This is a genomic window from Kitasatospora sp. NPDC058032 (assembly GCF_042885845.1).
Taxonomy (GTDB): Bacteria; Actinomycetota; Actinomycetes; order Streptomycetales; family Streptomycetaceae; genus Kitasatospora.
On record NZ_JBHVRK010000027.1, the window covers coordinates 56,827 to 99,426 of the forward strand.

40 protein-coding genes, 5 tRNA genes and 1 pseudogene (1 of these 46 only partly in view) are annotated in these 42,600 nt (G+C 73.5%); 10 read left to right on the top strand and 36 right to left on the bottom strand.

All coding sequences use genetic code 11. From position 1 onward, the window contains the following. Positions 1-50 carry the 5' end (the start) of a hypothetical protein gene (locus tag ACFVUH_RS31195; RefSeq protein WP_355369643.1) on the bottom strand. 1,405 nt of this gene lie to the left of the window's left edge, so 50 of the gene's 1,455 nt are visible here — the first part of the coding sequence; its start codon is at positions 48-50; the stop codon falls past the left edge of the window. A 577-nt stretch (positions 51-627) separates the two neighbouring features. Here ACFVUH_RS31195 and ACFVUH_RS31200 point away from each other — a divergent pair. Further along, on the top strand, positions 628-1,308 hold the full coding sequence (locus tag ACFVUH_RS31200) for a bifunctional DNA primase/polymerase (RefSeq protein WP_355369645.1): 681 nt from the start codon (positions 628-630) through the stop codon (positions 1,306-1,308). 94 nt (positions 1,309-1,402) lie between these two features. On the opposite strand, the gene ftsY is transcribed toward ACFVUH_RS31200, so the two are convergent. The 7 genes from ftsY to ACFVUH_RS31235 form a co-directional block, all read right to left on the bottom strand. Continuing rightward, entirely contained in the window at positions 1,403-2,632 is a 1,230-nt protein-coding gene (ftsY, locus tag ACFVUH_RS31205) for a signal recognition particle-docking protein FtsY (protein ID WP_387916717.1), read from the bottom strand. Positions 2,633-2,731: 99 nt separating this feature from the next. Next, complete coding sequence (gene smc, locus ACFVUH_RS31210) at positions 2,732-6,298, bottom strand: chromosome segregation protein SMC (protein ID WP_387916719.1); 3,567 nt, start codon at positions 6,296-6,298, stop codon at positions 2,732-2,734. Positions 6,299-6,489: 191 nt separating this feature from the next. Then, entirely contained in the window at positions 6,490-6,693 is a 204-nt protein-coding gene (locus ACFVUH_RS31215; RefSeq protein WP_270143783.1) for a hypothetical protein, read from the bottom strand. A 414-nt stretch (positions 6,694-7,107) separates the two neighbouring features. Continuing rightward, positions 7,108-7,407: an acylphosphatase gene (locus ACFVUH_RS31220; protein ID WP_387916720.1), complete on the bottom strand. Its 300-nt coding sequence runs from the start codon at positions 7,405-7,407 to the stop codon at positions 7,108-7,110. A 35-nt stretch (positions 7,408-7,442) separates the two neighbouring features. Further along, the gene (locus ACFVUH_RS31225; protein WP_387916721.1) at positions 7,443-7,937 is read right to left on the bottom strand and encodes a winged helix-turn-helix transcriptional regulator; all 495 of its coding nucleotides are present in this window, start codon (positions 7,935-7,937) and stop codon (positions 7,443-7,445) included. 31 nt (positions 7,938-7,968) lie between these two features. Continuing rightward, complete coding sequence (locus ACFVUH_RS31230; protein WP_387916723.1) at positions 7,969-8,547, bottom strand: hypothetical protein; 579 nt, start codon at positions 8,545-8,547, stop codon at positions 7,969-7,971. 122 nt (positions 8,548-8,669) lie between these two features. After that, the gene (locus tag ACFVUH_RS31235) at positions 8,670-10,031 is read right to left on the bottom strand and encodes a hypothetical protein (protein WP_387916725.1); all 1,362 of its coding nucleotides are present in this window, start codon (positions 10,029-10,031) and stop codon (positions 8,670-8,672) included. Positions 10,032-10,343: 312 nt separating this feature from the next. On the opposite strand from ACFVUH_RS31235, the gene ACFVUH_RS31240 reads away from it, so the two are divergent. Next, positions 10,344-11,267: a hypothetical protein gene (locus ACFVUH_RS31240; protein WP_387916726.1), complete on the top strand. Its 924-nt coding sequence runs from the start codon at positions 10,344-10,346 to the stop codon at positions 11,265-11,267. Positions 11,268-11,277: 10 nt separating this feature from the next. Here ACFVUH_RS31240 and mutM read toward each other — a convergent pair whose 3' ends face one another. The 10 genes from mutM to ACFVUH_RS31290 form a co-directional block, all read right to left on the bottom strand. Beyond that, entirely contained in the window at positions 11,278-12,147 is an 870-nt protein-coding gene (gene mutM / locus ACFVUH_RS31245) for a bifunctional DNA-formamidopyrimidine glycosylase/DNA-(apurinic or apyrimidinic site) lyase (RefSeq protein ID WP_387916728.1), read from the bottom strand. Positions 12,148-12,204: 57 nt separating this feature from the next. Then, positions 12,205-12,993 carry a ribonuclease III gene (gene rnc, locus ACFVUH_RS31250; RefSeq protein ID WP_355369663.1) on the bottom strand — a complete coding sequence of 263 codons (789 nt, stop codon included), beginning with the start codon at positions 12,991-12,993 and terminating at the stop codon, positions 12,205-12,207. A gap of 20 nt (positions 12,994-13,013) precedes the next feature. Continuing rightward, a complete protein-coding gene (rpmF, locus tag ACFVUH_RS31255) occupies positions 13,014-13,187 on the bottom strand; it encodes a 50S ribosomal protein L32 (protein WP_097236113.1) in 174 nt (57 codons plus the stop codon). 2 nt (positions 13,188-13,189) lie between these two features. Next, positions 13,190-13,834, bottom strand: a complete 645-nt coding sequence (locus ACFVUH_RS31260; RefSeq protein ID WP_355369665.1) for a DUF177 domain-containing protein — start codon at positions 13,832-13,834, stop codon at positions 13,190-13,192. 141 nt (positions 13,835-13,975) lie between these two features. Next, entirely contained in the window at positions 13,976-15,172 is a 1,197-nt protein-coding gene (locus ACFVUH_RS31265; RefSeq protein WP_387916730.1) for a cell division initiation protein, read from the bottom strand. Between the two features lie 193 nt (positions 15,173-15,365). After that, positions 15,366-15,857, bottom strand: a complete 492-nt coding sequence (gene coaD, locus ACFVUH_RS31270) for a pantetheine-phosphate adenylyltransferase (RefSeq protein WP_355369669.1) — start codon at positions 15,855-15,857, stop codon at positions 15,366-15,368. A 51-nt stretch (positions 15,858-15,908) separates the two neighbouring features. Continuing rightward, positions 15,909-16,496 (bottom strand): 16S rRNA (guanine(966)-N(2))-methyltransferase RsmD, encoded by a 588-nt coding sequence (rsmD, locus tag ACFVUH_RS31275; RefSeq protein WP_355369671.1) that lies wholly within the window; start codon positions 16,494-16,496, stop codon positions 15,909-15,911. A 97-nt stretch (positions 16,497-16,593) separates the two neighbouring features. Then, positions 16,594-17,127 (bottom strand): hypothetical protein, encoded by a 534-nt coding sequence (locus ACFVUH_RS31280; protein WP_355369673.1) that lies wholly within the window; start codon positions 17,125-17,127, stop codon positions 16,594-16,596. 105 nt (positions 17,128-17,232) lie between these two features. After that, the gene (recG, locus tag ACFVUH_RS31285) at positions 17,233-19,482 is read right to left on the bottom strand and encodes an ATP-dependent DNA helicase RecG (protein ID WP_387916731.1); all 2,250 of its coding nucleotides are present in this window, start codon (positions 19,480-19,482) and stop codon (positions 17,233-17,235) included. Between the two features lie 41 nt (positions 19,483-19,523). Continuing rightward, on the bottom strand, positions 19,524-21,155 hold the full coding sequence (locus ACFVUH_RS31290) for a DAK2 domain-containing protein (protein WP_355369677.1): 1,632 nt from the start codon (positions 21,153-21,155) through the stop codon (positions 19,524-19,526). A 285-nt stretch (positions 21,156-21,440) separates the two neighbouring features. Here ACFVUH_RS31290 and rpmB point away from each other — a divergent pair, with 285 nt between their 5' ends. Further along, complete coding sequence (rpmB, locus tag ACFVUH_RS31295; RefSeq protein ID WP_073813963.1) at positions 21,441-21,626, top strand: 50S ribosomal protein L28; 186 nt, start codon at positions 21,441-21,443, stop codon at positions 21,624-21,626. A 132-nt stretch (positions 21,627-21,758) separates the two neighbouring features. On the opposite strand, the gene thiD is transcribed toward rpmB, so the two are convergent. The 3 genes from thiD to ACFVUH_RS31310 form a co-directional block, all read right to left on the bottom strand. Beyond that, positions 21,759-22,556: a bifunctional hydroxymethylpyrimidine kinase/phosphomethylpyrimidine kinase gene (gene thiD / locus ACFVUH_RS31300; protein ID WP_387916733.1), complete on the bottom strand. Its 798-nt coding sequence runs from the start codon at positions 22,554-22,556 to the stop codon at positions 21,759-21,761. A gap of 17 nt (positions 22,557-22,573) precedes the next feature. Continuing rightward, entirely contained in the window at positions 22,574-23,599 is a 1,026-nt protein-coding gene (locus ACFVUH_RS31305; RefSeq protein WP_387916735.1) for a 6-phosphofructokinase, read from the bottom strand. Positions 23,600-23,742: 143 nt separating this feature from the next. Next, entirely contained in the window at positions 23,743-24,708 is a 966-nt protein-coding gene (locus tag ACFVUH_RS31310; RefSeq protein ID WP_355369683.1) for a thiamine-phosphate kinase, read from the bottom strand. Positions 24,709-24,925: 217 nt separating this feature from the next. Here ACFVUH_RS31310 and ACFVUH_RS31315 point away from each other — a divergent pair, with 217 nt between their 5' ends. Both ACFVUH_RS31315 and ACFVUH_RS31320 read left to right on the top strand, forming a co-directional pair. Beyond that, a complete protein-coding gene (locus ACFVUH_RS31315) occupies positions 24,926-25,159 on the top strand; it encodes an Lrp/AsnC ligand binding domain-containing protein (protein ID WP_355369723.1) in 234 nt (77 codons plus the stop codon). A gap of 20 nt (positions 25,160-25,179) precedes the next feature. Further along, positions 25,180-25,698 carry a DUF3515 family protein gene (locus ACFVUH_RS31320; RefSeq protein WP_355369685.1) on the top strand — a complete coding sequence of 173 codons (519 nt, stop codon included), beginning with the start codon at positions 25,180-25,182 and terminating at the stop codon, positions 25,696-25,698. Between the two features lie 68 nt (positions 25,699-25,766). On the opposite strand, the gene ACFVUH_RS31325 is transcribed toward ACFVUH_RS31320, so the two are convergent. From ACFVUH_RS31325 to ACFVUH_RS31335, 3 genes are all read right to left on the bottom strand, one after another. Further along, on the bottom strand, positions 25,767-26,909 hold the full coding sequence (locus ACFVUH_RS31325) for a D-alanine--D-alanine ligase family protein (protein WP_355369687.1): 1,143 nt from the start codon (positions 26,907-26,909) through the stop codon (positions 25,767-25,769). A gap of 92 nt (positions 26,910-27,001) precedes the next feature. Next, positions 27,002-28,003, bottom strand: a complete 1,002-nt coding sequence (locus tag ACFVUH_RS31330) for an NAD(P)H-dependent glycerol-3-phosphate dehydrogenase (RefSeq protein WP_387916737.1) — start codon at positions 28,001-28,003, stop codon at positions 27,002-27,004. Next, the gene (locus ACFVUH_RS31335) at positions 28,000-28,827 is read right to left on the bottom strand and encodes a lysophospholipid acyltransferase family protein (RefSeq protein WP_355369691.1); all 828 of its coding nucleotides are present in this window, start codon (positions 28,825-28,827) and stop codon (positions 28,000-28,002) included. The genes ACFVUH_RS31330 and ACFVUH_RS31335 overlap by 4 nt, the downstream gene beginning before the upstream one ends. A 213-nt stretch (positions 28,828-29,040) precedes the next feature. On the opposite strand from ACFVUH_RS31335, the gene cofC reads away from it, so the two are divergent. Both cofC and ACFVUH_RS31345 read left to right on the top strand, forming a co-directional pair. Continuing rightward, positions 29,041-29,742 (top strand): 2-phospho-L-lactate guanylyltransferase, encoded by a 702-nt coding sequence (cofC, locus tag ACFVUH_RS31340; protein ID WP_355369693.1) that lies wholly within the window; start codon positions 29,041-29,043, stop codon positions 29,740-29,742. A 43-nt stretch (positions 29,743-29,785) separates the two neighbouring features. Then, positions 29,786-30,007 (top strand): hypothetical protein, encoded by a 222-nt coding sequence (locus ACFVUH_RS31345; protein ID WP_093860412.1) that lies wholly within the window; start codon positions 29,786-29,788, stop codon positions 30,005-30,007. 147 nt (positions 30,008-30,154) lie between these two features. Here ACFVUH_RS31345 and ACFVUH_RS31350 read toward each other — a convergent pair whose 3' ends face one another. From ACFVUH_RS31350 to leuC, 4 genes are all read right to left on the bottom strand, one after another. Next, complete coding sequence (locus ACFVUH_RS31350; RefSeq protein WP_387916739.1) at positions 30,155-30,883, bottom strand: HU family DNA-binding protein; 729 nt, start codon at positions 30,881-30,883, stop codon at positions 30,155-30,157. Between the two features lie 133 nt (positions 30,884-31,016). After that, positions 31,017-31,364, bottom strand: a complete 348-nt coding sequence (locus tag ACFVUH_RS31355; protein ID WP_387916741.1) for a hypothetical protein — start codon at positions 31,362-31,364, stop codon at positions 31,017-31,019. A 183-nt stretch (positions 31,365-31,547) separates the two neighbouring features. After that, entirely contained in the window at positions 31,548-32,144 is a 597-nt protein-coding gene (leuD, locus tag ACFVUH_RS31360) for a 3-isopropylmalate dehydratase small subunit (RefSeq protein WP_355369697.1), read from the bottom strand. 5 nt (positions 32,145-32,149) lie between these two features. After that, a complete protein-coding gene (leuC, locus tag ACFVUH_RS31365) occupies positions 32,150-33,571 on the bottom strand; it encodes a 3-isopropylmalate dehydratase large subunit (RefSeq protein WP_387916743.1) in 1,422 nt (473 codons plus the stop codon). A 231-nt stretch (positions 33,572-33,802) separates the two neighbouring features. Between leuC and ACFVUH_RS31370 the strand changes: the two genes are divergently transcribed. Then, positions 33,803-34,516, top strand: a complete 714-nt coding sequence (locus tag ACFVUH_RS31370; protein WP_030306825.1) for an IclR family transcriptional regulator — start codon at positions 33,803-33,805, stop codon at positions 34,514-34,516. Between the two features lie 162 nt (positions 34,517-34,678). Here ACFVUH_RS31370 and ACFVUH_RS31375 read toward each other — a convergent pair. The 8 genes from ACFVUH_RS31375 to ACFVUH_RS31410 all read right to left on the bottom strand — a co-directional run bounded on the left by ACFVUH_RS31375 (position 34,679) and on the right by ACFVUH_RS31410 (position 38,112). Then, a tRNA-Gln gene (locus ACFVUH_RS31375) sits at positions 34,679-34,753 on the bottom strand. A 46-nt stretch (positions 34,754-34,799) separates the two neighbouring features. After that, positions 34,800-34,872, bottom strand: a tRNA-Glu gene (locus ACFVUH_RS31380). Between the two features lie 26 nt (positions 34,873-34,898). Next, positions 34,899-34,971: transfer RNA gene (locus tag ACFVUH_RS31385), tRNA-Glu, on the bottom strand. Positions 34,972-34,998: 27 nt separating this feature from the next. Beyond that, positions 34,999-35,071: transfer RNA gene (locus tag ACFVUH_RS31390), tRNA-Glu, on the bottom strand. Positions 35,072-35,113: 42 nt separating this feature from the next. Next, a tRNA-Gln gene (locus tag ACFVUH_RS31395) sits at positions 35,114-35,185 on the bottom strand. A 227-nt stretch (positions 35,186-35,412) separates the two neighbouring features. Then, positions 35,413-36,909, bottom strand: a complete 1,497-nt coding sequence (gene gltX / locus ACFVUH_RS31400) for a glutamate--tRNA ligase (protein WP_387916745.1) — start codon at positions 36,907-36,909, stop codon at positions 35,413-35,415. Continuing rightward, a complete protein-coding gene (locus ACFVUH_RS31405) occupies positions 36,902-37,702 on the bottom strand; it encodes a fumarylacetoacetate hydrolase family protein (protein ID WP_380285293.1) in 801 nt (266 codons plus the stop codon). The genes gltX and ACFVUH_RS31405 overlap by 8 nt, the downstream gene beginning before the upstream one ends. A 191-nt stretch (positions 37,703-37,893) precedes the next feature. Next, positions 37,894-38,112, bottom strand: coding sequence for a hypothetical protein (locus ACFVUH_RS31410; RefSeq protein ID WP_355369706.1), 219 nt, complete (start codon positions 38,110-38,112; stop codon positions 37,894-37,896). A 685-nt stretch (positions 38,113-38,797) separates the two neighbouring features. Here ACFVUH_RS31410 and ACFVUH_RS31415 point away from each other — a divergent pair. After that, the gene (locus tag ACFVUH_RS31415) at positions 38,798-42,499 is read left to right on the top strand and encodes a nitrate- and nitrite sensing domain-containing protein (RefSeq protein WP_387916747.1); all 3,702 of its coding nucleotides are present in this window, start codon (positions 38,798-38,800) and stop codon (positions 42,497-42,499) included. A 10-nt stretch (positions 42,500-42,509) separates the two neighbouring features. Next, positions 42,510-42,600: pseudogene (locus tag ACFVUH_RS31420) on the top strand (roadblock/LC7 domain-containing protein); the annotation flags it as partial.

Sequence of the window (42,600 nt, forward strand, 5' to 3'; positions counted from 1 at the left end):
CTGCGGGCGAACCACGTGGTCAGCTTCTCGTTGGGTTGCTTCTCTGCCATGGGTCCGTCCCCATCCCGCCCGGGCCCCCGGGGCCCCGATCGTGACCGCCCGACGGTTGCGGGCTCTTGCCAGACGTGTCGTACCGGACTGCGGCGCTTCCGCCGCAGACGGACCGTCAGCTCCCCAACTCCCGGCCCGCCATGGCCGGAAGCGGACACCCCGACGAGGTCCGTGTGCTGAACGTAACGCCCCGCGCACCGCCCCGGGGAGCGGCCCTGGCGAAACGCCACCTTTCGCCACCCCCAGGAGTGAACCGAACCGTGTCGGCAGACGGTTCACTAGGAAGTCCCGACGGCCCGGCATATGCAGGCCGCCAAGTCCCCGACGGCACCCGGCTTTTCAGGCGAACCGCCGCCGCCACAAGCGGATTTCGCACCCGCACCGACCGACGACCCTCCCGCGCACAGACGATCCGGCATCGGCACCGCCGACCACAAGGCGGCGCACGAGGCGCACCAGGGCAACTGGCGCACACCGCGCGCCGCACGCCGCCACCGCACCACGCACCACGCACAGGAAAAGCAACACACAGTCACCGTCCCGTAACCATAGGCAACAAGAACCGTTGGGGGAGGCATGGACAAGCTGTTCGGCGAACTTCGCCTGGGGCACCTGCGGCTGGCGCCGCTGGGCGCGCGCCGTCGCACCCGCGCCACCGCGCGGCAGGCGGCCGCGGAGTACACCGGCCGGTGGGGCTGGGCCGTCCTCGTCGGCGAGCCGGTCCGCACGGCGGGCCCGGCCGGCAGCCCGGAGCGCTGCCACTGCGGCAGGCAGCGCTGCGCCGCCCCCGGCCTGCACCCCGTCCCCGGCGCCGGACCGGCCGTCCGCCCCGGCACCGACGTCTCGGTGCTGTTCCCGACCGGCCGCGCCTTCGACGTCCTCGACGTCCCCGAGCCGGCCGGCCTGCAGGCACTGGTCCGGCTGGAACGGATGGGCACCCAGATCGGCCCGGTGCTCGCCTCGCCCACCGGACGGCTGCAGTTCCTGGTCGCGCCCGGCACCGCCCGCCGGCTGCCGGACCTGCTCTACCGGATGGGCTGGGACGACGCCGCGCTCGACCTCACCTGCCACGGCGAGGGCAGCTTCGTCGCCGCGCCGCCCACCGTGCTCGCCGGCCTCGGCCCGGTCCGGTGGCTGCGCCGCCCCACCCGCGACAACGCCGGCTGCCCGCCCGAGGCCCGTCTGCTGCTCGGCACCCTCGCCTACGCCTGCCACCGCGGCCGCGAGCGCACCCGCGAACCCGCCTGGATCGCCTGACCGTCCGACCCTCCGCTGCTCCGGTCGTCCGGAGAACGCCGAAGGGCCCGCCCCTCGCGGGAGCGGACCCTTCACCGGTGGCACCGGACGGTGCTCAGTCCCCGATCAGCGCGTCCACGAACGCGCCCGGCTCGAACGGCGCCAGGTCGTCGGCACCCTCGCCGAGCCCGATCAGCTTGACCGGCACGCCCAGCTCGCGCTGGACGGCGACCACGATGCCGCCCTTGGCGGTGCCGTCCAGCTTGGTCAGCACGATGCCGGTGATGTCGACCACCTCGGCGAAGACCCGGGCCTGGATCAGCCCGTTCTGACCGGTGGTGGCGTCCAGCACCAGCAGCACCTCGTCCACCGGGCCGTGCTTCTCCACGACCCGCTTGACCTTGCCCAGCTCGTCCATCAGGCCGGTCTTGGTGTGCAGACGCCCGGCGGTGTCCACCAGGACGGTGTCCGCGCCCTCGGCGATGCCCTCCTTGACGGCGTCGAAGGCGATCGACGCCGGGTCGCCGCCCTCCGGCCCGCGCACGGTGCGCGCACCGACCCGCTCGCCCCAGGTCTGCAGCTGGTCGGCGGCGGCGGCACGGAAGGTGTCGGCCGCGCCGAGCACCACCGTGCGGCCGTCGGCGACCAGCACCCGGGCCAGCTTGCCGGTGGTGGTGGTCTTGCCGACGCCGTTGACGCCGACGACCAGGACGACCGCGGGGCCCTCGTCGTGCCTGGTGGAGCGCACGGTGCGGTCGGCGTCCTTGCCGATCAGCTCGACGAGCTCCTCGCGCAGCAGGCCGCGCAGTTGCTCGGGGGTGCGGGTGCCGAGCACCTTGACCCGGGTGCGCAGCCGCTCGACCAGCTCCTGGGTGGGGGCCACGCCGACATCGGCGGTCAGCAGGGTCTCCTCGATCTCCTCCCAGGTGTCCTCGTCGAGGTGCTCGCGGGAGAGCAGCGAGAGCAGGCCCTTGCCGAGCGAGTTCTGCGAACGGGAGAGCCGCGAGCGCAGCCGGACCAGACGGCCGGCGGTGGGCTCGGGGACCTCGATGGCCGGGGCTTCCTCGGCCGCCTCGACGACGGCTTCGGCCTCGGCGACGGGTTCGGCCTCGGCGCGGGCCTCGGCCTCGGGGAGCTGGACCTCCTCGACGGTGCGGCGCGGTTCCTCGGTCGGCGGCGCGGCCTCCTCGCCGACGGCGGGCTCGCGCGGGGTCGGGGGCGCCGTGATGACCGGCGCCTGCGACTTCGGGGGCAGCTGCTGGCGTCGTCTGCCGGAAACGACGAGTCCGGCGATCGCGCCGATGGCGACCACCGCGATGACTACGGCAAGAATCACGTATTCCATAACTCCCCAAGTATCCGCGACGCCGGTCCCGGCGAACCGCAGGCGGCCGGGTGGATCACCCGCCGACCGGACGGGGCCGGAAAGTGGATCACCGGCGGGTCAGGGCCGCCGCTCCTTCTGGTCCTCCCTCAGCCGCTGACTGATCACCTGCGAGATGCCGTCGCCCTTCATGGTCACCCCGTACAGGGCGTCGGCGGACTCCATGGTCAGTTTCTGGTGGGTGATCACGATCAGCTGGGAGCTCTCCCGCAGCTCCTCCATGATCGCGATCAGCCGCCGCAGGTTGGTCTCGTCCAGCGCGGCCTCGACCTCGTCCATGACGTAGAACGGGCTGGGCCGGGCCTTGAAGATCGAGACCAGCAGCGCCACGGCGGTCAGCGAGCGCTCGCCGCCGGAGAGCAGCGACAGCCGCTTGACCTTCTTGCCGGGCGGGCGGGCCTCCACCTCGACGCCGGTGGTCAGCATGGACTCCGGATCGGTGAGCACCAGCCGCCCCTCACCGCCCGGGAACAGCCGGGAGAACACCCCCTCGAACTGCGCGGCGGTGTCGTGGTAGGCGGCGGTGAACAGCTGCTCGACCCGCTGGTCGACGTCCTTGACGATGTCGAGCAGGTCGCGCCGGCTGCGCTTGAGGTCGTCCAGCTGCTCGCCGAGGAAGGTGTGCCGCTCCTCCAGGGCGGCGAACTCCTCCAGCGCCAGCGGGTTGACCTTGCCCAGCTGCTGGTACGCCCGCTCGGCCGAGCGCAGCCGCTTCTCCTGCTCGGCGCGGACGTACGGGTACGGCTCGTCCGGCTCCTGCCCCTCCTCCGGCGTGGACGGCGGGACGAGCTGGTCCGGCCCGTAGGAGGCCAGCAGTTCGGAGCCCTCGATGCCGAACTCCTCCAGCGCCCGGCCCTCCAGCTGTTCGATCCGCAGCCGCTTCTCCGCCCGCAGCACCTCGTCGCGGTGGCCGGCGTCGACCAGCTTGTCCAGCTCCTCCTTGAGCTCGCGCCCGTGCCCGCGGTGCTCCTTCAGCTCCGCCTCGCGCACCGCCCGGGCCTGTTCGACGGCGGCCCGTTCGGCGTCCGCGCGGGCCAGCGACACCTCCAGGCAGGCGAGCAGCTGCCGGGCGCCCGCGGCGACGGCGCCGGCCACGGCGGCGTCCCGCTCGGCGCGCCGGCGGCGTTCGGCGGCCCGGGCGCGCGCCTCGCGCTCGGCGCGGGCGGCCCGGTCCAGCTGGTCGGCCCGGCCGGCCAGGGCGCGGACCCGCTCCTCGTGGGTGCGCACGGCGAGCCGGGCCTCGAGTTCGGCCTGCCGGGCGGCGGTGGCGGCCGCGGCCAGCCGCTGCTGTTCGGCGGCGTCCGGCTCGTCCTCGCCGTCGGCGGCGGTCTCCTCGGCGACCGTCAGCCGCTCGGCCAGTTCCTCGGCGGTGGCGAGCAGTTGGGCCAGGCCGTCCTCGGCGCGGCCGGCGGCGGCGGTCAGCCGTTCGGCCTCGCCGGCGGCGGCCCGGGACTGTCCGCCGAGCCGGCCCAGGGTGCCCGCCACCTCGGCCCGCTCGCGTTCCAGCTTCCTCCGCCGGACGGCGAGTTGATCCAGTTCGGCGGCCGACTCCCGGCGCTGTTCGGTGAGTTCGGCCAGTCGCCCGGCCGATTCGGCGCAGCGGACGTCGAGTTCGCAGATCGCCCGGGCGGCCTCGTCCACCGCGGCCTGGGTCTCCAGCAGGCTGGGGGCGGCGCCGGAGCCGCCGTGCGCGAAGCCGGCACCGAGCCGGTCGCCCTCGGCTGTGACGGCGCTCAGCGCGGGGTGTGCGGCGACCAGCCGCAGGGCCTGGTCGAGGGTGTCCACCACCGCGACGCCCGCCAGCAGCCGGCCGACGGCGGGGCGCAGTTCGGCCGGGCCGTCGACGAGGTCGGCGGCCCAGCGGGCGCCGGGCGGCAACTCCCCCACCGGGTCGGCCGGTTCGGGGGCGCCGGCGATCAGCAGGGCGGCCCGGCCGGCGTCCTCCTTGCGCAGCAGCCGCAGCGCCTCGGCGGCGGCGTGGGGCGAGTCGACGGCCACCGCGTCGGCGGCGGCGCCGAGGGCGGCGGCGACGGCGGTCTCGTGGCCGGGGGCGGTCCGCAGCAGCGCGGCGGCCGGTCCGAGCAGCCCGGCCGTCCGGTCCCCGGCGGCGAGCAGTGCGCCGCTGCCGTCCTTGCGGCGCAGGCCGAGCGCCAGCGCCTCGTGCCGGGCGGTCAGCGCGGCCCGTTCTCGCTCGGCGGTGGCGGCGGCCTCGCGCGCGGCGGCGAGCTCCTGCTCGACCCCGGCGAGCCGTTCCCGGGCGCCGTCGTGCGCGGTGTCGGCCCGTTCGCCGTCCTCGGTGTCGGCCTCGACCCGGGCCCGCAGCTCCTCGTACTCCTGCCGGGCGGCCTCGGCGCGTTGCAGCGCCTCGTCGCGGGCCTCGGCGAGCCGGCCGATCTCGGCCTCGGCGGCGGCGGCCTTGGAACGGGCGGCGGCGGCCTGCCCCTGGAGCCGGGCCAGTCCCTCCCGGCGGTCGGCGATGGCCCGGGCGGCGTCCTTGAGCCGGCGTTCCTCGACGGCGAGGGCGCGTTCCAGCCCGGCCCGGCCCTCGACGGCCTCGTCGAGCGCCTCCTCGGCCTGCTCCAGGGCCGCGGCCAGCGCCGACTCCTCCTCCCGGACCCGCCCGGCTTCGCGCTCCAGCTCCTCCGGGTCCCGGCCGCGCCGCTCCTCGGCCTGCCCGCCGGCGGCGGCGTGCCGGGCCGCGGCCTCGGCCAGCCCGATGGTGCCGCGGGTGCGCTCGGCCAGTGCGGAGAGCCGGTACCAGGTCTGCCGGGCGGCCTCCAGGCCGGGGCCGAGCTGCTGGACCTGCGCCTCCAGCACGGCCTCGCGCCGGATCGCGTGGCCGAGCTCCTGCTCGACGGTGGAGCGGCGCAGCCGCAGGGCCAGTTCGTCGGCGATCTCCGCCTCGACGGCGGTGCGCAGCGCGAGCAGGTCGTCGGCGAGCAGTCGCAGCCGGGCGTCGCGCAGGTCGGCCTGGATGCCGGCGGCGCGCCGGGCGATCCGGGCCTGTCGGCCGAGCGGGCCGAGCTGGCGGCGCAGTTCGGCCACCAGGTCCTGGACGCGGTTGAGGTTGACCTGCATCGCGTCCAGCTTGCGCAGCGCCTTCTCCTTGCGCTTGCGGTGCTTGAGGACGCCGGCCGCCTCCTCGATGAAGGCGCGCCGGCCCATCGGGTCGGCGTGCAGGACGGAGTCGAGCTGTCCCTGGCCGACGATGACGTGCATCTCGCGGCCGATGCCGGAGTCGGAGAGCAGTTCCTGGATGTCGAGCAGGCGGCAGGTGTCGCCGTTGAGCGCGTACTCGCTGCCGCCGTTGCGGAACATCGTCCGGGTGATGGTCACCTCGGAGTACTCGATCGGCAGGGCGCCGTCGGTGTTGTCGATGGTGAGGCTGACCTCGGCGCGGCCGAGCGGGGCGCGCCCGCTGGTCCCGGCGAAGATGACGTCCTCCATCTTGCCGCCGCGCAGCGACTTGGCGCCCTGCTCGCCCATCACCCAGGAGAGCGCGTCGACGACGTTGGACTTGCCGGAGCCGTTGGGCCCGACCACGCAGGTGATGCCGGGCTCGAAGCGGAGGGTGGTCGCGGAGGCGAAGGACTTGAACCCGCGCAGCGTCAGACTCTTCAGGTGCACGCGCCGGTCTCCTCACCTCGCTCGCCAGGGGCTCCAGCGGCGACTGTATCCCCCGGCGGTGCGGCGACAGGTTCCCGGACACGGCCCCGGACACGACGAAGGGACGCCACACGGGGCGTCCCTTGCAAGCTGCGTCCCTTTCGGGGCGGCTCAGTGCACAGCGGCGTCGATCGGGGGAGATCGGGCGGGACTCAGGTGAGAGCCGGCTCCCGCTGATCCAGATCGATGCTGTTGAGCAACGAGTGCTCGCCGGCGACAGCGGTGAGAGCGTCGTTCTCAGCCTGCATCCGAAGGAGCTCGGCTTCGAGATCCTGGACGCGCTGCTGCAGCCGTCGCATCTCGGAGAGCATTCGCGGGTCGGGGCCGCCGACGTACCCGAGAAGCGCCTTTGCCATGATGAATGGTCCTCCACGCTGAGTGACCGAACCGGAACGGTACAGGTCTAGGGGGAAGGGGGACGCACGCGCGGCGCGCACCGGCAGTGCTGGCTGGGCACTACGGCACAACCACCGTGAGCTGGGCTCACGGGGGCGTGCGCCTACCGGAATGACGCGGTCGTGTGCGCGGGGCTTCCAGCGTCTCACCAAAGACGGTACGGGTCAACACGATCACCGCACGCTACCGCGCCCCTGTCACCTGCCTGGCGGTGTCGTCACGCCAGCCGGCCACGAAGGGGGGTCCACCACGTGCTCGTGGATCATCGTTCGATGCGGAGTCAACCACGAGTCTGCCCGGATGGCAACCGTACGACACCGCCGGTTGCCGATCGTTTTCCGGCGGCTCGCTGGGGGCCGGGTGCGCGGGGGCGGTCAGCGGATCGCGAAGCTCTCGTAGCCGGGGCCGACGGCGGTCCAGATCTCGGTCACCCCGGCGACCCGGCCCGGGGTGTCGGGGCCCCTGAGCAGGGCGAGCAGCTGTTCGCAGTCCGGGGCGAAGCCCTCGGCCACCACCTGTACCCGGCCGTCGCCGAGGTTGCCGGCGTAACCGGTCAGGCCGATCTCCAGCGCCCGCGCCCTGGTCCACCAGCGGAAGCCGACCTCCTGGACCTTGCCGCGCACCCAGGCGGTGACCCGGACCGGCTCGTCACTGTGGGCGTCACGACCGTGCATGCCACCGACCCTATCCGCCCCGGCGGCGGCGCGCGTCACGGGCCGGACGGGCCCTCGGCCGTCCATCCCGGGCTGCGGATCTCGGCCCGCAGGTCGGCGGCGCGCCCGGGCTCGCCGCAGGTCCGGCAGACCCAGTGCGGGTCGTACGGGTGCGGCGGCTGCCCTTCGGGCGTGTGCGCGAAGACCACCGGCGGCTCGGGCAGCACCCAGCGGTCGCCCCAGGCGAGCAGGGCCTGGGTGAGCGGCGCGAGGTCGCGGCCGGCCTCGGTCAGGTGGTACTCGTAGCGCGGCGGCCGCTCGCTGTAGGCCCGGCGCTCGACCACACCCGCCTCCTCCAGCGCCCGCAGCCGCGCGGTGAGCCGGTCGCGGGGCGCCCCGGTGTTGCGGGCGATCCGGTCGAAGCGGTGGTTGCCGTAGAACAGCTCCCGCACCGCGAGCAGCGCCCACTTCTCCCCCACCACGTGGAGCGCGGCGGCGATCGAGCACGGCCGCCCGGGCAGGGACGGCGGGGCGGGGAGGTCGGAGGTCACGCCGGACAGCCTGCCACACAGGGTTGGGTTCTCAAACCCTTCCGCTCAGGAAGGCCAGCCCGGCCAGGGTCTTGAGCTGCCCGGGAGCCACCCGCACGGCGACGGTCGAGTCGTCGGCGAACCGCAGCTCGACCCGGCGGGCGCGCGATCCGGCGCGGACGTCCGGGGGCCTGCGCAGCCGGAACGGCCCGAGATCGGTCAGGTGCTCGGCCGCGAGCGCGCCGCGCCGCTTCAGCAGCAGGACCCGGCGGTCGGTGACGGCCGGCAGCACGAAGCCGAAGGTGTCCGACGAGCGCGACGGCTCGGCCTCCCGGGCGGCGGCGGCGAACCGGCCCGCGGTGCTCTCCCAGCCGCCCCGCACCGGCGGCGTGACCAGTCGCCCGCCGACCACCAGCACGGTCAGCCCGGCGAGGGCCACCAGCACCTCGGGTTCCAGGAGGTCGGGACCGTGGTCGATCGCGTTCTCCACGCCGGCCTCCACGTCCCGCCCGGACCGCCGGTAGCGCTTCGGCGGCCGGAGGACCAGCGCGCTCAGCCGGACCTCGACCAGCCCGAGAAGTTCCTCGTCCGCCCGCAGCCACCGCCGCGCCAGGGCATGATCCGGCGCCATTCCCCCGCCCCCTCCGTCGGCGTCCCCTCCGCGACACGCCACGGCCCCCGCCGGTCACCCGACGGGGGCCGTGGGCCGATCATCGCATCGGCCGGAGGCTCAGGGCAGAGCGCGCGACGGTGTCAGAACCCGCCTCCGAAGTCGCCGCCACCCCCGAAGTCCCCGCCGCCGCCGAAGTCCCCGCCGTCGAAGCCGCCGCCGAAGTCGGAGGCGTTGAAGTCCGCGCCGGAGAAGTCGCCGCCGTCGAAGCCGGCGCCCGCGTCGACGGGGCCGGCCGCGTACGCCGGGGTGGCCATCATCGAGCCGAGCATGGTGCCGACCAGCAGCCCGGGCAGCAGACCGCCGCCGCCGAAGCCGCCGAAGTAGCCGCCCGCCCAGGGACCGTAGGCCGGGCCCGCGTTCCAGTACGGCTGCGGGCCGTGCTCGGTCGGGACGGTCCGGACCTCCGGGTCCAGGCCGGCCGCCAGCCGGTCCGCGTCGGCCTTGCAGACCGGGACGGAGCGGGCGGCGCCGCCCGCCGGGGACCACTCGGCGTCCAGCACGGACGGGCCGTGCCGCGGGTCGAAGAAGCACGGCGGCCGGCGCTCCGGCAGCGGGCGCTTGTCCCGCCGGGCCGCCAGGGTGGCCAGCGCGAACCGGCCGTCCTCCAGCGCCTCGGTCACCGGCTTCACGTCCTCCGGCCCCTTGGCCTCGTCCATCAGCCGCTTGGCCTTCTCGTACGAGTCCAGGGCGTGGGTGTAGTCGCCGCGCTGCACGTCGTCGGCGTCCGCGGCGGACGGCACGAAGTCGAGCCGGTCCAGCTCCTCGCCGTAGGCGGTGATGTCCTCGTCGACCACCTGGCGCAGCTGCGCCAGCTCGGCCCGGCGCTGCTCCTCCTTCTTCCGCTTGGCCCGGCGGAACAGCAGGAAGACGCCGGTGCCGGCGAGCGCCAGCAGGGCCAGCGGGACGACCACCGCGGCGGCGGAGACGCCACCGCTGTCGCTGTTCACGCCGTGCCCCTTGATCTGCGGGGCGGCGGTGTCGACGAAGTCGTTCAGGGTGGCGTCGATGTTGCCGGGGTGGGAGCGGAAGGAGGCTCCGGCGATCCGCTCGGCGCTCGCGCTGGGCAGCGCGCCCTTGTCGGAGCGGGCCTGGAACTGGTCCCCGCGCCAGATCGCGTAGGTGCCGGTGATGCCGACCTTGGTGCGCAGGTCGTCGAAGACGGTCCTCGCGCCGTACGGGTCGGCGGCCGGGACGACCGCCACGAAGATCGGCTTGTCCGCCTTACGGATCTTCGCGGTCAGCGCGTCGGCCTGGCTCTGGCCGAACCGGTCCGCCATCGCCGGGTCGACGTAGACTCGGCCCTGCTTGAGCGTGGCGGCCGCGTCGTCGAGACCGCCGGCCGCCGAGGCCGCCGGCGCCAGCAGGAGCAGCAGCCCGAGCAGCGCCGACACCAGCGCCACCGGCCCGACGCCCCGGGAACGTCGTCGTGCAAGGGTTCTCATGCCTCGACGCTACCCCGAACGGCCCCGGTGCAAGGCATACCGGCCGGGTACCACCCGGCCGGGCACCCCCACCGTCCGCCGGGGTGCGTCCCCTTCTCCGGGATGATCTTTCGCCCCAGCGCCCCGGAAGCGGCCCCGGGACGGGAACCCGGCCGACGGCCCGCACGTACCTCCCGGCGGACACCGGACCGGACCGGACGCCGGGCCGGGCGTGCCGACCGTACCCCGCGACCGGGCACACTGGTGGCCGTACCGCCACCTCATGACCATCTTTTGACCATCCCGCACCACCCCTCCTGATCGGAGCTCCGCGTGTTGATCGGCCTCGTCACCGCCGTGGCGGCCTCCGCCTGCTACGGCACCGGTTCGGTCCTGCAGGCCGTCGGCTCCCGGCGCTCCGCACGCGAGGAGGCCGCCCGGGGCGGAGCCTCGGCCGGCACCACCGCGCACGGCGGGCCCAGCCTCGCCTCCACCGCCAAGGCCGCCGTGACCTGGGAGTTCATCCTCGGCACGGTGCTGGACTTCATCGGCTTCGGGCTCGGCGCGCTGGCCGCCCGGATGCTGCCGCTGTTCCTCTCCCAGACGATCATCAGCGCCAACCTGGTGATCACCGCGGTGCTCTCGATCAAGCTGCTCGGCATCCGACTCAAGCAGCTGGAGTGGGCCTCGATCGGCGTGCTCTGCTCGGCGCTGGTGCTGCTCGCGGTCTCCGCCGGGCCGGAGGGCGGCCACCACGCCGCGATGGCCTTCCACTGGTGGCTGCTGGCGATCACCACCGTGCTGCTGGCCGGCGGCGGCCTGCTGGTGCGCCGGATGGGCGCCAACGGCGCGATCGTCGCCGGTCTGCTCTCCGGCCTCGGGTTCGGCGCGCTCGGCGTCGGCGTGCGCATCCTCAACGGCGTGGAGCCGTTCGACCTCGGCCTGCTGCTCTCCGACCCGGCGCTGTACGCGATCCTGGTCGGCGGCATCGGCGGCATGTACGTGCACACCGTGGCGCTGCAGATCGGCTCGGTGAACGGCGCCACCGCCGCCCTGGTGGTCGGCGAGACGGTGCTGCCCGGCGCGGTCGGCGTGATCTGGCTCGGCGACTCCTCCAAGGCCGGCCTCGGCTGGCTCGGCGTGCTCGGCTTCCTGATCGCGGTGGTCGCGGCGGTCGGCGTCGCCTACTTCGGCCAGGACACCCACGGTGGACCGACCGAACCGGCACCGGCCGAACCGGAGCTCGCCGAGCGCTGAGACCGGCGGGTCACCGCACCCGCGGTGCGCGCTGGCAGCGCGGGCAGAAGTAGCTCGACCGGTTCATCCAGGCGGCCCGCCGCATGGCGGTGCCGCAGCGCCGGCAGGGCTCGTGCTCCCGCCCGTAGGCGTCCAGGTCGCGGGAGAAGTAGCCGCTCTCGCCGTTCACGTTGACGTACAGGCTGTCGAAGCTGGTACCGCCGACGGCCAGCGCCGCCGCCATCACGTCCCGGGCGTTGGCCAGCAGCAGCAGCGCCTGCGGCCGGGTCAGCGTCGCGGTCGGCCGGTCGTAGTGCAGCCGGGAGCGCCACAGCGCCTCGTCGGCGTAGATGTTGCCGACCCCGCTGATCAGCGTCTGGTCCAGCAGCGCCCGCTTGACGGTGGTGCGCCGGGCGCGCAGCGACGCCGCGAAGGCGGCGTCGTCGAAGCGGGGGTCGAGCGGGTCGCGGGCGATGTGCGCGATGGAGAGCGGGGTGCCCTCCGGATCGCCGTCCTCGGCCTCCTCGACCGCGAGACCGCCGAAGGTCCGCTGGTCGACGAAGCGCAGCTCGCGCCCGCCGTCGGTGAACCGCAGCCGCACCCGCAGATGCGTCTCGTCCGGCACCGTCGGGTCCTGGACGAGCAGCTGGCCGCTCATCCCGAGGTGGCCGATCAGCGAGAAGCCTTCGCCGGCCCCCGACAGCGGCACCCAGAGGTACTTGCCGCGGCGCTGCGCCACACCGAGGGTGGTGCCGGTGAGCCGGGCCGTGAAGTCCGCCGCACCGGCCGGCTGACGGCGCACCGCACGCGGGTGCAGCACCTCGACGCCGGCGACGGTCCGCCCGGCGACCCAGTTCGCCAGACCGCGGCGGACGACCTCGACCTCGGGAAGTTCGGGCACGGGAACACGCCTCCAGCGGAACGGACTCGGCTCTGCAGGAGGAAGGCTACTGCGTGGTCAGGCGCTGTTCGGCAGGCGGTCGGCGTACTTCTCCTTGATCGCCCGCCAGGCGCTCTCCGCGGCCTTCTGCTCGGCTTCCTTCTTCGAGCGGCCGACGCCGCTGCCGAAGTCCTCGCCGGCCACCCGGGCCGCTGCGGTGAAGGTCTTCTCGTGGTCCGGACCGGACTCCTCGACCACGTACTCCGGCACTCCGATGCCCACCGAGGCGGTGAGCTCCTGGAGGCTGGTCTTCCAGTCCAGGCCGGCGCCCAGCTGAGAGGATTCCTCGATCAGCGGGTCGAACAGCCGGTGGACGAACTCGGTGGCGGCGTCCAGGCCCCGGTCCAGGTAGACGGCCCCGATGACCGCCTCGACCGTGTCGGCGAGGATCGACGACTTGTCGCGGCCGCCGGTGCCCTCCTCGCCCTTGCCGAGCCGGATGAACGCGCCCAGTTCCAGGCCGCGGCCGACGTCGGCGAGCGCGCGCGAGTTGACCACCGCGGCGCGCAGCTTGGCGAGCGTGCCCTCCGGGACGTCCGGGTGGACGCGGTAGAGGGTGTCGGTCACCACCAGGCCCAGCACCGAGTCGCCGAGGAACTCCAGGCGCTCGTTGGTGGGCAGACCACCGTTCTCGTACGCGTACGAGCGGTGGGTCAGGGCACGTACCAGAAGGGCGCGCTCGAGCGTGTACCCGAGGCGCCCTTCCAGGACGTCGTATTCGGTCGAAGCCGGCCCGCCGGCCCTGCCACCGCCCGAAGGAGTCTTCGGAGCCGTGGTCGCCTTGCGGGAAGAGTTACCGTCCGACATCGATCCGTGCACCCCGCCGATCAGACCGAGAGGACCTGGCGGCGGTTGTACGTGCCGCAGCTCGGGCACGCGATGTGCGAGAGCTTCGGCTCGTGGCAGCGGTCGCACGCCACGAGGGCCGGGGCAACGGCCTTCCAGTTGGACCGGCGGTGGCGCGTGTTGCTGCGCGACATCTTCCGCTTCGGAACAGCCACGGCTACTTCTCCTGGTTCTCGGCGAGACCCTCACGGGTGTCGCTGTTCTTGATTCCGTCACCCTCGTCGCCGTGGGCGGCGGAGAGTCCCTGCAGAGCCGCCCACCGGGGGTCGGCGGCGTCGTGGTGGTGCGCCGGGTCGTCGCTCAGGCGCGCTCCGCATTCGGAGCACAGACCCAGGCAGTCTTCCTGGCACACCGGCTGCAGCGGCAGTGCGAGCACCACCGCGTCACGCAGCACCGGCTGGAGGTCGAAGTAATCGCCCTCCAGACGGTAAGTCTCTTCCTCCGAGTCCTCTTCGAGGTCCTCGGCCCCGGCGGTCCGGGCGCGGTGGCGCTCGTCGGACTCCGGGTAGTAGTACAGCTCCTGGAAGTCGACGTCGAGGTCGGACTCGACAGGCTCCAGGCACCGGACGCACTCGCCCTCGACCCGGGTCTCGGCGGTGCCGGTGACCAGCACGCCCTCGACCACGGACTCCAGGCGGAGCTCCAGGGTGATCTCGCTCTTCTCCGGGACACCGATCACATCGATGATCCCCAGGCCCTCGGGGGCCTCCAGGGTCCGGGTCACCCTGCGCAGCGCACCCGGACGACGGCCCAGCTCGTGCGTGTCGAACACGAGGGGGTCGCGGTGGTCGAGGCGGTTCAAGGTGTCCTGACTTCCTGAGGGGTTCCGGTGCGCGGCGCTGCTCGTCGGGGGATGCGCGGGCAGACCGACGGCCCGACACGGAGAGGCCGGAGTGGTCAGACTACCCGAGTCTCCCGCCAGGCCCAACTTCGTGCCCGCGCCCTACCGGCCGCCGAGCTCCCGCAGCCGGGTCATGTCGATCATGCTGGTGTCGAAGAAGCTGGTCTCGTCCAGCCCGGCCTGGGTCTGCTGCGGCACGGGCGCGGGCGGGTTGGCGGGCTGCTGCGGGTAGCCGTAGCCGGCGTTGTACTGCTGCTGCTGGTCCTGGTAGCCCTGCTGCTGGGGCGGGTAGCCGTAGCCTCCGCCCTGCCGGCCGTCGTCGTACCCGGGCTGCTGCCCGTGCTGCTGGCCCTGCTGCTGCTGGTAGGCGTACTGGGCGCCGTACGGGTCCGCGGCCTGGCCGCCGGCCGGGTCGTAGCCGCCGCCGTACACCTCGGCGTACTGGGCGCCGCCCTGCTGCGCGGCCGCGTACTGGTCCGCACCGGGCGCCTGCCAGCCGGCCGCGGCCGGGTTCTGCTCCGGCCAGGTCTGCTGCTGCGGCACCTCCTCGCGATACCAGGCCAGCTCGGTGCCGTCCGCGTCCCCGGCGAAGCCCGCCGCGACCGCCTCGGCCCGCTCCTTGGCCTGCTGCGCCTCGTCGGCGGCGGCCAGGTAGGCGCCGAGCTCGTCGATCGGCCGCTTGCCGGTCAGCTTGTCGCGGCCCTTGCCGACCGCCTCCAGGGTCGCGCTGAGCACGTTCTCCAGGGTGGCGAGCTTCACATCGACGTACTCGTCGACCTCGGGACTGGGGCTGATCCGCTGCGGCTGGAACTCCTCGCCGTCGGTCTCGCCCTCGTACTCGGTCTCGAAGACGCTCGCGTCGCCGCGCAGCTTGGTGCGGCCGCGGCCGACGGCGCCGAGCGTCTTGGTCAGCACGACCTCGAAGTTGGCGAGCTTGCTGTCCACGTAGTCGTCGGCCTCGGCGCGCTTGGTCTCGATCTCGGCGCGGGCCTCGGCGAGGATCCGGTCGGCCTCGGCCTGGGCGCGGCGGACCACCTCGGTGTCGGAGATCAGCGAGCCGCGCTCGGAGTGCGCGCCCTGGATGATCCGGTCGGCCTCGGCCTGGGCGTCCGCGACCACCGACTCGTGGTCGGCCATCACCGACTGGGCCTGGGCCAGCTCGGCGGGCAGGGCCGCGCGGAGGTCCTGGAGCAGGGTGATCAGCTCGGCACGGTTCACCACGCAGGAGGCCGACATGGGCATCGAGCGGGCGTTCTCGACGGCCGCCACGATCTCGTCGACCTTGTTCTGCACGTCCACGGGCTTCGTCTTTCCGTGTGCCGCCGAGGTCCGGCGGAGGCAGCGCCCGGCGCGGTGGACGTCACCGCAGGGCAGGAATACAGACTGTACGGCCACTGCCGGGCGAGGTCACAACGCCTGCGCGCGGCCGTCTTTCCACCCCTCGGACAAACCATGACGAACCAGCAGAAACGGACGTCCGGTCATCCCGGGTTCACTGCTGGGCGCTCCGCTCGGCGATCCGCTCGACCAGCCGGCGGTGCACCGTCTCCGGCAGCAGGTGCGAGACGTCGCCGCCGTACGAGGCGACCTCCTTGACCAGCGTCGAGGAGAGGAAGCTGTACGTCGGCGAGGTCGGTACGAAGAGGGTGTCGACGCCGCTCAGGCCGTGGTTCATCTGGGCCATCTGCAGCTCGTAGTCGAAGTCGCTCACCGCGCGCAGGCCCTTGATGATCGCCGGGATGCCCCGCTCGCGGCAGAAGTCCACCAGCAGGCCGAGGTGCGACTCGACCACCACGTTGCCGTACTGGGCGGTGGTCTCCTCGATCAGCTCGATCCGCTCCTCGACCGTGAACATGCCCTGCTTGTTGCGGTTGATCAGCACCGCGACGTGCAGCACGTCGTACAGCTTCGAGGCCCGCTCGATGATGTCGAGGTGACCGTTGGTGATCGGGTCGAAGGACCCGGGGCAGACGGCGCGGCGCATGGCGTGTGTGCTCCCTCGTGGGGTGACGGGAATCCTGCGGGCCCGGGCCCGCTAGGGGTGGTGGCGGGTCTCGGCGGCGGCGCGACCGTACCAGAGCGTGCCCTCGCCGTAGCGGCGGGAGCGCAGCGTCTCGAAGCCCTCCGGCCAGTCGAACGCGCCGCCGCGGGTGCTGCGCTCCACGGTGACGAGTGCGTCCTCCGCGAGCCAGCCCCCGGCCGACAGTGTGATCAGCATCTCGCGCACCTCGTCGTCGGTGACGACGTACGGCGGGTCGAGGAAGACCAGGTCGTACGGGGCCTCCGGGGCGGGGCCGGCGATCACCTTCTCGGCCCTGGCGGCCTTCACCAGCGCGCCCGGCAGGCCGATCGTCCGGACGTTCTCCCGGATCACCCGGGCCGCCTGGGCGTCCGCCTCGACCAGCAGCACGTGCTCGGCGCCGCGCGAGAGCGCCTCCAGGCCGACCGCGCCCGATCCGCCGAACAGGTCCAGCATCCGGGCGCCGTGCAGGGTCGTTCCGCGCAGCGCCTCCAGGGTGGAGAACATCGCCTCGCGGGCCTTGTCGGAGGTCGGGCGGGTGCCCCGGCCGGGCGGTACGGCCAGCCGACGGCCGCCGGCCGCCCCGGCGATCACGCGGGTCATGGTGGTGGGAGGTCCTTTCGTCGCTGCCCGACCACGCTATACGGCCGTGGCCCCCGCCGGTCCGCCCGGCGGGGGCCACGCTCACGCACTCAGGTGATCAGCTCGCCTCGGAACCGGCCGCCTGGGCCGGCACGGCCGCGCCGAGCAGCGACGGCGAGGCGTAGCGGGACCAGGACAGGCAGCCGTCGGGCGGGCAGTACTCGGGGCGGCGCGGGTCGTGGCCGAGCTCGCGCAGCTTGGTGCGGACGGAGTCGGGCGTGCGGCCGAAGCGGGCGGCGATCCGGGCGACGGTCTCGCCCTCGTGGAAGCGCCGGACCAGCTCCTCCTCGTGCTGCGGCACCCAGGGGGCGCCGTGGCCGGGGTAGAGCTCGCGCAGCACGTCGCGGTCGGGGATGGGCTCGGAGACGTCGGCGACGATCGCCAGCGCCCGGAGCGCGCGGTTGAGCGCGATCCGCAGCGAGGCGACGTCCTCCACCGGCAGCCGCAGCTTGCCGGAGGCGAGCGGGGCGGCGGCGGCCCCCTCGCGCCAGCCGGTGAGGGTGAGGGTGACCTCGCGGTCGTCGTCGCTGGCGAGTTCGATCCGGAAGACCTTGTCGCCCAGCGGGAGCTCGTTGAGATGACGGAATGCCATGGCTAAACCCCCAAGTGTCGTGCCAGGAACGCACCTTGGGGGTGCGCCCTGAACACCTTCATTCTCTCCCGGGGGTCTGACAATCGGGCCCGGCCGAAGGGCTCCTCAGCCCTTCTCCATGTAGGCCGCGCGGTCCTCGTCGAGCAGGCTCTCCAGGACGGTGCGCAGGTCCGGGTGGGCGGCGAGGTCCGGGTCCTCGGCGACCAGCCGGGTGGCCTCGGCGCGGGCGGTGACGATGACCTCCTCGTCCTCCAGCACCGAGAGCACCTTGAGCGAGGACTTCACGCCGGACTGCGCCTGGCCCAGCACATCGCCCTCGCGGCGCTGTTCGAGGTCGATCCGGGACAGCTGGAAGCCGTCCAGGGTGCCCGCCACCGCGTCCAGCCGGGCGCGGGCGGCGCTGGCCGCCGGCATGTCGGTGACCAGCAGGCAGAGCCCGGGGGCGGAGCCGCGGCCGACCCGGCCGCGCAGCTGGTGCAGCTGGGAGACGCCGAACCGGTCCGCGTCCATGATCACCATCGCGGTGGAGTTGGGGACGTTGACGCCGACCTCGATCACCGTGGTGGCGACCAGCACGTCCACCTCGCCGGCCGCGAACCGGCGCATCACCTCGTCCTTGGCCTCCGGGGCGAGCCGCCCGTGCAGGATCTCCACCCGCAGCCCGGCCAGCGGGCCGCCGGTCAGCCGGGCGGCGGTCTCCACGACCGAGAGCGGGGGCCGCCGGTCGCCCTCGGCCGCGGCGCCCTCGTCGGGCGCGTCGTCCAGCAGCTCCTCCAGGTCCTCGGCGCGGCGCCCGCGCTTCGCGCCCTTGCCGCCCTTGCCGCCCTTCGGCTCGTCGGGCTCCTCGTCGCCGATCCGCGGGCAGACCACGTACGCCTGGTGGCCCTTGGACACCTCCTCGCGGACCCGCTCCCAGGCGCGGGTCAGGAAGTTGGGCTTCTCGACGGCCGGCACCACATGGGTGGAGATCGGCGAGCGGCCGGCCGGCAGCTGGTCCAGGACGGAGGTCTCCAGGTCCCCGAAGACGGTCATCGCGACCGTGCGCGGGATCGGGGTGGCCGTCATCACCAGCAGGTGCGGCGGCTGCTCGCCCTTGGCCCGCAGCGCGTCCCGCTGCTCGACGCCGAAGCGGTGCTGCTCGTCGACCACCACCAGGCCGAGGTCCTGGAACTGCACCTTGTCCTCGATCAGCGCGTGGGTGCCGATCGCGATGCCGGCGTCCCCGCAGGCCATGTCGAGCAGCGCCTGGCGCCGGGCCGGGACGCCCATCGACCCGGTGAGCAGCACCACCCGGGTGCCCAGGTCGGACCCGCCGAGCAGGCCTCCCTCGGCGAGGTCGCCCATCATCTCGACGATGGAGCGGTGGTGCTGCTGGGCGAGCACCTCGGTGGGCGCCAGCAGCACCGCCTGCCCGCCGGCGTCGACCACGGCGAGCATGGCGCGCAGCGCCACCATGGTCTTGCCGGAGCCGACCTCGCCCTGCAGCAGGCGGTGCATCGGGTGGTCGCTCGCGAGGTCGGCGGCGATCTCGGCGGCGACCTTCCGCTGGCCCTCGGTCAGGGTGAACGGCAGCCGGGCGTCGAAGGCGTCCAGCAGGCCGTCCGGACGGGCCTCGCGCGGCTTGGCGGGCAGCGCGGAGTCGGCGGCCCGGCGCTGGGCGAGGGCGACCTGCAGGACGAACGCCTCGTCCCAGCGCAGCCGTTCCTGGGCGCGTTCGCGGTCGGCCTGGTGGCGCGGCCGGTGGATCAGTTCGAGCGCCTCGGGCAGCGCGATCAGCCCGTGCCGCTCGCGCAGTTCGGCGGGCAGCGGCTCGCCGACGTCGGACAGGTGCTTGGTGAGCGCCGTCTCCACGCAGAGCGAGAGCTTCCAGCTGGGCATCTGGGCGCTGGCCGGGTAGACCGGGATCAGCCGTCCGGCGAACTGCGCGGCGGCGTTGTCGCCGTCCGCCTCGTCGAGCAGCTGGTAGTCGGGCGAGGCCAGTTGGCGGGCCCGGTTGAACACCCCGACCTTGCCCGCGAACAGGCCCTGCGTCCCGGGCCGCAGCTCCTTCTGCCGCCAGCCCTGGTTGAAGAAGACCAGCGAGAGCCGGCTGCGGCCGTCGGTGACCACCACCTCCAGGCGGTCGCCCTTGCGGCCCCGGAAGGGGATCAGGGTGACCTTCTCGATCCGGGCCAGCACGGTGACGTGCTCGTCGATCTCCAGCTCGTCCAGACTGGTGAGCTGGCCGCGTTCGACGTAGCGGCGCGGATAGTGGTGCAGCAGGTCCCCGACCGTGCGCAGCTTGAGGCTGTCGGCGAGCACCTTGGCGGTCCGGTCGCCGACGAGCTTGGTCAGTGGTTCATCGAGAGCGCCCATCAAGGCCCCTGTTTACACCACCGGACCGACAATCCGGGCGCTCACTCCACGCCGATCAGCAGCGGCGCCGACTCCTGGCCGCCGTGGAAGACCACCGCGTCCACCTCGGGCCGGCTGTGCCGGGCGTGGGCGACGAGGCCCTCGGCGAGGCCCTCGGGGGCGCCCTCGCCGAGGACCAGGGTCACCAGTTCGCCGCCCCCGCCGAGCATCCGGTCCAGCACGCTCGCGCCGACCTCGGCGAGGCCCGCGCCGATCACCGCGACGTCCCCGTCGATCAGGCCGAGCACGTCGCCGGCCTGGCAGACCCCGGCCATGGTCCAGGACTCGCCCTCGGCGACGGCCAGTTCGGCGTACCGGGTGGCGCCGGCCGCGGAGGTCATGGCGACCACGTCCTCGTCGAAGCGCCGCCCGGCCTCGTGCACGGCGAGCGCGGCCAGGCCCTGGACCGGCGAGCGGGTGGGCAGCACGGCGATCCGCACGCCCTCCTCGCGCAGCTGGTCGGCGGCGGCCCCGGCAGCGGCCCGCAGTTCGGGGTCGTTGAGCAGCAGCACCACCTCGCGGGCGGCGGCCCGGCGCACCGCGGCGGCGAGTTCGGCGCTGGCCGGCGGACGGCCGGGCTCGGCGTGCAGGACGACCCCGCCGGCCTGTTCGCAGAGTTCGGCGAGGCCCGCGCCGGAGACCACCGAGAGCACCGCCCGGGCCGGCCGCTCGGGCTCGCCGCGGTCGGCGGCGGCGCCGGAGCGGGCGGCGGCCTCGGCGAAGTGGGTGATCCGGATCTGGTGCGGGCGCCCGGCCTCGACCCCGGCCTCCACGGCGGCGCCCGCGTCGTCGACGTGGACGTGCACGTTCCACAGGCCGTCGCCGCCGCCGACCACCAGCGAGTCGCCGAGTTCGCCGAGCCGCGTCCGCAGCGCGGGCAGCGCCTCGTCGGGCGCGTCCAGCAGGTAGATCACCTCGAACGCGGGGTACCCGGGGCCGGGCGGGCGCACGTGCGCCTCGCAGCTCTCCACGGACCGGACGTCGCCCCGCAGCGCGACCGGCCCCATCGGCTGGTGGCCGGCCACCGCGTCGGCGAGCGCCCCGAGGACGGCGACCAGACCGCGGCCGCCTGCGTCCACCACCCCGTTCTCGGCGAGCACGGCGAGCTGCCGGGGGGTCTGCCGCAGTGCGTCGCGGGCGGCCCGGTGGGCGGCCTCGGCGACCTGCCCGAGCCCGTCGCCGGCCCGGCCGGCCTCCCGGGCGGCGATCCTGGCGACGGTCAGCAGGGTGCCCTCGACCGGCTCGGCGACGGCCTGGTAGGCGGCGTCGGCGGCCCGCTGGAGGGCGGCCCGCAGCTGGTCGGCGCCGCCGCCGTCGGCGAGCCTCTCGGCCGCGCCGCGCAGCCACTGGGCGAGGATCACCCCGGAGTTGCCGCGCGCGCCGACCAGGGCGCCGCGGGCCATCGCCCGGGCGGTCTCGGCCAGGCCGGGCGCCGGACCGGGGCCCGGGTCGGCGAAGCGGCTCTCCACCTCGGCGGCCGCCGACTCCACGGTCAGGTACAGGTTGGTGCCGGTGTCGCCGTCCGGGACGGGGTAGACGTTGAGTGCGTCGATCTCCTCGCGGGCCTGGCCCAGCGCGCGCAGCGCCAGTTGGCACCAGCTGCGCACGGCCGGGGCGTCGAGCGTGTGCAGCACCAGGTCTCCTCCGGAGATGGGACGCCGTGATGGCCTGAGAGTGAACGGCGAGGGGTCGTACCGGCAGGTTATCGGGGGCCGGGAGGCGGCGGCGGACACGACGGCCGGAGCGATCACCTGGCCGGTCATGGTAGTTTCGTTGAACGGAAGCAAGCGTTGTATGCTCTTCCGGTTGCCTGGAACAGGTTCAGGCTCACCCCTTGGTCCGGTTCGGTTCACGCGAGTGCTCCGCTGGTCTGGCGGGGTTGTCTCATGTAAATGATCTGAAGTCTTGGAGTGACTCCTGTGGCTGCCAACTGCGACGTCTGCGGCAAGGGGCCGGGCTTCGGCAACAGCATCTCCCACTCGCACCGCCGTACCCCCCGTCGCTGGAACCCCAACATCCAGACGGTGCGCGCTGTGGTTGGGCGGACGCCGAAGCGGCTCAACGTCTGCACCTCGTGCATCAAGGCCGGTAAGGTCTCGCGCTGACGCGCAGACCGGTATGCCGGTCCTCCAGTGAGTCGGTTCATCCTCGGGTGAACCGGCTTTCTGTTGTTCCGGCATCGACCGACCCGATGTGGGCGGGCCCTCGGGCCCGCCCACAGGCGTTTGCGCGGTGCCTCAGCGCCAGCGCCAGGCGTGGTCGACCGGTCCGATGCCGGCGCCGAGCGCGAAGCCGCCGGCGATCGCCCCGGTGATGTACTCCTTCGCCGAGGCCACCGCCTCGGGCAGCGCCTCGCCCTTGGCCAGGCCGGCGGCGATCGCGCTGGCCAGGGTGCAGCCGGTGCCGTGGGTGTGCCGGTTGTCGTAGCGCGGCGCCCGGTACCAGTGCTCCTCGCCGGCCCCGCCGTACAGCAGGTCGGCCGCCTCGCCGGGCAGGTGCCCGCCCTTGACCAGCACCCAGCGCGGCCCGAGGTCGAGCAGCGCCTTCGCGGCGTCCAGCATCTGCGCCTCGTCCTCGACCACCCGGCCGGTGAGCTGCGTCACCTCGTGCAGGTTGGGCGTGGCGAGGGTGGCGACCGGGAGCAGCTTCTCCCGGACGGTGGCGACGGCCTCGGCGGCGAGCAGCGCGTCGCCGTGCTTGGAGACGCCGACCGGGTCGACCACGACCGGGGCGCCGACCCCGGCCAGCAGTTCGGAGACGGTCTCGACCAGCTCGATCGAGGCGAGCATGCCGGTCTTCACGGCCTGGACGCCGATGTCGTCGACCACGCTGCGGAACTGGGCGCGGACGGCCTCGGCGGGCAGCTCCCAGTAGCCCTGGACGCCGAGCGAGTTCTGCGCGGTCACGGCGGTGATCACGCTCATGCCGTGCACGCCGAGGGCGAGCATCGCCTTGAGGTCGGCCTGGATGCCGGCGCCGCCGCCGGAGTCCGAGCCGGCGACCGTGAGAACGCGGGGAGGTGCGGTGGAAGACATGCGCCCAACCTACGCGGTCACAGCACCGCCTCGGACTCCACCCAGTGGTCCTCGGGGACGGTCTTGAGCGTGGTCACCGCGTCGGCGATCGGCACCATCCGGATGTCGTTGCGGCGCAGCGCGGTGAAGTGGCCGAACTCGCCCCGGTGCACGGCCTCCACGGCGTGCCAGCCGAACCGGGTGGCGAGCACCCGGTCCCGGGCGGTGGGGGTGCCGCCGCGCTGGACGTGGCCGAGGATGACCGGGCGGGCCTCCTTGCCGAGCAGGTTCTCCAGCTCGTGGGCGAGGCGGTTGCCGATCCCGCCGAAGGTCCGGTGCCCGAACCGGTCCACCTCGCCGTGGTCGAAGCGCATGGTGCCGGGCATCGGGGAGGCCCCCTCGGCGACGGCGATGATGGCGAACTTCTTGCCGCGGGCGAACCGGTCCTCGACCATCCGGGCCACCGCCTCGATGTCGAACGGCTTCTCCGGGATCAGGATGCCGTGCGCGCCGCCCGCCATGCCGGCGGTGAGGGTGATCCAGCCGGTGTGACGGCCCATCAACTCCACGACCATGACGCGCTGGTGGGACTCGGCGGTGGTCTTGAGCCGGTCGATCGCCTCGGTCGCGACGTGCACCGCGGTGTCGAAGCCGAAGGTGACGTCGGTGGCGTCGATGTCGTTGTCGATGGTCTTGGGGACGCCGACCACCGGCAGTCCGGCCTCGCTGAACATCCGGGCGGCGGTGAGGGTGCCCTCGCCGCCGATGGCGATCAGCGCGTCGATGCCGATGTCCCGGGCGAGGGTCTTGGCGTTCTCCACCGCCCACTGGATCCGCTCGCGCTGCACCCGGGCCGAGCCGAGGATGGTGCCGCCGAGGGTGAGCAGGCCGGTGACGTCGTCGTGCGAGACGGGGCGGGTGCGGCCCTCGATGAGGCCGAGGAAGCCGTCCTCGATGCCGACGATCTCGTCGCCGTGCACATCGGTGCCCCGGTGCACCACGGAACGGATCACCGCGTTCAGGCCGGGGCAGTCGCCGCCGCTGGTCAGGACTCCGATTCGCATGGTGGTGGACTCTCCCGCTCGAAGTGGTTCAGACCATAATGGTCCAGACCACCCGCGTGCAGAAAGGGCGGCCGGGCCGTGGGCCAAGCCTACGCACTCCCCGGCCGGACGGCCGCCAGCCACCGCCCGGCGCGGGCCGGTCGTCACTCCGCGAAGTGGTCCCAGCCGCCGACCCGGTCCCAGGCCTCGCCGTCCACCGTCACCCGGCCGCCGCGGGCCACCCGCGCCCGGCCGACGACCTCGCCCACCACCCGCCAGCGGGCGGGCAGTTGGACCCCGCGCGGGAAGGTCGCGACGATCGCGTGGTCCTCACCGCCGGACAGCACCCAGACGAGCGGGTCGACCCCGACCGCCTGGCCGATGTCCGCCATCTGCGCCGGCACGTCGAAGTCGGCCGCCCGCAGGTCGATGTCCACCCCGCTCGCCCCGGCCACGTGCCCGAGGTCGGCGACCAGCCCGTCGCTCACGTCGATCATCGAGGTGGCGCCCAGCCCCGCCCCGGCCGGGCCCGCGTGGTACGGCGGCTCCGGGCGGCGGTGCGCCTCGACGAAGGCCCGCGGCGAGCGGAAGCCGCGCTGCAGCACCGTCAGGCCGGCCGCCGACCAGCCGAGCCAGCCGGTGACCGCGACCACATCACCCACCTGGGCACCGGCGCGCGTCACCGGCGCGCGCCCCTGAAGGTCCCCGAGCGCCGTGATGGCCAGCGTGATGGTGTCCCCGCGCACCACGTCCCCGCCGACCACCGTCGCTCCGGCCACCTGGCACTCGTCCCGCAGCCCGTCCATCAGCTCGGTGGCCCAGGTGGTCGGCAGGTCCGCCGGCGCGACCAGGCCCAGCAGCAGCGCGGTCGGCACCGCGCCCATCGCGGCCACGTCGGCGAGGTTCTGCGCGGCCGCCTTGCGGCCCACGTCGTAGGCGGTGGACCAGTCCCGGCGGAAGTGCCGGTTCTCGATCAGCACGTCCGTGGTGGCCACCACCCGGCCGTCCGGGGCCTTCACCACGGCGGCGTCGTCACCCGGGCCGAGGTCGACCGCGTCGGTGAGCGGTACCCGGGCGGTCAGCTCCCTGATGAGTCCGAACTCGCCGAGCTCGCCCACGGTCCCCTGCATCTGCCGTCCTCTCGGTTGCGCCCGGCCGGGCGCGTACGTCCTGCGGTCACGCCGCCTCCGCGCGCAGCGTACGCCCTTCGAGGGCGCACGGGTCTCCCCTCCCCGGCCCGCCGGGAGGTAGCGTGGTGATCAGTCTGCCGTGACCCCGTTCCCCCACCCCGCGCCCCACCGGGCGATCACGGCGGTGATCCCCGAACCCAGCCGCCGGGAGGTCCCCGTGGTACAGGCCTACATCCTGATTCAGACCGAGGTCGGCAAGGCCAGCGCCGTTGCCGAGTCCATCTCCAAGATCCCCGGAGTCATCCAGGCCGAGGACGTCACCGGCCCGTACGACGTGATCGTCCGGGCCGAGGCGGACACGGTGGACGACCTCGGTCGCCTGGTGGTCGCCAAGGTCCAGCAGGTCGAGGGCATCACCCGAACCCTCACCTGTCCCGTCGTCCATCTGTAAGACGCGCTTACCATCGGCGGGTGACCCGACAACTCCGAGCCCCCCGCTTCCTCGCGGCACTGCCGGCCCCCGTCCGGTGGCTGGCGGTGCCGACCGCGCTCGCCTGCACCGTCGTGGTGCTGATCGGCAGCTGGAGCGCGCCCCTCGACCCCAAGGTCGAGACGCCCGAGCCCCGGGGCAAGGCCGCCGAGTACTGCCGGGCGCTCGCCGCCGCCCTGCCGCAGGAACTCCTCGGCCACGCCCGCAAGGACCCCTCCCCGGCCTCCCCATACGTCGCCGCCTGGGCCGCCTCGCCGCGGATCGTACTGCGCTGCGGCGTGCCGCACCCCGAGGGACTGGTCGACGAGAAGCAGGCGGAGATCTCGCCGACGGTCAACGACGTCACCTGGTGGCCGGAGCAGCTCTCCGACGGCGGCTACCGGTTCACCGCCACCCAGCGCGCCGCCTTCGTCGAGGTGACCGTCCCCGGCGGGGCCGCCGCCAACCCGCTGGACGCCGCCGCCGCGCTCTCCGACGTGGTCAAGGCCAACATCCCCTGACCGCGCCCCGACGCACGCGCAGGGCGGTCCCGGGGCTCCGGGGCCGCCCTGCGTCCGTCCGTGCGCGGTTACCGCAGGCCGGTCGAGCGGCGCAGCGCCGCCCGCAGCAGCCGGTCGATCAGCTCCGGGTACGACAGCCCGCTGGCCTCCCACATCTTCGGGTAGGCCGAGATCGGGGTGAAGCCGGGCATGGTGTTGACCTCGTTGACCATCCAGCCGCCGTCGTCCAGCAGGAAGAAGTCGACCCGGGCCAGGCCCTCGCAGCCGAGCGCCTCGAAGGCGGCGATCGCCTGCCGGCGGATCTCGGCGGTCTCCTCGGCGGAGAGCTCGGCCGGGATGCGGACCTCGGAGGAGTCGATGTACTTGGCCTCGAAGTCGTAGAACTCGTAGTCGCCGCCGACCAGGATCTCGGCCGGGACGCTGGCCCGCGGGCCGTCCTCGAACTCCAGCACCGCGCACTCGATCTCGCGGCCGGACACACCGGCCTCGATGATCAGCTTGGGGTCGTGCCGGCGGGCCTCCTCGATCGCGGCATCGAGGTCGGAGAGGTCCTTGACCTTGGTGATGCCCATGCTGGAGCCGGCCCGGCAGGGCTTCACGAACAGCGGCAGGCCCAGCACCGAGGCGCGCTCGCGGACGGCGGCACGGCCCTCCTCGCTCTCCCACTCGCGCGGCCGGACCACCGTGTACCGCCCGACGCCCAGGCCGTGCGAGGCCAGCAGGCGCTTGGTGAACTCCTTGTCCATGCCCGCGGCGCTGGCGAGCACGCCGTTGCCGACGTAGGGCACCCCGGAGAGCTCCAACAGGCCCTGCAGGGTTCCGTCCTCGCCCCACGGCCCGTGCAGCAGCGGGAAGACCACGTCCACCTCGCCGAGCACCTTGGGCGCGGCGCCGGGCTCGCTCCAGACCACCTCGCGGCTGCCGGGGCCGACCGGCAGCGCGACCTGGCCCTCGGTGGACTCGGCGACGTGGTCGACGTCCGGCAGGCGGCCGTCGGTGATGGCCATCCGGGCCGGCTCGTCGCTGACCAGCGCCCAGCGGCCCTCGTGGGTGATGCCGATCGGCAGCACCTCGTACGTGTCGCGGTCGATCGCCTTCAGCACGCTGCCCGCGGTCGAGACCGAGATGGCGTGCTCGGAGCTGCGGCCGCCGAACACGACGGCGACCCGCGGCTTCGCGGACGGGTTCTGGGAGGTCTGTTCGATGCTCATATCGCGACCGAGAGTACCCCGAGGCCCGTGACCTCCTCGCGACCGACCCGGGACGGGTCCTCGACCGGTCCCGGACCGGTCCAGGACGGCCGCTAGCGCCGTTCGGGCTTGGCCGAGCGGGACATCAGCGCCCGCAGCGCCTCCTGGGTGGGCCGGCCGTTGTGGACGACGTCCACCACCGCCTCGACGATCGGCATGTCGACGCCGTTGCGCCGGGCCAGGTCGAGCACCGACTCGCAGGACTTGACGCCCTCGGCGGTCTGCCGGGTGGCCGCGATGGTCTCGGCGAGCGACATGCCCCGGCCCAGGTTGGTGCCGAAGGTGTGGTTGCGGGAGAGCGGCGAGGAGCAGGTCGCCACCAGGTCGCCCATGCCCGCCAGCCCGGCGAAGGTGTACGGGTCGGCGCCGAGCGCCAGACCCAGCCGGGTGGTCTCGGCGAGCCCGCGGGTCATCAGCGTCGCCTTGGTGTTGTCGCCCAGCCCCATGCCGTCGGCCATGCCGACCGCCAGGCCGATCACGTTCTTGACCGCGCCGCCGAGCTCGCAGCCGATCACGTCGGTATTGGTGTAGGGCCGGAAGTACGGCGTGTGGCAGGCCGCCTGGAACCGCTTGGCGACCGCCTCGTCGGTGCAGGCGACCACACTGGCGGCCGGCTGCCGGTTGGCGATCTCCGGGGCCAGGTTCGGCCCGCTGACCACGGCGATCCGCTCCGGACCGACGCCGGCGACCTCGGCGACGACCTCGCTCATCCGCTTGACGGTGCCGAGTTCGATGCCCTTCATCAGGCTGACCAGGACGGTCTTCGGCTCCAGCAGCGGCGCCCAGGCCGCCAGGTTCTCGCGCAGCGTCTGCGAGGGCACCACCAGCACCGCGAAGTCCGCCCCGGCCAGCGCCTCGGCGGGGTCGGTGGTGGCCCGGACGGAGTCCGGAAGCCGCAGGCCCGGCAGGTAGTCCGGGTTGCTGTGCGTGGCGTTGACGGCGTCCACCAGCTCCTGGCGGCGGCCCCAGAGGGTCACCTCGCAACCGGCGTCGGCGAGGATCATCGCGAACGCGGTGCCCCAGGAGCCGGTGCCGAACACGGCGCAGCGGGTCACTTGGCGCCCTCCCCGTTCTCGTCGGTGCCCACGGCCCGGCCCGGTCGGCGGGCGGCCGCGGCGGCGGCCCGCTTCCGCGCGGCCTCCCTCATGTCGTACCGCTCGGCGGGCGGTTCCTCGCCGCGGATGTCGGCGAGCACGGCGGTGATCGCCGCCATGATGTCCTCGGTGGCGTCCCTGAGCACCTGGGCGGTCAGCTCCTGCCCCCGGTACTTGCTGAGGTCGACGGCCGGACCGGCCGCCACCGTCACCCGGTGCCGCGGGAAGAGGTTGAACTTGCCCTTGCCCGAAGCGCCCCTGCCGTACGGCGGGATGATCTCGTGGGCGCCCCAGTGGGCGACCGGGATGACCGGCGCGCCGGTCATCAGCGCCACCCGGGCGACGCCGCTCTTGCCGGTCATCGGCCACAGGTCCGGGTCCCGGGTGAGCGTGCCCTCCGGGTAGAACTGCACGCACTGGCCCCGGTCGACGGCGTCGATGGCGGCCCGGAACGCCTGCGCGGCGTCGGTCGACTCGCGGAACACCGGGATCTGGCCGGTCTTGCGGAGCATGAACCCGATGAACGGGACCGAGAACAGTGAGGACTTGCCCAGGATCCGCGGCGGCCGCCCGCTGTTGTACTGCCAGTGCGCGTACACCACGGGGTCGATGATCGAGTTGTGGTTGACCGCGGCGATGAAGCCGCCCTCCTTCGGGAGGTGCTCCCAGCCCCGCCAGTCCGGCTTGACCAGGGCGGTCGTCACCGGCTTCACCAGCACGGCCGCGAAGCGGTACCAGAAGCCGTAGTCGGCGTTGCCGAAGCCGGCGTTCGAGCGGCGGGCCACCCCAGGTCCTCCTCATCCGGGCGGCACGCTGGGGTGCCGCGGTCGATCTCGCTTCCACGACCTCTCGGGGCGCGGGCGCGGAACAGTCTCGCCCGACCGCTCACCGGCTGTCGAGCAACCCCGCCCACCCGCCGCTCGGGCGTGATCAAACGCACGTCCGCACAGTTCGGACGGCCTGGCGAGGGCTCCGGGACCAGCGTCACAATGACGCCGATGACCCAGGACACCGTACGCCCCAGCGAGCCCGTCGCGCCCCCCGCACCCGCCGCCGGCTGGTCGCTGGTGCTGCCGCTCAAGCGGCTCGACCGGGCCAAGTCCCGACTGGCCCCGTTCGCCGGTCCGCACCGCCCGGACCTCGCACTCTCCTTCGCCCTGGACACCGTCACCGCCGCGCTGGCCACGGCGGAGGTCGGCCGGGTCCTGGTGGTCACCCGGGACACCGCGGCCGGCGACCGGCTGGCCGCGCTCGGCGCCCTGGTGGTCGACGACGAACCCGGCGACGGGCTCAACGAGGCCCTGGCGCACGGCGCGGCGGCCGCGCTGGTCCTCGCGCCCCGCGCGCCGCTGGCCGCGCTCTCGGCGGACCTGCCGGCGCTGCGCCCGGCCGAGCTGGGCCGGGTGCTGGGCGCGGTGCCCGCGACCGGCCGGGCCTTCCTGCCGGACGCCCCGGGGCTGGGCACCACCCTGCTGGCCTGCGCCCCGGGCAGCCCGCTCGCCCCCGCGTTCGGGGACGGCTCACGTGCCCGGCACGCGGCCGGCGGCGCCCGTGAACTGCGGCTGCCCGACGTGGAATCGGTCCGCCGGGACGTCGACACCGGGGAGGACCTGGCGCAGGCGCTGGCGCTCGGCGTCGGCCCGCACACCCGTGCGCTGGCGGCCCGGCTCGGCTACCTGTCGCCGCGGCGGCCCCGCTGAGACGACGGGGGCCGCTGTCGGAGGCCCTCGCTATGCTGCTGCCATGCAGGCCACCGCGTTCACCTTCGACCCCGCCACCCGGGCCGGCTCCGTGCTGCTCGACGACGGGACCCCGGTGCCGTTCGACGCGGCCGCCTTCGACGCCGGCGGTCTGCGGCTGCTGCGCCCGGGCCAGCGCGTGCGGATCCGCACCGAGGGCGCCGGCGAGGCCCGCCGGGTGGTCTTCCTGACGCTGCAGACCTTCCCGGACCCGGCCGCGGACTGACCCCGCGCCGCCGCCGCGCACCGTCCGCGGTCCCGCCGCCGGGAAATCCCGGAAAAGGCGGAGAGCCGTGGTGCCGCCCTTCCCGGAATTCCGGGGAGAGGGCGACGCCACGGCTCTCGAAGGCCGTCCGGCGAGGACCCGCGGGGACTACTTGGCGGAGGTCTTGCGCGCGGTGGTCTTGCGGGTGGCGGTCTTCTTCGCCGGCGCCGTCTTCTTGGCCGTGGCGGTCGCCTTCTTGGCGGTCGCGGTGGTCTTCTTGGCGGCAGCCGTGGTCGCCGTCTTCTTGGCGGCCGCGGCGGTCTTCTTGGTCGCGGTCGCGGTGGTCTTCTTCGCGGCGGCGGTGGTGGTGGCCTTCTTGGTGGCGGTCGCCTTCTTGGCGGCGGCCGTGGTCTTCTTCGCCGGGGTGGCGGCGGCCTTGGTGGCGGTCGCCTTCTTGGCGGCGGCCTTCTTGGCCGGGGTCGCGGCGGCAGCGGCAGCGGCCGTGGCGGCACGCTTGGTGGCGGCCCGCTTGGCGGCCGGGGTCGCGGCGACGCCGCTCTTGCCCGGGGTGAGGGAGCCCTTGGGCGCCTTCTTCACCGAGGGGCCTTCCTTCGGCAGCTTCTTGGCGCCGCTGACCAGGTCCTTGAAGCCCTGGCCCGGACGGAAGCGGGGCACCGAGGTCTTCTTGACCTTGACCTTCTCACCGGTCTGCGGGTTGCGGGCGAAGCGCGCGGAGCGCTCCACCTTCTCAAAGGTGCCGAAACCGGTGACCGAAACGCGGTCGCCGGCCACGACGGCGCGCACCATGGTGTCGAGCACTGCGTCGACGGCCTCTGCGGCAGCCTTGCGACCGCCCAGCTGCTCGGCCACCGCTTCGACAAGCTGAGCCTTGTTCACGTCTTCCCCTTCGGAAACGGGCGCCGGATGATTCCATCCGTTCTTTTCGCACGTTAGGTATGTATCTGCGGACTTTCAATTACCAAACGCGCGAATCACCCTAGTGTCGCAATGGATTTGCGCGTCGGCGACCTCAGTCGACGGGCGGGCGCCCCTCGTCGAGGTCCTGCACAAAGCGACTCAACCGCCGCGCCGCCTCCGGAAGATCGCGCTTGGCGGTCTCCGTGACGATGAGCAGTTGACGGGTGAGAGCGGTCTTTGCATCGGCAGACACGTTCAGCGCATGCACGCGGTCGTGAGCTTGCTTCAACCGCTCGGCCACAAGCGCGAAGAGCGCTGCGACTTCCAGGTCGTCCGGCCCCTCAGCAGGTGAGGTTGCGGCCTCCGGCCGATCGTCAATTCGGCGTTCGGATCCCCGGCCCGTGGACTCCGGTGACGCGGGTTCGCCGCCCGCGTACGGAGGTTCATGGTGCCGGTGCATGCACTGATTGTGCCATCTACGCGCAGTTGTGCATGCTGCGGGGCCCTCTGTCGCAAAACCGAATCCCCAATCCGGGGGCGGCGGGCGGGCACAACTCGCGCCCCGGAACGGCGGATGGCCCGCCCCCCCGAGGGGGAGCGGGCCATCCGGCGGTTCGTCAGAATGCTTGTTCAGAACGGGATCTCAGGCCACTGGCAGGGTACGCGGCTTGAACGAGGGGCGACGGGCCTCGAACGCGGCGATGTCGGCCTCGTTCCGCAGTGTGATGCTGATGTCGTCCAGGCCGTTGAGCAGCCGCCACCGCACGTTGTCGTCCAGTTCGAAGGACGCGGTGATGCCCTCGGCGCGCACCTCGCGGGCCTCCAGGTCGACGGTGATCTCGGCGGTCGGGTCCGCCTCGGTGAGTTCCCACAGCCGCTCGACGGTCTCCTGCGGGAGGACCACGGTCAGCAGGCCGTTCTTCAGCGAGTTGCCACGGAAGATGTCGGCGAAGCGCGAGGAGATCACCGCGTGGAAGCCGTAGTTCTGCAGCGCCCAGACGGCGTGCTCACGGGAGGAGCCGGTGCCGAACTCGGGGCCGGCCACCAGGACGGTGGCCCCCTGGCGCTCGGGCCGGTTCAGGACGAACGACTCGTCCTTGCGCCAGGCCTCGAACAGCCCGCCCTCGAAACCGGAACGGGTGACCTTCTTGAGCCAGTGGGCGGGGATGATCTGGTCGGTGTCGACGTTGCTGCGGCGCAGCGGCACGGCCCGGCCGGTGTGGGTGGTGAACTTCTCCATGCTGCTCAGACCTCCACGGCGGCGTCCGCCACCAGATCGGCGGGGGCCGCCAGGCGGCCCAGGACGGCGGTCGCGGCGGCGACCTGCGGCGAGACCAGGTGGGTGCGTCCGCCCTTGCCCTGGCGGCCCTCGAAGTTGCGGTTCGAGGTGGAGGCGCAGCGCTCGCCGGGGGCCAGCTGGTCGGGGTTCATGCCCAGGCACATCGAGCAGCCCGCGTGCCGCCATTCGGCGCCGGCGGCGGTGAACACCTTGTCCAGGCCCTCCTCGACGGCCTGCAGGGCGACCCGGACGGAGCCGGGGACGACCAGCATCCGCACGCCGTCGGCGATCCGGCGTCCGCGCAGCAGGTCGGCGGCGGCGCGCAGGTCCTCGATCCGGCCGTTGGTGCAGGAGCCGACGAAGACCGCGTCGACCGCGACCTCGCGCAGCGGGGTGCCGGCCTCCAGGCCCATGTACGCCAGGGCGTTCTCGGCGGCGGTCCGCTCCTGCGGGTCGGCGAAGGACGCCGGGTCCGGCACGTTGGCGCCGAGCGGGGCGCCCTGGCCCGGGTTGGTGCCCCAGGTGACGAACGGGGTCAGCTCGGTGGCGTCGATGAAGATCTCGTGGTCGAAGACCGCGTCCTCGTCGGTGCCCAGGGTCTTCCAGTACTCGACCGCGGCGTCCCAGTCCTCGCCCTGCGGGGCGTGCGGGCGGCCCTTGAGGTAGGCGAAGGTGGTCTCGTCGGGGGCGATCATGCCGGCCCGGGCGCCCGCCTCGATGGACATGTTGCAGACGGTCATCCGGGCCTCCATGGAGAGGCCGCGGATCGCCGAACCGCGGTACTCCAGGACGTAGCCCTGGCCGCCGCCGGTGCCGATCTTCGTGATGATCGCCAGGATCAGGTCCTTGGCGGTGACGCCCTCGGGCAGTTCGCCCTCGACGGTGATCGCCATGGTCCGGAACGGGGCCAGCGGCAGGGTCTGGGTGGCCAGCACGTGCTCGACCTGGCTGGTGCCGATGCCGAAGGCCAGCGCGCCGAAGGCGCCGTGGGTGGAGGTGTGGGAATCGCCACAGACCACGGTGGTGCCGGGCTGGGTCAGGCCCAGCTGCGGGCCGACCACGTGCACCACGCCCTGCTCGACGTCGCCCAGCGAGTGGATCCGGACGCCGAACTCGGCCGCGTTCCTGCGCAGGGTCTCCAGCTGGACCCTGGAGACCGGGTCGGCGATCGGCTTGTCGATGTCCAGGGTCGGGGTGTTGTGGTCCTCGGTGGCGATCGTGAGATCGGTGCGGCGGACCGTGCGCCCGGCCAGCCGGAGGCCGTCGAAGGCCTGCGGGCTGGTCACCTCGTGGAGCAGGTGCAGGTCGATGAAGAGCAGGTCGGGCTCGCCCTCCGCGCGCCGCACGACGTGGTCGTCCCAGACCTTCTCTGCGAGTGTCCGTCCCATCGGGTTCCCTCCAGCCGGCCGCGTTGCCGGCCTTCTCGTGTCGTCGAGGTCAAAGCTGTCGCCGCCCCGTGCGGCACGCGTCGCGCGGCCTGCACGCCGGATCGGTGTCCACGATGCGGACGCCTCGACGGGGCCGCATCCTGGACTTCTCCCGGGCTGCTGCATCCAGAGTGGCGCTTTTCGCGGAAGATTGAACTTGCGTCTCGCGGAATGAGACTGCAGTCTTAGGGCATGGACAACTCTAGCGGCGTCGGCGTGCTCGACAAGGCCGCTCTGGTGCTGAGCGCACTGGAGTCGGGCCCCGCCACGTTGGCGGGGCTGGTCGCCGCCACCGGTCTGGCGCGCCCCACGGCCCACAGACTCGCCGTCGCACTCGAACACCACCGCCTGGTCACCAGGGACATGCAGGGACGTTTCATCCTCGGCCCCCGTCTGTCCGAACTCTCCGCCGCGGCGGGCGAGGACCGGCTGCTCGCCACCGCGGGCCCGGTCCTGACCCACCTGCGCGACGTCACCGGCGAGAGCGCACAGCTCTACCGCCGGCAGGGCGAGATGCGGATCTGCGTCGCGGCCGCCGAGCGGCTCTCCGGTCTGCGGGACACCGTCCCGGTCGGCAGCACCCTGCCGATGAAGGCCGGCTCGGCCGCCCAGGTCCTGCTGGCCTGGGAGGAGCCCGAGCGGCTCCACCGCGGTCTGCAGGGCGCCCGGTTCACCGCCACCGCGCTCAGCGGCGTCCGGCGGCGCGGCTGGGCCCAGTCGATCGGCGAACGGGAGCCGGGCGTGGCCTCCGTCTCCGCGCCGGTCCGCGGCCCCTCCAACCGCGTCGTGGCCGCCGTCTCGGTCTCCGGGCCGATCGAGCGCCTGACCCGCCACCCGGGCCGGCTGCACGCGCAGGCCATCATCGAGGCCGCCAACCGGCTCACCGAGGCCCTGCGCCGCAGCTGACCCACGCCCCGCTCGCCCCTTCCCCCGTCCTCCGATCCCCCACTCCCCCATCGCACGACCGAGAAGGGCCCCGCTCGATGCCGAGCGGGGCCCTTCGGGTCGGTGGAATTCCCGGGTCCGGGAAAACGCAAAAGACCCCGGGAAACCGGGGCCTTCTCTATCTGGCTGGGGTACCAGGACTCGAACCTAGACTAAATGAACCAGAATCACTCGTGCTGCCAATTACACCATACCCCAACAAAGCAATCAGCCGATGAGCAGGCCCATCGGCTTCTTGCCTCGGTACCCCCGACCGGATTCGAACCGGCGCTACTGCCGTGAGAGGGCAGCGTGCTAGGCCGCTACACAACGGGGGCTCCTGGTCGACCTCTTGCGAGATCAGTACCCCCGACCGGATTCGAACCGGCGCTACTGCCGTGAGAGGGCAGCGTGCTAGGCCGCTACACAACGGGGGCTTTCCAGGCGGTTCCTTGCGGAACCAGTACCCCCGACCGGATTCGAACCGGCGCTACTGCCGTGAGAGGGCAGCGTGCTAGGCCGCTACACAACGGGGGCTTGTTCTTGAATTGTACGGCCCGGATGGACCGCGGTACTGCGCTGGGGTACCAGGACTCGAACCTAGACTAAATGAACCAGAATCACTCGTGCTGCCAATTACACCATACCCCACCAGAGTTGAACCCCAGTCGGGCCGCACTCCAGCTCGCGCCTTCCGCTCCGGCTCCGGCGTGGGGCTTCCGCTCCCTCGCCGTTGCCCTCCCGGGCGGCGCAGAAAGAACATTACCCGACGTCCGCCCCCGCTCCAAAATCGATAACCCCAGGCAGCGGGCAGGGGGCCGTCCGGTGACGTCCGGGGAGGCCGCGGGCCCGGCCGGTGACCGGGCCCGCGGGCGGGTTCAGGCCGCCGGGAGGGCCGCCAGCGCGGCGGTCAGCCGGCGCAGCGTCTCGGGGCGTCCGAGCAGCTCCATCGACTCGAACAGCGGCGGGGAGACCCGCCGGCCGGTCACCGCCACCCGCAGCGGGGTGAAGGCGAACTTCGGCTTGATGCCCAGGCCCTCCACCAGCGCCTCGCGCAGCGCGGCCTGGATCGGCTCCGGGGCGAAGTCGCCGAGCCCCTCCAGGGCCCGGACGCTCGCCTCCAGCACCGGCCGGGCGTCCGCGGTGAGCACCTTGGCGGCGTCGTCCGGGTCCACGGCGAAGTCCTCGGGCGCCGCGAACAGGAAGCCGGCCATGCCGACGATCTCGCCGAGCACCACCATCCGCTCCTGGGTGAGCGGCGCCACCTTCGCCAGCAGCTCCAGCTGCGCGTCGCTCGGCTCGGCCGGCAGCAGGCCCGGGGCCTGCAGATAGGGCACCAGGCGGCGGACGAAGTCCTCCGGGGCCAGCCGGCGCAGGTGCTCGGCGTTGATCGCCTCGCACTTCTTCAGGTCGAAGCGGGCCGGATTGGAGTTGACCTTGCCGATGTCGAAGGCCGCGACCAGCTCGTCCACGGTGAAGACGTCGCGGTCCTCGGCGAGCGACCAGCCCAGCAGCGACAGGTAGTTGAGCAGGCCCTCGGGAATGAAGCCGCGCTCCCGGTAGAGGTTGAGCGAGGCCTGCGGGTCGCGCTTGGAGAGCTTCTTGTTGCCCTCCCCCATCACGTACGGCAGGTGGCCGAAGCGCGGGGTGCCGCCGTCGCCGACGCCGATGTCGGCGAGCGCGGCGTAGAGCGCGATCTGGCGCGGGGTCGAGGAGAGCAGGTCCTCGCCGCGCAGCACGTGGGTGATGCCCATCAGGGCGTCGTCCACCGGGTTGACCAGGGTGTAGAGCGGCGCACCGTTGGCCCGCACGATGCCGTAGTCGGGGACGTTCTCCGGCTCGAAGGAGAGCGTGCCGCGCACCAGGTCGTCGAAGGCGATGGTGGTGTCCGGCATCCGGAAGCGCAGGATCGGCTCGCGACGCTCGAGCCGGTGGACGGCGACCTGCTCGTCCGTCAGGTCGCGGCAGTGGCCGTCGTAGCCCGACGGCTTCCCGGCCGCGCGGGCCGCCTCGCGGCGGGCGTCCAGCTCCTCGGTGGAGCAGTAGCAGTGGTAGGCGTGGCCGGCCTCGCGCAGTCGGCGGGCGACGTCCGCGTAGACGTCCATCCGCAAGGACTGGCGGTACGGCGCGTGCGGGCCGCCGACCTCCGGCCCCTCGTCCCAGTCGAAGCCGAGCCACTTCATCGCGTCGAGCAGCTGCTCGTAGGACTCCTCGGAGTCGCGGGCCGCGTCGGTGTCCTCGATCCGGAAGACCAGCGTGCCGCCGTGGTGGCGGGCGAAGGCCCAGTTGAACAGCGCGGTGCGGACCAGGCCCACGTGCGGGTTGCCGGTCGGGGACGGGCAGAAGCGCACCCGTACGGCCGGCGCGTCAGCCACGCTTGACCACCTTGTTGGCGAGGGTGCCGATGCCCTCGACGGTGACGGCGACCTCGTCGCCGACGTTGATCGGCCCCACCCCGGCGGGCGTGCCGGTGAGGACGACGTCGCCCGGCAGCAGCGTCATCGCCTCGGAGATGTGCACGATCAGCTCGGCGACCGAGCGGACCATCAGCGAGGTGCGGCCGGTCTGCCGGAGCTCGCCGTTGACCGTGCAGGTGATGGCGAGGTCCGACGGGTCGAGGTCGGTCTCGATCCACGGGCCCAGCGGGCAGGCGGTGTCGAAGCCCTTGGCGCGGGCCCACTGGCCCTCGCGCTGCTGGACGTCGCGGGCGGTGACGTCGTTGGCGCAGGTGTAGCCGAGGATCACCTCGGGGACCCGCTCCAGCGGCACCTCACGGCACATCCGGCCGATCACCACGGCGAGTTCGGCCTCGTGCTGGACGTCCGAGGAGAACGGCGGGTAGGCGATGCTCTCGGTCGGGCCGATCACCGAGGTGGACGGCTTGAAGAAGGTGAGCGGGACGTCCGGGACGGCGTTGCCCAGCTCGGCGGCGTGTGCGGCGTAGTTGCGGCCGACCGCGACGATCTTGTTGGGCAGCATCGGGCTGAGCAGCCGGACGTCCTGGAAGCGGTAGCTCTCGCCGGTCGGCTGGGGCTGGCCGAACGGGTGGCCGGCCAGGGCGTGGACCACCAGCGACTCGGGCCGGGCCGGGTCGCCCTCGACCACACCGAAGGAGACGCTGCCGGCGGCAGGGCTCCCTTCCCGGACGGAAAACCTGGCAATGCGCACGGCTGGGCTACCCCTCGCTTCGACGGCCGCCCGGGGCGCGCCCCGGGCGCTGGCGGGAACCGCGGCCCCTTCGACCCCGGCCCCGCTCGATCGCTGCCCAGGCTATCGCGCGGGCCCTGACCTGGCCCGCCGCACGACGACAGGCGCCGTCACCGGGGTGACGGCGCCTGTCGTGGCGTGCGCGGAACGCCTCAGTTCTGCGGGACGTTCACCGCCGGGGCGGTCATCAGCCGGGTGCGGCGCGGGTTGGCGGTGGAGGCCGGCAGCTCGGTCGCGAAGGTCGCGACGTCCTCGGCCCTGCGGGCGCCGGGAATCTGGCCGAAGTCCTCGACCGAGGCCAGCGTCGTCCGGCGCGGGTTGGCCGTGGAGTGGCTGGTCGGCGTGGACTGGGCGGTCGTCGCCTGGGACATCTCGTCAGCACCTCTTGGTCGCGGCCGGGCGACCGACCACGATCGGCGACCGGCCTGAGTGATTCGGGGAGATTCTGGGCAGGCTGATCGGGGCCGTGCGCCGGATACAGCAAGGTTACGGATCTCTTTCCACAGTCACCGTGACCAAAGCTACACATTCATCTGTGATTTTCGTCACAAATCGCAGAACATATCTCTGATATCCGACATATCGCTTCATCGACCTTTACCGGCATATCGGAAATATCGGGCATACCCGAAGCTCCACCCATCCCGTTGATCTCGGGTCGGCTTGGCATGCATCCGGCGAGTGTCCGAAAAAGGCGGTATTCCGGTCCGTTTGCCACACAGTCGGTGAGTTGTCGCGCGCGGTGAGTAGTGCCGTCCGATGTGCCCCGTCCGCCCTTGTTGGGATTCCCCGGCTGTGCTGGAATGCCACGGACCGTGGGTAGGGAGCTGTCCACCCCGGTGACCCGCTCTCCCGGACCGGCCGGGGGCGGATGGAAACTCGACACCGTCCAGACCGCGGCGACGCGGCGGGACGCCCGGTCCAGAGGTTGCGACGCCAGTGCAGGGACGTTTCAAAAGGGGTAGCGGCGCCGCGGGTGACCCGGAGTCGCATGAGCCCGCGGCAGCCCCCCAGCAGGCGGCGGCCCCCGGCGGCCCGGCCGAACCGGCACCCGATGTGATCGGCCGGCCGGAGGAGGACGGCAAGGAGCGCAAGTCGACCCGCGGCAAGCTCCGCAGCTCCCTGACCCGCCGACGCGCCAAGGGCATGAGCCGCCTCGCCATGCGCAACTGGCGGATCCGCAGCAAGCTGATCGCGCTGCTCGCACTCCCGGTGCTGGTCGCGCTGGTCCTCGGTGGCCTGCGCATCCAGACCTCGCTCGAAACCTCGCAGCAACTGGCCCAGATGGCCAACCTCTCCGACCTGGCCAAGAAGGCGACCGACCTCGCCAACGCCCTGCAGAACGAGCGGGACATCAGCGCCGGCCCGATCACCGCCAAGCCCAACGCGCCGCTGGACGACGACATCGTCGCCGCCCGCAAGGTCACCGACGACCTCAGCCGCACCTTCACCGCGTCCTCGGACAAGTTCGAGACCCTCGAACTCTCCGGCGGCAAGGCGCTGCTCTTCCAGATCCGCAGGGACCTCAACTCGGTCTCCGACGCCCGCGGCAACCCGTACCAGAACAACCAGAACATCCAGGCGACGATCACCGCCTACGACGTGATCATCCGCGACCTGCTGTCGCTCACCCAGGACATCGCGCTCGCGTCCAACAACCGCGAGCTGGTCCGCGCGACCCGCGCCCTGCAGCAGTTCTCGCTCGCCAAGAACTCCACCTCGCAGCAGCGCGCGCTGATCAGCGCCGCGCTCGCCAACCCTGGCGGCCCGGACCTCAGCCTGAGCGACGAGTCCTTCGGCATCCGGCTCAAGTCGTCCTACGACAACGCGCTGACCGGCTTCAACAACATCTACACCTCGCACGACCTGGACAACCTGCGCGGCCAGCTGAGCTACAACTCGGTGGTCGCCGCGGCCGACCGCTACGCGCGCTCGATCCTCCAGCAGGGCGGCATCCACCAGGGCGACGTCGTCAGCTACAAGGACTGGTACGAGCAGTCCACCGCCAAGATCGCCGCCGAGCGCCGGATCGAGTCCAAGCTCATCGAGGACCTCGACGGAAAGGCCCAGGAGCTCCAGTCCCAGGCCGACACCGAGGCCCTGATCATCGGTGCCGCCGTCGCGCTCGTGCTGCTCGTCGCCCTCGGTGGCGCCGGTCTGATCGCCCGCTCGATGGTGCGCTCGCTGACCCGGCTGCAGGCCGCGGCCGAGGACGTCGCCGAGCGCCGGCTGCCCGAGCTGGTCAAGACGCTCTCCGAGACCGACCCGCACGACGTGGACGTCGCCGTCGAGCCGGTCGGCGTCGACTCCGCGGACGAGATCGGCCACGTGGCCCACGCCTTCGACATGGTGCACAGCGAGGCCGTCCGCCTCGCCGCCGAGCAGGCCCTCCTGCGCGGCAACATCAACGCGATGTTCACCAACCTCTCGCGCCGCAGCCAGGGCCTCATCCAGCGCCAGCTGTCGCTCATCTCCGAGCTGGAGAGCCGCGAGGCGGACCCGGACCAGCTGGCCAACCTCTTCAAGCTGGACCACCTCGCGACCCGCATGCGCCGCAACGGCGAGAACCTCCTCGTCCTCGCCGGTGAGGACCCGGGCCGCCGTTGGACCCGCCCCGTCCCGCTGGTCGACGTGCTCCGCGCCGCCGCCTCCGAGGTGGAGCAGTACGAGCGCATCGAGCTCGCCGCCGTGCCGTCGGCCGAGGTCGCCGGCCGCGTCGTCAACGACCTCGTCCACCTGCTCGCCGAGCTGCTGGAGAACGCCACCTCGTTCTCCAGCCCGCAGACCCGCGTCCGGGTCACCGGCCACGCGCTGCCGGACGGCCGGGTGCTCGTCGAGATCCACGACACCGGCATCGGCCTCAGCCCCGACGACCTCGCCGAGATCAACGAGCGCCTCGCCAACCCGCCGACGGTGGACGTCTCCGTCTCCCGCCGCATGGGCCTCTTCGTGGTCGGCCGGCTGTCCCTGCGTCACGGCATCCGCATCCAGCTGCGTCCCAGCGACTCCGGTGGCACCACCGCGCTGGTCATGCTCCCGGTGGACGTCACCAACTCGGCCGACCGGCGCGGCCCCGGCCGTCCCGGCGGCCAGGGCGGCCAGGGCAGCCAGGGCGGCCAGGGCGGCCAGCCGAAGCAGCAGCGCGGGGTCACCCCGACGCCGCGCCAGCAGCGCCAGGTGCCGACCGGCCAGGGCGGCCGCCCCGGCGGTCCGGCGGCGCTCGGCCAGGCTCCGGCGGGCGGCGCCCCGCAGGCCCGGCCGCAGCTCGGCCAGGGCGGCCCCGGTCCGTCCGGCGGCCAGAACGGTCAGCCCGGCCAGGGCGGCCCCGGCGCGGGCGGCGGACTGCCGACGCGTCAGGTCGGCCAGTCGCTGCGCGAGAACTCGGCGCCGCAGGGCGGCCGACCGGGCGGTCCCGGCCAGCAGGGCCCGAACTCCCAGGCCCCGAAGCAGCCGGCCCCGAACCAGCAGGGCGGCCTGCCGCAGCGCGCCCCGGGCCGGCAGGGCCCGCAGCAGGGCGGCCCCGGCGGCCTGCCCCGCCGCGGCCAGCAGCCCGGCGGCCCCCAGCAGGGTGCCCCGCAGCAGGGCGGCCCGGGCGGCCTGCCCCGCCGCGGTCAGGAGCGTCCGCAGGGCGACGGCGTCCCCGCAGCCCGCGGCGGCGAGCAGCCCCAGCACGGCTGGGCCGAGCAGTCGGGCCGTCCGGGCGCGCCGCAGGGCGCCCGCCCCGGCGAGCGTCCGCAGGAGGGCCTGCCGCAGCGTCAGCGCCCCGGCCAGGGCCGTCCGCCGCAGACCCCGCAGGGTGGTCCCCAGGGCCCGCAGGACCAGGGCGGCCGTCCGCAGCGGCCCGCGCCGGGCGACCGGCAGCAGCAGCTCCAGCAGACCCAGCCGCTGCCGAAGGTCCAGCCGGCCCCGCCGCTGCCCGCGGCCGAGCCCGCCCCGGGGGAGAGCACCCAGCAGTTCGCCCGCCCCCGGTTCGAGGCCAGCGACATCGACCCGCGCGACCCGCTCGGCCTCGGCCTGGTGGAGCCGGTGCTGCCGACCATGCCGAACCCGGGCCGTCCGGAGCAGGGTGGCCGGCCGCAGGCCCCCCAGCAGCCGGTGCAGCAGCAGCCCGTCCGCCAGGAGCCGATGGCACTGCCGACCGGGCCGTCCGACGCCGGCGCGCCGAGCGAGGAGGGCCGTCCGGCCCAGCAGCAGAGCCGGCCCCGGCCGTACCAGCCGCGCCGCCCCGGCACCACGGCCCCGGGCCGTCAGGAGCAGCCGCCCGCCCCGCAGGCCGCCCAGGCCCAGCAGCGGCCGCAGCAGCCCCAGCCGCAGGCCCAGCAGCCGCAGCCCGGTGACGCCCCGTGGCGCCCGTCCGCCAACGACGAGCGCTGGCGCCGCGCCGAGCAGGTCCGCGAGCCGTCCACCAGCGGGGTCACCATGTCGGGCCTCCCCCGGCGCACCCCGCAGGCCAACCTGGTCTCCGGCACCGCCGAGGCGTCCCCGCTGACCGGCCCCCAGGTGTCCCGCGCCCCCGAGGAGGTCCGCGGCCGGCTCACCAACCTGCGCCGCGGCATCCAGCAGGGCCGCCGGGCCGGTGCCGAGCAGGCGGCCGGCCAGGCTCCGGGCGCCCAGCCGCAGGCCGACCGGGGCCAGGGCCCGCAGGGTTCCCCGGGCCAGGGCAACCAGGCCGGTTTCCACCATGGTGCCCAGCAGCCCGGGTTCGATAGTTTCGGGGGCCGGACCGACGGCAACGCCGCAGATCATCAGGAGCGTTGAGTTGAATCAGATGAGCCAGGCCGCACAGAACCTGAACTGGCTGATCACCAATTTCGTGGACAACACCCCAGGGGTGTCGCACACGGTGGTGGTCTCCGCGG

Coding starts and splice junctions, on each gene's coding strand:
- ftsY (WP_387916717.1), bottom strand. CDS start 2,632: ATGGAATACGTGATTCTTGCCGTAGTCATCGCGGTGGTCGCCATCGGC.
- ACFVUH_RS31355 (WP_387916741.1), bottom strand. CDS start 31,364: ATGCACCGGCACCATGAACCTCCGTACGCGGGCGGCGAACCCGCGTCA.
- ACFVUH_RS31345 (WP_093860412.1), top strand. CDS start 29,786: ATGCAGGCCACCGCGTTCACCTTCGACCCCGCCACCCGGGCCGGCTCC.
- ACFVUH_RS31235 (WP_387916725.1), bottom strand. CDS start 10,031: ATGAGAACCCTTGCACGACGACGTTCCCGGGGCGTCGGGCCGGTGGCG.
- ACFVUH_RS31410 (WP_355369706.1), bottom strand. CDS start 38,112: ATGTCCCAGGCGACGACCGCCCAGTCCACGCCGACCAGCCACTCCACG.
- ACFVUH_RS31280 (WP_355369673.1), bottom strand. CDS start 17,127: ATGGCATTCCGTCATCTCAACGAGCTCCCGCTGGGCGACAAGGTCTTC.
- ACFVUH_RS31310 (WP_355369683.1), bottom strand. CDS start 24,708: ATGCAGGGGACCGTGGGCGAGCTCGGCGAGTTCGGACTCATCAGGGAG.
- ACFVUH_RS31200 (WP_355369645.1), top strand. CDS start 628: ATGGACAAGCTGTTCGGCGAACTTCGCCTGGGGCACCTGCGGCTGGCG.
- ACFVUH_RS31325 (WP_355369687.1), bottom strand. CDS start 26,909: ATGAGCATCGAACAGACCTCCCAGAACCCGTCCGCGAAGCCGCGGGTC.
- cofC (WP_355369693.1), top strand. CDS start 29,041: ATGACCCAGGACACCGTACGCCCCAGCGAGCCCGTCGCGCCCCCCGCA.
- recG (WP_387916731.1), bottom strand. CDS start 19,482: ATGGGCGCTCTCGATGAACCACTGACCAAGCTCGTCGGCGACCGGACC.
- ACFVUH_RS31370 (WP_030306825.1), top strand. CDS start 33,803: ATGGACAACTCTAGCGGCGTCGGCGTGCTCGACAAGGCCGCTCTGGTG.
- ACFVUH_RS31215 (WP_270143783.1), bottom strand. CDS start 6,693: ATGGCAAAGGCGCTTCTCGGGTACGTCGGCGGCCCCGACCCGCGAATG.
- leuD (WP_355369697.1), bottom strand. CDS start 32,144: ATGGAGAAGTTCACCACCCACACCGGCCGGGCCGTGCCGCTGCGCCGC.
- ACFVUH_RS31230 (WP_387916723.1), bottom strand. CDS start 8,547: ATGGCGCCGGATCATGCCCTGGCGCGGCGGTGGCTGCGGGCGGACGAG.
- thiD (WP_387916733.1), bottom strand. CDS start 22,556: ATGTCTTCCACCGCACCTCCCCGCGTTCTCACGGTCGCCGGCTCGGAC.
- ACFVUH_RS31305 (WP_387916735.1), bottom strand. CDS start 23,599: ATGCGAATCGGAGTCCTGACCAGCGGCGGCGACTGCCCCGGCCTGAAC.
- coaD (WP_355369669.1), bottom strand. CDS start 15,857: ATGCGCCGCGCCGTCTGCCCCGGGTCCTTCGACCCGATCACCAACGGT.
- rsmD (WP_355369671.1), bottom strand. CDS start 16,496: ATGACCCGCGTGATCGCCGGGGCGGCCGGCGGCCGTCGGCTGGCCGTA.
- leuC (WP_387916743.1), bottom strand. CDS start 33,571: ATGGGACGGACACTCGCAGAGAAGGTCTGGGACGACCACGTCGTGCGG.
- ACFVUH_RS31220 (WP_387916720.1), bottom strand. CDS start 7,407: ATGCACGGTCGTGACGCCCACAGTGACGAGCCGGTCCGGGTCACCGCC.
- rnc (WP_355369663.1), bottom strand. CDS start 12,993: ATGTCGGACGGTAACTCTTCCCGCAAGGCGACCACGGCTCCGAAGACT.